The sequence below is a fragment of the Virgibacillus sp. AGTR genome (genome assembly GCF_016919725.2).
GTDB lineage: Bacteria > Bacillota > Bacilli > Bacillales > Amphibacillaceae > Virgibacillus > Virgibacillus salarius.
This window is the reverse complement of the sequence record NZ_JAJERH010000020.1, coordinates 1-57671: the sequence shown is the minus strand read 5'-3', so window position 1 is coordinate 57671 and position 57671 is coordinate 1. Positions and strand designations below refer to the sequence as shown.

General features: G+C 36.3%; 58 protein-coding genes, 1 other RNA gene and 2 other annotated features (1 of these 61 running past the window's edge). Of the genes, 44 read left to right on the top strand and 15 right to left on the bottom strand.

Going from position 1 to position 57671, the window contains the following annotated elements; translation table 11 throughout:
- Positions 1-1446, bottom strand: the 5' portion of a protein-coding gene (gene spoVB, locus JUJ52_RS09865) for a stage V sporulation protein B (RefSeq protein WP_205388656.1). It extends 105 nt beyond the left edge of the window; the window shows 1446 of its 1551 coding nt (coding positions 1-1446); its start codon is at positions 1444-1446; the stop codon falls past the left edge of the window.
- 118 nt (positions 1447-1564) lie between these two features.
- On the opposite strand from spoVB, the gene JUJ52_RS09860 reads away from it, so the two are divergent.
- From JUJ52_RS09860 to dtd, 7 genes are all read left to right on the top strand, one after another.
- The gene (locus JUJ52_RS09860; protein ID WP_034678989.1) at positions 1565-1858 is read left to right on the top strand and encodes a post-transcriptional regulator; all 294 of its coding nucleotides are present in this window, start codon (positions 1565-1567) and stop codon (positions 1856-1858) included.
- Positions 1859-2109: 251 nt separating this feature from the next.
- Complete coding sequence (gene secDF, locus JUJ52_RS09855) at positions 2110-4380, top strand: protein translocase subunit SecDF (protein WP_205388655.1); 2271 nt, start codon at positions 2110-2112, stop codon at positions 4378-4380.
- Positions 4381-4649: 269 nt separating this feature from the next.
- A complete protein-coding gene (locus tag JUJ52_RS09850) occupies positions 4650-4982 on the top strand; it encodes a LapA family protein (protein ID WP_026681256.1) in 333 nt (110 codons plus the stop codon).
- A gap of 70 nt (positions 4983-5052) precedes the next feature.
- A complete protein-coding gene (gene recJ, locus JUJ52_RS09845) occupies positions 5053-7383 on the top strand; it encodes a single-stranded-DNA-specific exonuclease RecJ (protein WP_026681255.1) in 2331 nt (776 codons plus the stop codon).
- The gene (locus tag JUJ52_RS09840; protein WP_026681254.1) at positions 7373-7885 is read left to right on the top strand and encodes an adenine phosphoribosyltransferase; all 513 of its coding nucleotides are present in this window, start codon (positions 7373-7375) and stop codon (positions 7883-7885) included. The genes recJ and JUJ52_RS09840 overlap by 11 nt, the downstream gene beginning before the upstream one ends.
- A 206-nt stretch (positions 7886-8091) precedes the next feature.
- On the top strand, positions 8092-10293 hold the full coding sequence (locus JUJ52_RS09835; RefSeq protein ID WP_205388654.1) for a RelA/SpoT family protein: 2202 nt from the start codon (positions 8092-8094) through the stop codon (positions 10291-10293).
- Between the two features lie 44 nt (positions 10294-10337).
- Complete coding sequence (gene dtd, locus JUJ52_RS09830) at positions 10338-10784, top strand: D-aminoacyl-tRNA deacylase (RefSeq protein ID WP_205388653.1); 447 nt, start codon at positions 10338-10340, stop codon at positions 10782-10784.
- A gap of 547 nt (positions 10785-11331) precedes the next feature.
- Here the strand turns inward: dtd and JUJ52_RS09825 are convergent.
- On the bottom strand, positions 11332-12375 hold the full coding sequence (locus tag JUJ52_RS09825) for an N-acetylmuramoyl-L-alanine amidase family protein (protein WP_205388652.1): 1044 nt from the start codon (positions 12373-12375) through the stop codon (positions 11332-11334).
- 86 nt (positions 12376-12461) lie between these two features.
- Between JUJ52_RS09825 and JUJ52_RS09820 the strand changes: the two genes are divergently transcribed.
- The 4 genes from JUJ52_RS09820 to ssrS all read left to right on the top strand — a co-directional run bounded on the left by JUJ52_RS09820 (position 12462) and on the right by ssrS (position 16345).
- On the top strand, positions 12462-12638 hold the full coding sequence (locus JUJ52_RS09820; RefSeq protein ID WP_162986289.1) for a hypothetical protein: 177 nt from the start codon (positions 12462-12464) through the stop codon (positions 12636-12638).
- Between the two features lie 61 nt (positions 12639-12699).
- Positions 12700-12918 (top strand) — a binding site (T-box leader).
- Between the two features lie 93 nt (positions 12919-13011).
- Complete coding sequence (gene hisS, locus JUJ52_RS09815; RefSeq protein WP_205388651.1) at positions 13012-14280, top strand: histidine--tRNA ligase; 1269 nt, start codon at positions 13012-13014, stop codon at positions 14278-14280.
- A 13-nt stretch (positions 14281-14293) separates the two neighbouring features.
- Positions 14294-16069: an aspartate--tRNA ligase gene (gene aspS, locus JUJ52_RS09810; protein ID WP_205388650.1), complete on the top strand. Its 1776-nt coding sequence runs from the start codon at positions 14294-14296 to the stop codon at positions 16067-16069.
- Between the two features lie 92 nt (positions 16070-16161).
- Positions 16162-16345: non-coding RNA, 6S RNA (ssrS, locus tag JUJ52_RS09805), on the top strand.
- A gap of 80 nt (positions 16346-16425) precedes the next feature.
- On the opposite strand, the gene JUJ52_RS09800 is transcribed toward ssrS, so the two are convergent.
- On the bottom strand, positions 16426-17091 hold the full coding sequence (locus tag JUJ52_RS09800; protein WP_026681248.1) for an RsfA family transcriptional regulator: 666 nt from the start codon (positions 17089-17091) through the stop codon (positions 16426-16428).
- A 93-nt stretch (positions 17092-17184) separates the two neighbouring features.
- Complete coding sequence (locus tag JUJ52_RS09795; RefSeq protein ID WP_205388649.1) at positions 17185-18462, bottom strand: replication-associated recombination protein A; 1278 nt, start codon at positions 18460-18462, stop codon at positions 17185-17187.
- 219 nt (positions 18463-18681) lie between these two features.
- Between JUJ52_RS09795 and cymR the strand changes: the two genes are divergently transcribed.
- The 7 genes from cymR (at position 18682) to JUJ52_RS09760 (ending at position 25793) form a co-directional block, all read left to right on the top strand.
- A complete protein-coding gene (gene cymR, locus JUJ52_RS09790; protein ID WP_026681246.1) occupies positions 18682-19101 on the top strand; it encodes a cysteine metabolism transcriptional regulator CymR in 420 nt (139 codons plus the stop codon).
- Between the two features lie 24 nt (positions 19102-19125).
- A complete protein-coding gene (locus tag JUJ52_RS09785) occupies positions 19126-20268 on the top strand; it encodes a cysteine desulfurase family protein (protein WP_026681245.1) in 1143 nt (380 codons plus the stop codon).
- A gap of 16 nt (positions 20269-20284) precedes the next feature.
- Positions 20285-21397 (top strand): tRNA 2-thiouridine(34) synthase MnmA, encoded by a 1113-nt coding sequence (mnmA, locus tag JUJ52_RS09780; protein ID WP_026681244.1) that lies wholly within the window; start codon positions 20285-20287, stop codon positions 21395-21397.
- Positions 21398-21411: 14 nt separating this feature from the next.
- Positions 21412-22071 (top strand): tetratricopeptide repeat protein, encoded by a 660-nt coding sequence (locus tag JUJ52_RS09775; protein ID WP_205388648.1) that lies wholly within the window; start codon positions 21412-21414, stop codon positions 22069-22071.
- Positions 22072-22092: 21 nt separating this feature from the next.
- Positions 22093-24402 (top strand): SF1B family DNA helicase RecD2, encoded by a 2310-nt coding sequence (gene recD2 / locus JUJ52_RS09770; protein ID WP_026681242.1) that lies wholly within the window; start codon positions 22093-22095, stop codon positions 24400-24402.
- A 72-nt stretch (positions 24403-24474) separates the two neighbouring features.
- Positions 24475-24669: a hypothetical protein gene (locus JUJ52_RS09765; RefSeq protein ID WP_034678985.1), complete on the top strand. Its 195-nt coding sequence runs from the start codon at positions 24475-24477 to the stop codon at positions 24667-24669.
- 38 nt (positions 24670-24707) lie between these two features.
- Complete coding sequence (locus JUJ52_RS09760; protein WP_026681240.1) at positions 24708-25793, top strand: AI-2E family transporter; 1086 nt, start codon at positions 24708-24710, stop codon at positions 25791-25793.
- Positions 25794-26457: 664 nt separating this feature from the next.
- Here JUJ52_RS09760 and JUJ52_RS09755 read toward each other — a convergent pair.
- On the bottom strand, positions 26458-26646 hold the full coding sequence (locus JUJ52_RS09755; RefSeq protein WP_026681239.1) for a hypothetical protein: 189 nt from the start codon (positions 26644-26646) through the stop codon (positions 26458-26460).
- 372 nt (positions 26647-27018) lie between these two features.
- Between JUJ52_RS09755 and JUJ52_RS09750 the strand changes: the two genes are divergently transcribed.
- The 14 genes from JUJ52_RS09750 to JUJ52_RS09685 all read left to right on the top strand — a co-directional run bounded on the left by JUJ52_RS09750 (position 27019) and on the right by JUJ52_RS09685 (position 38489).
- A complete protein-coding gene (locus JUJ52_RS09750) occupies positions 27019-27582 on the top strand; it encodes a Tad domain-containing protein (RefSeq protein ID WP_026681238.1) in 564 nt (187 codons plus the stop codon).
- Positions 27583-27758: 176 nt separating this feature from the next.
- Positions 27759-28124 carry a hypothetical protein gene (locus tag JUJ52_RS09745; protein ID WP_026681237.1) on the top strand — a complete coding sequence of 122 codons (366 nt, stop codon included), beginning with the start codon at positions 27759-27761 and terminating at the stop codon, positions 28122-28124.
- Entirely contained in the window at positions 28091-28552 is a 462-nt protein-coding gene (locus JUJ52_RS09740; protein WP_205388646.1) for a hypothetical protein, read from the top strand. Before JUJ52_RS09745 ends, JUJ52_RS09740 begins: the two co-directional genes overlap by 34 nt.
- 313 nt (positions 28553-28865) lie before the next feature.
- Positions 28866-29068 (top strand) — a binding site (T-box leader).
- Positions 29069-29402: 334 nt separating this feature from the next.
- Positions 29403-32048 carry an alanine--tRNA ligase gene (alaS, locus tag JUJ52_RS09735; RefSeq protein ID WP_205388645.1) on the top strand — a complete coding sequence of 882 codons (2646 nt, stop codon included), beginning with the start codon at positions 29403-29405 and terminating at the stop codon, positions 32046-32048.
- 122 nt (positions 32049-32170) lie between these two features.
- On the top strand, positions 32171-32443 hold the full coding sequence (locus tag JUJ52_RS09730; protein WP_026681233.1) for an IreB family regulatory phosphoprotein: 273 nt from the start codon (positions 32171-32173) through the stop codon (positions 32441-32443).
- Positions 32440-32853 (top strand): Holliday junction resolvase RuvX, encoded by a 414-nt coding sequence (gene ruvX, locus JUJ52_RS09725; RefSeq protein WP_026681232.1) that lies wholly within the window; start codon positions 32440-32442, stop codon positions 32851-32853. Before JUJ52_RS09730 ends, ruvX begins: the two co-directional genes overlap by 4 nt.
- A 12-nt stretch (positions 32854-32865) precedes the next feature.
- Positions 32866-33153, top strand: a complete 288-nt coding sequence (locus JUJ52_RS09720) for a DUF1292 domain-containing protein (protein ID WP_026681231.1) — start codon at positions 32866-32868, stop codon at positions 33151-33153.
- Between the two features lie 123 nt (positions 33154-33276).
- Positions 33277-34395, top strand: a complete 1119-nt coding sequence (gene mltG, locus JUJ52_RS09715; protein WP_026681230.1) for an endolytic transglycosylase MltG — start codon at positions 33277-33279, stop codon at positions 34393-34395.
- Positions 34396-34520: 125 nt separating this feature from the next.
- Complete coding sequence (locus tag JUJ52_RS09710; protein WP_026681229.1) at positions 34521-35159, top strand: O-methyltransferase; 639 nt, start codon at positions 34521-34523, stop codon at positions 35157-35159.
- Positions 35160-35176: 17 nt separating this feature from the next.
- Positions 35177-35818, top strand: a complete 642-nt coding sequence (gene udk, locus JUJ52_RS09705; RefSeq protein ID WP_026681228.1) for a uridine kinase — start codon at positions 35177-35179, stop codon at positions 35816-35818.
- Positions 35819-36011: 193 nt separating this feature from the next.
- Positions 36012-36488, top strand: a complete 477-nt coding sequence (greA, locus tag JUJ52_RS09700; RefSeq protein WP_026681227.1) for a transcription elongation factor GreA — start codon at positions 36012-36014, stop codon at positions 36486-36488.
- Between the two features lie 281 nt (positions 36489-36769).
- Positions 36770-37453, top strand: a complete 684-nt coding sequence (locus JUJ52_RS09695; protein WP_026681226.1) for a YrrS family protein — start codon at positions 36770-36772, stop codon at positions 37451-37453.
- 27 nt (positions 37454-37480) lie between these two features.
- Positions 37481-38170, top strand: a complete 690-nt coding sequence (mtnN, locus tag JUJ52_RS09690; RefSeq protein WP_026681225.1) for a 5'-methylthioadenosine/S-adenosylhomocysteine nucleosidase — start codon at positions 37481-37483, stop codon at positions 38168-38170.
- 82 nt (positions 38171-38252) lie between these two features.
- Positions 38253-38489 (top strand): YrhC family protein, encoded by a 237-nt coding sequence (locus JUJ52_RS09685; protein WP_034678980.1) that lies wholly within the window; start codon positions 38253-38255, stop codon positions 38487-38489.
- 42 nt (positions 38490-38531) lie between these two features.
- Here JUJ52_RS09685 and sigK read toward each other — a convergent pair whose 3' ends face one another.
- The 9 genes from sigK to sda all read right to left on the bottom strand — a co-directional run bounded on the left by sigK (position 38532) and on the right by sda (position 46717).
- The gene (gene sigK, locus JUJ52_RS09680) at positions 38532-39236 is read right to left on the bottom strand and encodes an RNA polymerase sporulation sigma factor SigK (protein ID WP_026681224.1); all 705 of its coding nucleotides are present in this window, start codon (positions 39234-39236) and stop codon (positions 38532-38534) included.
- A gap of 134 nt (positions 39237-39370) precedes the next feature.
- Positions 39371-40846: a UDP-N-acetylmuramoyl-L-alanyl-D-glutamate--2,6-diaminopimelate ligase gene (locus tag JUJ52_RS09675; RefSeq protein WP_121605289.1), complete on the bottom strand. Its 1476-nt coding sequence runs from the start codon at positions 40844-40846 to the stop codon at positions 39371-39373.
- Between the two features lie 104 nt (positions 40847-40950).
- Complete coding sequence (gene mnhG / locus JUJ52_RS09670; RefSeq protein WP_034678979.1) at positions 40951-41331, bottom strand: monovalent cation/H(+) antiporter subunit G; 381 nt, start codon at positions 41329-41331, stop codon at positions 40951-40953.
- Positions 41312-41623 carry a Na(+)/H(+) antiporter subunit F1 gene (locus JUJ52_RS09665; RefSeq protein WP_026681222.1) on the bottom strand — a complete coding sequence of 104 codons (312 nt, stop codon included), beginning with the start codon at positions 41621-41623 and terminating at the stop codon, positions 41312-41314. Before JUJ52_RS09665 ends, mnhG begins: the two co-directional genes overlap by 20 nt.
- Positions 41620-42096 carry a Na+/H+ antiporter subunit E gene (locus JUJ52_RS09660; RefSeq protein ID WP_026681221.1) on the bottom strand — a complete coding sequence of 159 codons (477 nt, stop codon included), beginning with the start codon at positions 42094-42096 and terminating at the stop codon, positions 41620-41622. The genes JUJ52_RS09665 and JUJ52_RS09660 overlap by 4 nt, the downstream gene beginning before the upstream one ends.
- A 6-nt stretch (positions 42097-42102) precedes the next feature.
- Positions 42103-43584, bottom strand: coding sequence for a Na+/H+ antiporter subunit D (locus tag JUJ52_RS09655; protein ID WP_205388633.1), 1482 nt, complete (start codon positions 43582-43584; stop codon positions 42103-42105).
- On the bottom strand, positions 43577-43915 hold the full coding sequence (locus tag JUJ52_RS09650) for a Na(+)/H(+) antiporter subunit C (RefSeq protein ID WP_026681219.1): 339 nt from the start codon (positions 43913-43915) through the stop codon (positions 43577-43579). Before JUJ52_RS09650 ends, JUJ52_RS09655 begins: the two co-directional genes overlap by 8 nt.
- 2 nt (positions 43916-43917) lie before the next feature.
- A complete protein-coding gene (locus JUJ52_RS09645; RefSeq protein ID WP_026681218.1) occupies positions 43918-46239 on the bottom strand; it encodes a Na+/H+ antiporter subunit A in 2322 nt (773 codons plus the stop codon).
- Between the two features lie 331 nt (positions 46240-46570).
- Positions 46571-46717, bottom strand: a complete 147-nt coding sequence (gene sda, locus JUJ52_RS09640; protein WP_026681217.1) for a sporulation histidine kinase inhibitor Sda — start codon at positions 46715-46717, stop codon at positions 46571-46573.
- A 560-nt stretch (positions 46718-47277) separates the two neighbouring features.
- Here sda and JUJ52_RS09635 point away from each other — a divergent pair.
- The 11 genes from JUJ52_RS09635 (at position 47278) to JUJ52_RS09585 (ending at position 55914) form a co-directional block, all read left to right on the top strand.
- Positions 47278-47793, top strand: coding sequence for a YqeG family HAD IIIA-type phosphatase (locus JUJ52_RS09635; RefSeq protein ID WP_026681216.1), 516 nt, complete (start codon positions 47278-47280; stop codon positions 47791-47793).
- Between the two features lie 2 nt (positions 47794-47795).
- The gene (gene yqeH, locus JUJ52_RS09630; protein ID WP_121605287.1) at positions 47796-48896 is read left to right on the top strand and encodes a ribosome biogenesis GTPase YqeH; all 1101 of its coding nucleotides are present in this window, start codon (positions 47796-47798) and stop codon (positions 48894-48896) included.
- A gap of 16 nt (positions 48897-48912) precedes the next feature.
- Entirely contained in the window at positions 48913-49752 is an 840-nt protein-coding gene (gene aroE, locus JUJ52_RS09625) for a shikimate dehydrogenase (RefSeq protein WP_026681214.1), read from the top strand.
- Position 49753: 1 nt separating this feature from the next.
- On the top strand, positions 49754-50044 hold the full coding sequence (gene yhbY, locus JUJ52_RS09620) for a ribosome assembly RNA-binding protein YhbY (protein ID WP_026681213.1): 291 nt from the start codon (positions 49754-49756) through the stop codon (positions 50042-50044).
- A 13-nt stretch (positions 50045-50057) separates the two neighbouring features.
- Positions 50058-50624 carry a nicotinate-nucleotide adenylyltransferase gene (locus JUJ52_RS09615; protein WP_026681212.1) on the top strand — a complete coding sequence of 189 codons (567 nt, stop codon included), beginning with the start codon at positions 50058-50060 and terminating at the stop codon, positions 50622-50624.
- Positions 50614-51189: a bis(5'-nucleosyl)-tetraphosphatase (symmetrical) YqeK gene (gene yqeK, locus JUJ52_RS09610; protein ID WP_121605286.1), complete on the top strand. Its 576-nt coding sequence runs from the start codon at positions 50614-50616 to the stop codon at positions 51187-51189. The genes JUJ52_RS09615 and yqeK overlap by 11 nt, the downstream gene beginning before the upstream one ends.
- Complete coding sequence (rsfS, locus tag JUJ52_RS09605) at positions 51189-51545, top strand: ribosome silencing factor (protein WP_026681210.1); 357 nt, start codon at positions 51189-51191, stop codon at positions 51543-51545. The genes yqeK and rsfS overlap by 1 nt, the downstream gene beginning before the upstream one ends.
- 2 nt (positions 51546-51547) lie before the next feature.
- The gene (locus tag JUJ52_RS09600; protein WP_034678976.1) at positions 51548-52303 is read left to right on the top strand and encodes a class I SAM-dependent DNA methyltransferase; all 756 of its coding nucleotides are present in this window, start codon (positions 51548-51550) and stop codon (positions 52301-52303) included.
- A 110-nt stretch (positions 52304-52413) separates the two neighbouring features.
- Positions 52414-53019 (top strand): helix-hairpin-helix domain-containing protein, encoded by a 606-nt coding sequence (locus JUJ52_RS09595; protein WP_026681208.1) that lies wholly within the window; start codon positions 52414-52416, stop codon positions 53017-53019.
- Between the two features lie 43 nt (positions 53020-53062).
- Positions 53063-53629, top strand: a complete 567-nt coding sequence (locus JUJ52_RS09590; RefSeq protein ID WP_026681207.1) for a ComE operon protein 2 — start codon at positions 53063-53065, stop codon at positions 53627-53629.
- Positions 53630-53640: 11 nt separating this feature from the next.
- Positions 53641-55914 carry a DNA internalization-related competence protein ComEC/Rec2 gene (locus JUJ52_RS09585; protein ID WP_205388632.1) on the top strand — a complete coding sequence of 758 codons (2274 nt, stop codon included), beginning with the start codon at positions 53641-53643 and terminating at the stop codon, positions 55912-55914.
- 93 nt (positions 55915-56007) lie between these two features.
- Here the strand turns inward: JUJ52_RS09585 and JUJ52_RS09580 are convergent, their stop codons facing one another.
- On the bottom strand, positions 56008-56142 hold the full coding sequence (locus tag JUJ52_RS09580; RefSeq protein ID WP_026681205.1) for a YqzM family protein: 135 nt from the start codon (positions 56140-56142) through the stop codon (positions 56008-56010).
- A 313-nt stretch (positions 56143-56455) separates the two neighbouring features.
- Between JUJ52_RS09580 and holA the strand changes: the two genes are divergently transcribed.
- Complete coding sequence (gene holA / locus JUJ52_RS09575; RefSeq protein WP_026681204.1) at positions 56456-57493, top strand: DNA polymerase III subunit delta; 1038 nt, start codon at positions 56456-56458, stop codon at positions 57491-57493.
- The last annotated feature ends 178 nt before the right edge of the window (positions 57494-57671 follow it).

Genomic DNA, 57671 nt, shown 5'->3' with positions numbered 1-57671 from the left:
TGAAATAAATATGATAATGCCTGGATTTATATTTTCATAAATACTTTTTATAATTTGCCCTACTCCCCACGTCATTGCTAAGAGAGCAATCATTTTTACAATATCCTTCCATGGTATGCCAAAACCTATTGCTTTATATAATGAACCGAGATGTAAAAGTGTGATAAGCACGACACTTAGTGCGATTGCAATAGCTACACCCATAATACCGAAGCTGGGATTGGAAGCCAGAAAGAATAAAGCAATGAATTTACAAGCATTTCCGATAAAACTGTTCCACATGGCTGGTCTTGCTAAATCTAAAGCTTGTAGTGCTGCTTGTAAAGGAGCTTGTATATAAAGTAAAATAAAAAATGGCGCCATTAGTAGAACGAATCTGCTTGCATCCCCACTTCCGTACATATATGTTAAAATAGGAACAGAAAAAAGTGATAGTACAATGGTTGCAATTGCGCCTGAAGCAAATGATAAACGGATGGATTGATGGATACGATAATGGATTAGCGTATGATTATTTGTTGCCTCTGCCTCGGAAATCGATGGTACTAACGCAACTGACAGGGAATGCGTTATGAAGGTAGGGAGAAACAATAATGGAAGTACATAACCAGTTAATTCTCCATACTGTCTAGTAGCTAATGTACTTGATATTCCAGCGATCGCTAAGCTTTGCGCTACTAATATTGGTTCAAGAAAATTCGAGAAAGAAGCAATGAGTCGACTACCAGTACTAGGTAGTGCAATAGAAAATAACTCTTTTAATGTATTTTTACTAGAAGTTAAATACGTGAAAAATCGAGTACGGATTTTTATACGCTTTTTTAAATTAAACATTTTGACCATATAAAGCAAGGAAACAGATTCTCCAAGAATGATACTAAACATGGCACCTGCTGCTGCGTATTCTAATCCGTAAGGGAGAAGTAATTTTACAAATAAGGCAACACAAGCAATTCGAACAATTTGTTCAATCACTTGGGCATAGCTTTGTGGCTTCATGTTCTGTTTTCCTTGGAAATATCCTCTGAGAACTGAGGAAATGGCAATGATCGGTATAATAGGACTAATCGCTAATAATGGGTAAAGTGTACGTTCATCTGTTAACAAAGTGGATGCTATAAAAGGTGTTGCTACAATCATTGCCGTGGTAAAAATAATGCTTGAAATCCCTGTTACAACGAGAGATACAATTAGAATTTTTTTAATTTTGGCGTGATCACCACGAGCTTCTGCTTCTGCAATTCTTTTTGATATTGCAACAGGCAATCCAAGCTGTGTAAGTGTAATGACAAGAAAAAAGGTTGGGAGAGCCATCATATAGAGACCAACGCCTTCTTCTCCCATAAGTCGTGCTACAACAATTCGATTAATAAAGCCTAGAAAACGAGTAATCATGCCAGCTAGTATCAAAATGAGCGTACCTTGTAAAAATGTTTGTTTGGTCATTCTGTCGACCTGCCTTCTCAAAAAATAAAATTTCATATACAATGATATATATGCTACTAAATGGGCCAAGCATGACAAGTTGCTCAATTTTTACTACTCCGAATAAGGAGGGATTGTTTTGGAAATTGTACAAACTGTATCAGAATGGAAAGCAATGGTTATACCAGCATTAGAGAGTAAGGCAAAGGAATTTCACTTAATGGGATATGAACGAGCATCGACAGAGGATGTTTGGGCTTGTCTTGTACAAAAAGTATGGAAGGGAGATCCAGAAAAGCGTATATATGAAGTAGTGCAGGATATTTTTCATTTAACAACTGCTACGTATATAAGTTATCTGACAATTTCTGCCTACCAGAGTGACGATTTAATGGCATCGATAGCAGCCGTCACAAATGACCCTAGCGAATAATGAGAAAATACATAAATTGTAACTCAATAAAGAATACACTTTACACGCAGTTTAATGATTCGATATCAGATAAAGGCGGACATTCTATGTTAAGAAGAACGTCTTGGTAACCTGCATGTTGCAGTATAGAAAAACAGACGTAATTTGTTTTCAGCCGATGACTGAAATAAATGATTCCTACCAAGAGGAAAATGAAGTAAGGGAAGCAGTTCTGTTTATAAGATGCGGGATAAAAGGGAGGACAATTATTAATGAAAAGTAGAGGCAGAATTGTTGCCTTTTTTCTAATCGTGCTTGTATTTGCAGGTTTGATTGGATCAACGGTTACAGGAATTACAAAGGATATTAAATTGGGATTAGATTTACAAGGTGGATTTGAGGTTCTATATGAGGTTGAACCGGTAGATAAAGATCAACAGGTTGATAGAAGGTTATTGGAATCGACCGTAGAGATGTTGAACGACCGTGTGAATCGATTAGGTATTAGTGAGGCTAGTATTGATATTGAGGGCGAGGATAGAATACGTGTTCAATTAGCTGGCGTAGAGGACCAGTCAGAAGCACGTGATCTTTTATCAACAACAGCACAATTATCGTTTCGCGATGTAAACGATAAGGAATTATTAGATGGAACAGATGTTAAAGAAGGATCAGCAAAACAGGATTTTGATCCTAATAGTAATCAACCGATTGTTTCATTACAGCTTAAGGATGCGAAAAAATTTGGTGATGTTACAAGTCAAATAAAGGATATGGAAAATCCGGATACGCCATATGATGATAACCTTCTTGTAATTTGGATGGATTATAAGGAAGGCGATTCATATGCAGCAGAGTATTCTAAAGAGGATCCTAAGTTTGTTTCCGCACCACGAGTAAGCAAAATATTAAATACGACCAATGTTATGATAAGTGGTAATTTTACCGTTGAATCTGCTAAACAGCTAGCAGATATTATAAATTCTGGTTCACTACCAGTACATATGTCGGAAATATATTCCACATCAGTCGGTGCGCAGTTTGGTGAACAAGCATTAGATAAAACTGTATTTGCAGGCTTTGTTGGTGTAGGAATAATATTTCTGTTTATGATTGCTGTTTATCGTTTTCCAGGTTTCATTGCAGTAATTAACCTAAGTATTTACATTTATCTAATTTTAGTAGTTTTTGAATTAATGCATGGTGTATTGACCTTACCAGGTATAGCTGCGCTCATACTCGGTGTGGGTATGGCTGTAGATGCCAACGTCATTACTTTCGAGCGGATTAAGGAAGAATTACGTGCTGGTAAGTCCATTATGGCCTCGTTTAAAGCCGGAACAAAGAATTCATTATCGACGATTTTGGATGCCAATATTACGACGTTATTAGCAGCTTCTGTATTATTTATCTTTGGGACAAGCTCTGTAAAAGGGTTTGCTACTATGTTAATTGTTAGCATTCTTGTTAGCTTTCTAACAGCAGTCTTTGGGACACGATTGTTACTTAGTCTTTGGGTAAAAACGAAACTTTTCAAAAATCGCCCAGGTTGGTTTGCGGTTAAAAGAGAAGATATTAAAGATATTGCTGTTAAAAATACAGAAGAACCGAAGATGTTTAACCGTCAAATTAATGTTGTGCAGCATCGTAAGAAATTCTTTATAATATCCATTTTTATGGTGGTTATCGGAATTGCTTCATTGTTCTTATTTAAACTAAATCCAGGAATTGATTTTACAAGTGGATCTAGAATCGAATTATTAGCGGAAGAAACAATTGCTAAAGAAGATGTTCAAACAGGCTTTGAAGCATTAGGAATAGAAGCAAAATCGATCGTATCTTCTGGTGAAAATGGAGAGATAGCAGTAGCGAGATTTGATAAAGTTCTTTCAGAGGATAAAATTGCCGAAATAAAGGATTATTATATCGATCAATATAATATTGAACCAAGTGTAAGTGTAGTATCACCGATTGTAGGTCAGGAGCTAGTCAAAAACGCTGCATATGCAGTAGCGATTGCTTCTGTAATTATGATCATCTATGTCACGATTCGCTTTGAATTCTTTTTTGCTATCACAGCAATCATTGCCTTGCTACACGATGCCTTCTTTACCGTGGCGATTTTTAGTATGACGCAAATAGAATTTGATGTAACCATAGTGGCTGCTATTTTAACAATTGTTGGTTATTCCATTAACGATACGATTGTTACTTTTGATAGAATTAGGGAAAATCTCCGTAAGAAGAAAAAAGTCAAGTCGTTCAAAGAGCTTGCTGTGATTGTGAACAGAAGCTTGGTGCAAACATTTGTCCGAAGTATTAATACTTCTATAACGACATTAATTGCGGTATTAGCATTTTTATTCCTTGGTGCTCAATCCATTGGTGGATTTGCCATTGCGCTTGCAGTAGGGTTAATAGCTGGAACGTATTCTTCACTATTCTTAGCTGCCCAATTATGGTTAGTGTGGCGCGGGAAAATGATTAAGAAAAAGCCTGTAGACTTTACGAAGAAAAAACGTGTTGAAGGACCTCAGGTATAACTATTGATAACCTCTGTTACGAACAGCGTAACAGAGGTTTTTTAAACCACAGGCTCTGCCTGTGTGAGAATTAAACTTGTAGAGTTGTAACAGAAAAATCTCCTTTATGTTTCTAATTGGGAGCTTCTGTTCGTAATATAAACTAGCATAAAGGGTGTTATATAAGGGAAATCTAAACGCATTCCATGTAGATAATCCATCATAGAATTGTTTCATCCTTGAAATAAATGGGAAACGGTTGTATAAAGGGAAATGATAGGAGGGATTAAATGAAGGGTCAAACATATGTGATTTTTGCTATTTTATTTACTATTATTGTTGCGGTTTTTGCAGTCACAAATGTGGAATCTGTTGAAGTTAATTATTTATTTTGGACTGGAGAATCGCCGCTTATTTTAATTATTTTGTTTTCTGTTTTAATGGGAGTTATTATTACAGCAGCTGCTGGTACATTAAAAATTTTTCGGTTGCAACGTGAAATGAAACAAATCAAAGCCAAAAATAAAGAATTAGTAAACAAACTTGAAGACGCTGGTGTCTCTACTAATATTGATTCAAAAGCGATGCAATCAAGCGGTGAGCAAGAAGATAGTAAAGGATAATGAAATATTGTATTTCTAGTTGCTACCCCTGACTTTATTTATGTATAATAGATTAGTCAGGGGTGAAAAAATGTTAAAAAGTAAAGCAAAATGGAATTTTACAAATATAGAGGATGATGCCATACATTGGATGGACAATTTACATCACTTATCCCCTGTTATTCAAGAGCTTTTACTACAAAGAGGAATAACAACCGAAGATGCTGCCTCTAAATTTCTTGCACCTGATTTATCCGATTTACATAATCCAGATGGACTCTTATCTATGGATAAGGCAACACGTCGTGTTCATCAAGCAATTGAACAACAAGATAAGATTCTAGTTTTTGGTGACTATGATGCTGATGGTGTCAGTTCAACGACAGTCCTATTAAAAGCGTTGCAGGAATTAGGAGCTACATGTGACTTTTATATTCCCAATCGTTTCACAGAGGGTTATGGACCGAATGAACAAGCATTTCGTCAGGCTTTTGAAGAAGGCTACCGATTAATTATAACAGTTGATACTGGCATTGCTGCGATTCATGAAGCAAAAATAGCAAAAGAACTTGGCATCGACTTGATCATTACAGACCATCATGAGATTCAAGAAGAACTGCCAGATTGCTATGCGATTATACATCCAAAGTGTTCACCTGATTATAAATTTCAAGAGTTAGCGGGAGTAGGGGTCGCGTTTAAGTTTGCAGAAAGCTTACTAGGCTATTTTCCAAACCATTTATTAGCTTTTGCGGCAATTGGTACCATTGCAGATCTAGTTCCATTGGTGAATGAAAATCGAATTCTTGCTTATTACGGGTTAAAAGCATTAACAGCTACGGATAACTATGGGTTGAAAGCATTAAAGGCTGTATGCAAAATAGAAGGCGAAGTAACTGAGGAAGATGTAGGTTTTTTAATAGGTCCTAGAATTAATGCTGTTGGGCGACTTCAGGACGCGGATATGGCTGTACATTTGCTAATGACAGAAAATAAACAACTAGCACAGGAAATGGCTGAGGAAATAAATGCTATTAACCAAGAAAGACAACAAATTGTCAGTCGTATTGTAAAAGAAGCAGAGCAAATGGTAGATAACACTGATAATCAAGGAGTTATCATTGTTGCTAAAGAAGGCTGGAATGAGGGTGTATTAGGTATTGTTGCATCCAAATTAGTTCGGAAATTTGATAGGCCAGCTATTGTTCTGGCTATAAAACCAGACAGTGGTGTAGCTAAGGGGTCTGCAAGAAGTATACCTGCGTTTGATTTGTTTCAAAATTGTATGACGATAAAGCAGTTGTTTTCCAGTTTTGGTGGTCATTCACAGGCTGCCGGAATGACCATTCAGCTTGACCAGCTTTCTGCAGTACAATCTGCATTAGATGAACTAATACAGAGTAAGTTAACGGAAGAAGATTTTAAGCAAGTCATTCATGTAAGTCAGACCATTACGATTCCAGAAATTTCAGAAGAGCTGATTCATGAAATTAATCAATTAGCTCCTTTTGGTATGGATAATCCAAAACCTGTTTTTCATATTAAAAATCTTCCTACTCAAGCAAGGCAAATTGGTAGTATGAAAAATCATCTAAAGCTACAATTTAAGGAAGAGAATACAGTATTAGACGGTATTGGCTTTGGCATGGGAGAACTTTATGATTATTTAACACCTCATACTGAAATAAATGTAGTAGGAGAGTTAGGTATAAATGAGTGGAATGGAGTTCGTAAACCTCAAATGATGATTCAAGATTTAAGCATAGCGGAATGGCAATTGTTTGATCATCGAGGTAAAAGAAATGTCAATAAGTTAAATTTTATGGAATTTGAAGATGATTTTCTTATCGTACGTAATGGTAATCAGCAATCATTCGATGATGCTATTCCACAAATAACCTATCAATGTAATTTAGAGCAACTGCAAGAAGTAGAGACGTTGTTTATTTATGATTTACCAAATGAACTTACTGCGTTAAAACAGTTAATTCAAATGACAAAGCCTACTAATATTCATGTGTGTTATTATGTGGAGGATAGTACGTATTTGCGAGCATTTCCAACAAGAGAAGAATTTAAATGGCTCTATGCACTTCTCATGAAACAGAGGGAAATCGATTTAAAACAAGCAATTTCAGGTATCATGCAATCTAGAGGTTGGAATAAAGATAAAGTTTTGTTTATGCTAAATGTGTTCCATGAATTGGAATTTGCCTTAATTGATAATGGTATGCTGAGGCTACAAGCAAAGCCATTAAAACAAGACTTACAATCTTCAATGATTTATCAAGATCGATTACAGCAGGCTGAGATTGAGAAGATACTTTATTATTCTAGTTATGAGGAATTGAGAAAGTGGTTTACGGAAGAATGTATGGATTATTTGGGACGTCCCAAGGAGGAACTTAGTTATGGATTATAAAAAGCATGTAAAAATTGTAGAAGATTGGCCAAAGGAAGGAATAAAATTCAAAGATATAACGCCTTTGATGGCAGATGGTGATGCTTTTCGTTCAGCAGTTGATGAGATCGTTGAATATGCAAAAGAAAAAGAAATAGATATAGTAGTTGGTCCAGAAGCAAGAGGATTTATTATTGGCTGCCCTGTTTCTTATGCACTCGGGGTAGGATTTGCACCAGTTAGAAAGGAAGGTAAGCTTCCTCGCGAAGTTGTGAAGGTGAACTACGGTTTAGAATATGGATCTAATATTTTAACCATCCACAAGGATGCTATAAAACCTGGACAGCGTGTGTTGATTACAGATGATTTACTTGCTACAGGTGGCACAATTGAAGCGACAATTAAGCTAGTTGAAGAACTAGGTGGAATTGTAGTAGGTTGTGCTTTCATCATTGAATTAAGCTATTTAGATGGATTAGAGAAATTGCAAGGTTATGACGTCCTGACACTTATGAGTTATTAAGCAGGAGATAGGTCTGACGATGATATAGATCGTTAGGCCTATTTATGTATTAATACATACTTATTTTAGACGGAATTACATATATAAAACTTTACAAATTTTAACGATGGACACATACAAAGGAAAAGCATATAATTGATATATTTAATAATAATATCAATTTAAGGTATAATTTGAACTTGAGACAGCGAATAAAGGTGATTTGAATGGCAAAAAGCGATATTATGACAATTGATGACATTTTGGAAATGGCTGGTCAGTATTTAACATCAGGAGATACTGATTTTATTCGCCGGGCATATGAATTTGCTGAACAGGCGCATGCCGATCAGTTTCGGAAATCTGGTGAGCCTTATATTATCCATCCAGTTCAAGTGGCAGGGATATTAACGGAACTTGAAATGGATCCAGAAACAATTGCCGGAGGCTTTCTTCATGATGTAGTAGAGGATACGGATGTCACTCTTGAAGCAATTGAAGAAGCATTTAATCATGAGGTCGCTATGCTAGTAGACGGGGTAACTAAATTAGGTAAAATTAAATATAAATCAAAGGAAGCTCTACAAGCAGAGAATCATCGAAAAATGTTTGTAGCAATGGCGAAAGATATTCGAGTCATATTAATAAAATTAGCAGATCGATTGCATAATATGCGAACATTAAAGCACTTACCTCCAGAAAAACAACGAAGGATATCCAATGAAACGTTAGAAATCTTTGCACCATTGGCACATCGACTTGGGATTTCAACTATTAAATGGGAGCTTGAGGATACTGCCTTACGTTATCTAAATCCACAGCAATATTATCGAATTGTACAGCTGATGAAGCAAAAAAGGGATCAGCGAGAATCCTATATTGAAGAAGTGATGGATGAAGTTTCCAATCAACTTAAGGATATGAATATTGATGCAGAATTGTCAGGAAGACCAAAGCATCTATATAGTATTTATCGCAAAATGGTAAAGCAGAATAAGCAATTTAATGAAATATATGACCTACTTGCAGTACGTATTCTTGTTAATAGCATTAAAGATTGCTATGCAGTGTTAGGGATTATTCATACATGCTGGAAGCCAATGCCTGGAAGATTTAAGGATTATATCGCAATGCCAAAGCCCAACCTATATCAATCCCTTCATACAACCGTTATTGGTCCGAAAGGCGACCCTCTTGAAGTGCAAATCCGTACGAAAGAAATGCATGAAATTGCTGAATATGGAATAGCTGCACATTGGGCTTATAAGGAAGGAAAACGAGTTAATAACGACAAAAAATCATTTGAAGAGAAGCTAACGTGGTTTAGAGAAATTTTAGATTGGCAAAATGATACACATGATGCAGAAGAATTTATGGAATCTTTGAAGGTTGATTTATTTTCGGATATGGTATATGTCTTTACACCAAAAGGGGATGTCATTGAACTACCGTCAGGATCCATTCCATTAGATTTTGCCTATAAAATTCACACAGAAATAGGTAATAAAACTATTGGTGCAAAAGTAAATGGGAAGATGGAGCCGCTTGATTATAAACTGAAAAACGGTGACATTATTGAAGTGATGACTTCGAAGCATTCTTATGGTCCGTCGCAGGATTGGTTAAAGATCACACAGACATCGCAAGCTAAAAATAAAATAAAGCAGTTCTTCAAAAAGCAACGTAGAGAAGAAAATATTATAAAAGGAAAAGAAGCGGTTGACAAAGAAATCCGTGACCTATCGATCGAGCCAAAGGATGTTTTGACACAGGATAACCTGCAGCGTATTTATGAAAAGTTTAATTTTTCTAATGAAGACGATATGTATGCTGCTGTTGGTTATCAAGGGATAACGGCTGCATTAATTGCTACAAGATTAACCGATAAAATAAGGCAATCCAAAGAAAAAGAGCAAGACCTAGCTCAAACTATTGAAGAAGTAAAATCAGAGGTAAAACAATCTAAAGCGCATAAAAGAGATTCTGGTGTTAAGGTAGAAGGAATAGATAACCTTTTGGTTCGATTATCCAAATGCTGTAATCCTGTACCAGGAGACAATATTATTGGCTATATTACCAAAGGTAGAGGCGTTTCTGTGCATCGCACGGATTGTCCAAATGTGCAAACAGAGGAAGCGAAGCAGCGGTTTCTTCATGTTGAATGGGAAAATGATCGTACAGATCAAAAGCAATACCATGTAGATCTTGAAATCTCTGGCTATGATAGACGTGGACTAGTAAATGAAGTATTACAAGCGGTAAACGAAACAAAAACAAATATAACCTATGTAAACGGTAGATCGGATCGCAATAAAATGGCTGTTGTTCAAATCACAATCCTTATTCATAATACGGGGCATCTCCGAAAAATAGTTGAACGTATAAAGCAAATTACTGATGTTTATACAGTAACACGAACGTTACAGTAGACGCTGAACATTCACGAAATAAAATCGCAAAAGGGGGATCAAAAGTGAAAGCAGTCATCCAACGCGCAAAGCAAGCAAGTGTAGCTGTAAACGATGAAATTATTGGAGAAATAGACTTTGGTTTTGTCGTATTACTAGGTATAACGCATGGAGATACGATAGATGATGCGGCTTACTTAGTAAACAAAATTATAAATTTGCGCATTTTTGAAGATGATCATCAAAAAATGAATGTACCTTTAAAAGATGTCGGTGGAAGTATACTATCGATCTCTCAGTTCACCTTATATGGCGATACTCGAAAGGGTAGACGACCAAATTTTATGAATGCAGCAAAACCGAGTGAGGCATCGAAACTCTACCATCAATTCAATGAATTAATTCAACAAGAAGGTATTCAAGTGGAGACAGGCAAATTCGGAGAAATGATGGATGTGCAATTCACGAATTCTGGACCAGTTACATTAATTATAGACAGTAAAGATAAGTAATCGGAATGGTTGTATTATTTCAGGCTGTCGAGAAACTTTTTCTCGGCAGTTATTTTTATAGTCTAGGACATTAAAAGATTTAGCCCATATGGATAAATACGGGCGTGTTGAGCCACGTCCAGTGTCCAGAAACTAGGCTGCCCTACGATGAATCATTATCGGCTCGCAAGCTCACCTTTATCTCCGTTGACTCGCTTGCGCTTTTGTTCTGTGGGAAATTAGCTTTGTTCAAGCTCAAAGAATGTAAAAGCGTCCTCCTATACCTGCCTGTCTAAGCTATGCGAAAGAGCGTTATGGCATGCTATTGTGTTATCCTTACAAGAGGTTCAGTCAAGGAAAAACTTGTAGTTTTTATCGTGTATATAACTGGCAGTAAGTTCCCCACTTCAAGCAATAAAGTGAAATCAATCTTAGTAAGTAGGAAATCGACTACCAGTCTAGTTGGCTTAAGGGACTCTAGGTCATACCCTTGTGGTACTAACAATCCATGAAGGATAAACAAACTCCCCACGGATTGAAGTTTCACTTTGTTAGCTGATTGCGATAGCTATTTACTTGCAAAATATTTTGCGAGACCATTAACTATTCCTGATACCAACTCTTTTTGATATATAGTTGTTCGGAGTGAGGATTCTTGTTCAGGGTTGGAAATAAACCCAAGCTCTACTAGAACAGATGCTTGTAAATTCTGCCGAAGCACTAAGAAGTCACCATGGGTTGTTCCTCGGTCTTTCGAGTCTGTAGCTTTTATCAACTCTGATTGGATAGAAGCTGCTAATTGATTATTTGCTTCCTGGTAGTAATATGACTCAATTCCGGTGACCTCGGGCAATTCAGGCACACTATTATAGTGAATGCTTATAAATACATCTGTTTTCACCATATTGCTAAAGCTGACCCTACTACCTAATGATACGAACATATCACGTGGTCTTGTTATTCTTACATCAGAACCAAGCATGGTTAGCTCTTGTGCTAATTCTTGTGCTGTTAAAAAAGCAATATCTTTCTCAAAGATATTTGATGAACCAATAGCCCCAACATCTCTACCTCCGTGTCCAGCATCAATCACAATCGTTTTATTCTTGAACGTACTTGAAGAGGGTACTTCTACTTTGTCAATAAGTGGTTTATATACATATCCATGAATGTTCTTGTTCTGTATTTCATACCATTGTCCTTCTACAGAAATAACTTGAAAGGAGCTACCTTTTTCAGCAAAATATGCAATCTTATACTCTGTTGAAGGTCCGTTACGAATTTGTGTATGGTCATTGGGGATCGTTATGGATTCTGGGGGTGTATCAACTGTAGACTGCTCATTATCCTCTATAATGCTTAAATATGTCTCGATAATCCAGCCTGTGTCATTCTCTAATTGAACGTGAATCCATTCTCCTTGTCGCTGTATAATGGAAAAAGTATCATTGGTTCCGGCTTGTCCAATCGTTTGATAATTGGTTCCCGGACCATTTCGAATGTTAACATTATCGCCTTTGATGATAGCTGTGTCAGCATAGCTAACCATTGGAGTTAGAAATAACCAAATCATGATGGAACAAACCGTTATACGAAGTTTACGTAAATACATAACAACCTCCTTGTTATGTTTTACTTTAGTATAATAAAAACACTCTTTCTAGGCAAAGCTAATGGTAATGGATAGGAGGAGTGTAGATGATGCGATCGGCAGATAAACAATGGCATTCACATCACCAAAATGAAGTGTTCGGTGTAAATCTCCATAAGTTTATGGAGATGGAAGGGCATGCGAATCACATGGAAATTGCTCAGGAATTAGGCATTTCTTTAGGAGAAGTAAAAATGTTAAAGAAAAAAATAACTCGTGCTTGACAGAAGTGGTTGGAAAGATTAATATAATATACATTCATGATTACGAATTCGATCGTTAAAAAATATGCCGATGAGGGAAAAAGTAATTGAAACCCAATTGGATAGAGAGAAAATGCCTTAGGCTGAAAGCATTTTTACAGTTGGTCCAATGAAAGACATTCCTGAGGTTTTATATCGAAATAATAGTAGATATAAACGTTTTGCAGGCGTTAACTGTGTAAAGCGGATGTATGTAATACATCAACTAGGGTGGCAACGCGGGTAAACTCTCGTCCCTTATTTTATTATAAGGGTCGGGAGTTTTTATATTTTAAAGAGGACTTGTATATACATAGTCATCGCAAAGCAAAAATTAAAAGCAGGGGGTTTTGGTATGAGTTATAAAGCACCTAGGGGAACAGTTGATGTTCTACCACAGGATGCAAGTAAATGGCAGTTTATCGAACGAAAAATAAAAGAGGTATGTAATAGATACCACTTTCATGAAATACGGACACCCTTGTTTGAACATACAGAAGTATTTCAACGTGGTGTTGGTGATTCAACAGATATTGTGCAAAAAGAAATGTATACATTCGAAGACCGTGGTGGTAGAAGCATAACACTTCGCCCTGAAGGAACTGCTCCAGTTGTTCGTTCATTTGTTGAACATAAGCTGTTTGGTTCAGCTAACCAACCAGTAAAATTGTATTATTTTGCGCAAATGTTTCGTTATGAACGACCACAAAAAGGCCGCATGCGTCAATTACATCAATTCGGAGTGGAAGTACTTGGAAGTGCTGATCCTGCAATTGATGCTGAAGTTATCGATTTGGCTATGAACTGTTATAGAGAAATGGGATTGAAATCATTAAAGTTAGTAATCAACTCTTTAGGTGATAAAGAAAGTCGAACTGCTCACCGTCAAGCATTAATTAATCATTTTGCTCCACATAAAGAGCAGCTATGTGGTGATTGCCAATCACGATTAGAAAAGAATCCATTACGTGTATTGGATTGTAAGAAAGATCGCGAGCACCCATCTATGAAAACAGCTCCATCGATCTTAGAATATTTGAATAATGAATCAACAGATTATTTTAATCGTGTGAAAGATTATTTAACGCTAATGGGTATTGAATTTGAAGTGGATAAAAATATGGTCCGTGGTCTTGATTATTATAATCACACGACATTTGAAATTATGAGTGAAGCGGAGGGATTTGGCGCTATTACTACGTTGGCTGGTGGCGGCAGATATAATGGTCTGGTTGAAGAACTAGGTGGACCTGCGACACCTGGTATTGGTTTTGCAATGGGACTTGAGCGCCTATTAATGGCTCTTGAGGTAGAAGAAAAAGAAATACCTGTAGATGATACATTGGATTGCTATCTAGTTGCAGTTGGAGAAAGACCTGAAAAAGAAGCTGTACGTATTATGCACAATCTTCGTAAGCAAGGTATTCAAGTAGATAAGGATTATCAAGGGAAGAAAATGAAAGGGCAATTTAAAGCTGCAGATCGTTATCAAGCAAAGTACGTATTAATTTTGGGAGAGGATGAGCTGCAACAACAGCATATCGCTGTTCGCGAAATGCGTACAGGTAATCAAGAGAATGTTCCACTGGCAGAGTTGGAAGAAGTTATAAAGGAAAAGCTTTGAGGAGGAAATAGTAATGAGTGAACATCAACGTATAATGGCAGGAACGCTTGGAGAAGCAAATGTCGGTGAAACGGTATTATTAAAGGGATGGGTGCAAAAGCGTCGTGACTTAGGCGGTTTAATCTTTGTTGATCTTCGTGATAAATCAGGTATTGTACAAATTGTATTTAACCCTGATCATTCGGCGACAGCTATGGAAATTGCCGAAACAATTCGAAGTGAATATGTGGTAGAGGTAAAAGGGAAAGTAGTAAAACGGGACGTTTCAACGATTAATCCATTAATGACTACTGGTACCATTGAAATAATTGTTGCAGAAATTGCCATTTTAAATAAGGCAAAAACACCGCCTTTTACGATCCAGGATGAGACTGATGTTGCAGAGGATCTGCGCTTAAAATACCGTTATATTGATTTAAGACGCAAACCTCTGCAGGAAACATTTAAACTTCGTCATCAAACAACACAAGCGGTACGTAACTTCCTTAACCAACGTGATTTTTTGGAAATGGAAACACCTATTCTGACAAAAAGCACACCAGAAGGTGCTAGGGATTATTTAGTACCAAGTCGTGTTCATGATGGGGAATTTTATGCATTACCTCAATCACCTCAGTTATTTAAACAGCTCATTATGATGGGCGGATTTGAGAGGTATTACCAAATTGCTCGTTGCTTCCGAGATGAGGATTTACGAGCTGATCGACAGCCTGAATTTACTCAGATTGATATTGAAACATCGTTTCTATCAAGCGATGAAATTATGCAGATGACTGAGGAAATGATGAAATATGTGATGAAGGAAGTAAAAGGTATAGATATCTCCTTACCGCTACCAAGAATGGCGTATGATGAAGCAATGTCTCGATATGGTTCAGATAAGCCTGACACAAGATTTGGTATGGAATTAATTCATGTATCAGAGGTGCTTAAAGATTCAACCTTTAAGGTTTTCCAAAGTGCCATTGAATCTGGAGGTAGCGTTGCTTTATTAAATGTAAAAGAGCAGGCCGCAAATTATTCAAGAAAAGATATTGATAAACTAACAGATTTTGTTAAGGTGTATGGAGCTAAAGGACTTGCATGGTTAAAAGTGGAAGGTGCGGATGTCAAAGGTCCGATTGCTAAATTTATTTCGGAAGATGAAAAAGCGGGGTTATTAGCAAATGCAAGTGCAGAAGACGGCGATTTACTGTTGTTTGTAGCTGATAAAAGCAATGTAGTTCATGACAGCTTAGGTGCACTTCGATTGAAGTTAGGGAAGGAACTAAAATTAATCGATGAATCAGCATTTCATTTTCTTTGGGTAACAGATTGGCCGCTATTAGAATATGATGAGGAGTTAAAAAGATATTTTGCAGCACATCATCCGTTTACTTCTCCAGCAGAGGCTGATATAGATAAATTAAAATCTGACCCAGCTAGTGTTCGAGCAAATGCATATGATCTTGTTCTCAACGGCTTTGAATTAGGTGGAGGTTCGATTAGGATTCATAAAACAGACCTACAGAAGGAAATGTTTGATGTCTTAGGTTTTTCTGAAGAAGAAGCAAAAGAACAATTTGGATTTTTATTTGAAGCACTTGATTATGGAACTCCTCCCCATGGCGGTGTTGCATTAGGACTAGACCGAATTGTTATGCTATTAGCAGGAAGAACGAATCTTAGAGATACGATTTTGTTTCCAAAGACTGCATCTGCTTCCGATTTGTTAACAAATGCACCAAGTGAAGTAGAAAAGGCACAGTTAGATGAATTATCCATCCAGTTAAACCGTAAAGATAAGTAATTGAAAGTTATCTCATTATTGCTTTTTGAAGAATACACGTGTTAAAATAACATCAAAGCTTATGCAAGGTTTGATGAATAATAGTATTTAACGCAATCCTGATGTGTGCGTCCATGAAAAGTGTTTTGACCGAACAACTGTATACTTGGGAGCTCGAAGTAGTTCCTATGTTGCGTACGTGCCTTGAATTAGGAAGTACAATAAATATAGGACAGAGCGCCCACCTGCCGTGAGCGGGATCAAAGCTTCATACTGGACGGCACGATCGGGATTGTGTAAAAAAAACCCTAAATTGCAAAAAGGATTACCTCCTTTGGCAATTTAGGGTTTTTTGCTAGCAAGATAGCCAGAATCTGTTAATTTGACCCTTGTGCTAATTGCTGCAAGTTTCCATTTTTATCCATGCGAAATGCCGGTGCAGGCATGGAACCTTGATCATCCAAAACGGTCATTTTACGTGCTCTTTCCATAATTTGAATAAATGCTTGATAGTCCTCTTGAATAGTAGACAACTGTGTTTTAGTTTGTTCTAATTCTTTATTCAATGTATCTACTTGTTCTCTTAATTTTTTATTCTCGTTTTCCACTTGCTCCAGATTTGCTTTTGATTGGTTGGAAGAAATTGTTTGTTTTTTAACGTCCTTTAAATAGCGTATTACCATATCCATTGTCATCGATGAATCAGCTTGTACAGCTGGGACGTCGTTTTGCTGTGTATCTTCCTCTTGTACGTGATTCTGAGGTAAAGAAACTACAGGCTTTCTGATTGTTTGGCCGCTTTTAGCCATGGCACGTTTCTTCTCTTTACGTTGACGCTTTGCCAGATCAATAGCATTCACATATTTCATCCGAATCTCAGCATTCCAGCGAAAGCCGCATGCTGCTGATGTACGGTTCAATTTATCACCGACTTCTTCAAAAGCATTTAATTGGGTGCTCCCCTCTCTGATATGGCGCAATACGGTTTCAGCCAATAATAAATCATCTTCATGTGACCATGCGTCTTGTCTTACCTTTACCATTATGTTCAACTCCTTTAGTAATAACAGCTTCAATAAATAATAGATTTAGCTATTTTTACATTTATTGTTGCCGCAGGAGGTTTATCTTATACGTCAAATCTTTTTATCTTGTTGTATTTTTTCATAAACTTGTTTCATAGCCTGCTCAAATTTACCTGTCGCTCTTGGATGATAATACTGTTTGTTTTTTATAGAATCAGGTAAGTACTGCTGATCAATCCACCCATTATCATAATTATGGGGGTATTTGTATTCATTGCCCCTGCCTAATGAATTCGCACCTTGATAATGTGAATCTTTTAGATGTAACGGTATATCACCGCTCTTACCTTGGCGAATATCTGCCAAAGCTGCATCAAGTGCTTTATATGCAGTATTGGATTTAGGGGACAAACACAATTCTACAATAGCTACTGCAAGTGGTATTCTTGCCTCAGGAAAGCCTAATCGCTCTGCGGCCTGTACGGCATAAATTGCTCGAGGACCAGCTTGTGGGTTTGCAAGCCCAATATCTTCATACGCTGTTACGATCATTCGTCGAGCAATACTATCTAGATCACCAGCCTCAATTAATCTACCTAAATAGTGAAGGGCAGCATCAACGTCGCTACCACGAATTGACTTTTGAAAAGCAGAAAGTACATCGTAATGAGCGTCTCCATCCTTATCATGGGAAAAGCTCTTTTTTTGCATACACTCTTCAGCGGTATCTAAAGCAATAGCAATCTCATGCTGTTCGTTTTCAGGGGTTGATGAAACTGCTAGTTCCAGTCCATTCAGTGCAGCGCGCATATCACCGTTTGCACTTCTAGCGAAATGCTCGAGTGCATCATCAGAAAGCTTTACTTGCTGCTTACCCAGCCCGTTTTCTTGATCTGCTATTGCTCGATTGATCGCTTGTTTCACATGCTCTGTTGTTAAGGGCTGCAATTCGAATAAATGACACCGGCTACGAATAGCGGGATTAATGGAATGATAAGGATTACTAGTGGTACAACCAATCAGAATGATAAGATTGCTCTCTAAATGAGGCAGCAGAAAATCTTGTTTTCCTTTATCTAAACGATGAACTTCATCGAGTATGAGCACAACCTGACCTAACATTTTAGCTTCTTCGACAACGATCTCCATATCTTTCTTTTTATCTGTCACTGCATTCAGTGATTTAACCGTCTTTCCTAAACTTTTTGCTAGAGCAAATGCCATGGACGTCTTACCAGTTCCCGGTGGCCCGAATAAAATCATCGATGCTAATCGCTCAGCAGTTACCATACGTCGAATGATTTTACCTTCCCCAACTAAGTGCTCTTGTCCAATAATCTCGTCAATATGTCCGGGTCTCATACGAAATGCAAGTGGTTTTAATTTCATTTATACCTTCCTTTATAATATAATAAAACATTGTTTCAAGAAGATTGTTCATAAAGAGATATGCGAGGTAGCATGATTAAAATAGAAGTAATGCTACGATATAATGATTACATACACTACCATACAATTCAATTCGATAACATGCATGAAGAATGCGTTCCATGCTATAATATCATGTATTAGTATTAATGGAACGTAATTTAAATTGAGGTGTAATAAATGAAGATTTCTACAAAGGGAAGATATGGATTAACAATTATGATTCATTTAGCTAAGCAGCATGGAAAAGGACCGACTTCTTTAAAACAAATAGCTAAAGAGAATAACTTATCGGAACATTATTTAGAGCAGCTTGCTAGCCCACTACGTAATGCAGGGTTAATAAAAAGTATTCGTGGTGCTTATGGTGGTTATATATTAGCGAAAGAACCAATTGATATAAAAGCTGGTGACATTATTCGGGTATTAGAAGGCCCTATTACACCTGTAGAGGGAATAGAGGATGAAGAACCTGCCAAGCAGGCGCTTTGGCTACGAATTCGTGATGCTGTTAAGGATGTCTTAGATACCACGACTTTAAAGGATTTATCCGAACATAATAATGAACAGCCGCAAGAAGCATATATGTTCTATATTTAATGCAAGCAGGAAGGAAAGATAAACATGGAACAAATTTATTTAGATCATGCAGCAACAACGCCGATTCATCAAGATGTCTTGGATACCATGTATAACGTAGAAAAAGAAGTGTTTGGTAATCCATCAAGTGTTCATTCATTTGGTAGGAAAGCAAGGCACCTGCTTGATGAAGCAAGACTCGTAATGGCTAGAAGTATACAAGCTAAGGAAAGAGAAATTGTTTTTACAAGTGGGGGAACGGAAGCTGATAATCTTGCATTAATAGGTGCTGCTTTAGGTAATCGAGATAAAGGTAACCATATTATTACGACAGTACAAGAGCATCATGCTGTCCTGCATACCATTGAGAAATTAGAAGCAGAGGGTTTTAGCGTGACCTATTTACCTGTTGATCAAGATGGTTTGGTTTCTACAGAAGATGTACGACGTGCACTAACGGATGAAACTATTTTAGTTTCGATAATGTTTGTAAATAATGAAACTGGGGTTATTCAGCCGATCCAAGAGATTGGACAATTGCTACACGAACACCAGGCTTATTTTCATACGGATGCTGTCCAGGCTTATGGACTAATCGATATTGACGTAAATTTGCTAGGCATTGATCTGCTGACAGTATCTTCACATAAAATAAATGGACCTAAAGGGATAGGTTTTTTATATGTTCAAGAGAATGTACAGCTTCAGTCTTTACAATTTGGCGGTGAGCAAGAAAGAAAACGTCGGGCTGGGACAGAAAATATTGCTGGCATAGTTGGATTTCAAAAAGCCGTTGAGCTTGCTATGGAAAATAAAGTTGAACGTAATGAATTGTATAGCTCCTATAAAAATCTGTTTCTTCGCCTGTTAGAAGAAAATGGTGTTGAGTTTCAAGTAAATGGGGATGTTAAGTCCACGATTGCATCGATTGTTAATATTAGCTTTCCAGGTACAAAAGTAGAAGCGCTTTTGACGAATTTTGATTTAGAAGGCATAGCTGCTTCAAGTGGTAGTGCTTGTACAGCGGGATCTGTAGAGCCTTCTCATGTATTAACAGCGATGTTTGGTAAAGAACATGAATGTACAACAAACTCAATTCGGTTTAGCTTTGGAATTTTCAATACAGAGGAAAATGTAGAGCAAGCTGCATTACGTGTTGCAAAAATTGTGAAGCGATTAGCTCGTTAAAAAGGATGGATAAATCATGAAAAGTAATAAGGACACAAGAGTTGTAGTTGGAATGAGTGGAGGCGTTGATTCTTCCGTTGCTGCTCTATTATTAAAACAACAAGGATATGATGTAGTCGGAATCTTTATGAAAAACTGGGATGATACAGATGAATTTGGTGTTTGTACGGCGACAGAAGATTTTGATGATGTTGTACGTGTCTGTAATCAATTGGAAATTCCTTATTATGCGGTTAATTTCGAAAAGCAATATTGGGATAAGGTATTTACGTATTTTCTAGATGAATATAAAGCAGGAAGAACACCAAATCCAGACGTAATGTGTAATAAAGAGATTAAATTTAAAGCATTCTTAGAGCATGCCATGTCTCTAGGTGCAGATTATTTAGCAACAGGGCATTATGCACAAGTCCGATCTCAAAATGATAGATACGAAATGCTTCGTGGAGTGGATGACAATAAGGATCAAACCTATTTTTTAAATCAATTAACCGAAGATATTTTGGGGAAAGTGATGTTTCCACTTGGGCATCTACCAAAATCAGAAGTTAGAAAAATAGCTAAAGAGCATGGATTAGCAACTGCTGAAAAGAAAGATAGCACAGGAATTTGCTTTATTGGAGAACGAAACTTCAAAACGTTTCTAAGTGAATATTTACCTGCACAGCCAGGACAAATGCAAACGTTAGAAGGGGAAGTGAAAGGAAAACATGATGGTCTTATGTATTACACAATCGGTCAACGGCAAGGACTGGGAATCGGTGGAGCTGGAGACCCGTGGTTTGTCGTAGGTAAAAATCTAGAAGATAACGTCCTTTATGTGGAGCAAGGCTATGCAAATGACAAGCTATATTCAGATGCTCTTATTGCATCAGATGTGAATTGGATTCATGCGGATAAAGTGGAGGAGAGTTTTACTTGTACAGCTAAATTCCGCTACCGTCAACAAGATAGTGAAGTAAAGGTAACCATTTTGGATGATGACCATGTCAGGGTTGACTTTATGGAAAGCCAACGGGCTATTACCCCAGGTCAAGCTGTCGTATTTTACAATGGAGATGTTTGCCTTGGTGGAGGAACAATTGATGAGATTAGAAAAGCGGACCATAGATTAGATTATGTTGGTTAATAAGGAGTTTTACTATGGATAAGAACAAACAAGCAATAGCGCACATGCAGGAGAATAAATTCGAAGAGGCTGCTGCATTGTTTACAGAAGTAATCGAAGAAAATCCAAACGACCCAGTTGGTTACATCAACTTTGGGAACTTGCTATTTCATGTCAATGATCTTCCTAGAGCACAGCGCTTTTTTGAGAAAGCGATCGAGTTGGATGAGCACGCAGCAACAGCTTACTATGGATTAGGTAATCTATTTTATGAGCAAGCACTCTACCCTAAAGCACAAGAAAACTTTCAGAAAGCTGTAGAGCTGGGCTTAGAGGAAGCAGACGTTTATTTTTTACTAGGAATGACTTTTCAACACCAGGAGCATTATAAATTAGCTCTTCCGTATTTATTACGAGCTACAGAGCTAGACCCAGAAGATGCTGATAGCTTGTTTCAATATGGATTAACGTTGGCACAGAGCGATCATTTAAAAGATGCAGAAGAAATCTTTCGAAAAGTATTAACAATAGAGACTAATCACAGTGATGCTAATTACAACCTAGGTGTTATTGCCCTATTTGAAGATCGGTTAGAGCAGGCATTAGCGTTCTTTGAAGAAGCGTTACGCATTCAACCTGAGCATATCTTAGCTGCAAATGGCAAGGAAAAAACAGAGGGATTGTTGAAGAAGTAAGAAAATAGTGGAGTGTTTGAGATGGAACGAGACAAATATGCAGTGGAGGATCAAGGGTATATCAAAGGGGAACTTGTTTATACTATTTTTCACAATCAAGCTGAGCAGTTTTCGATTGCAAAAATTAAAGTACTGGAAACGAATGAAGCATTTAAAGAGAAAGATATTGTCATAAAAGGATATTTTTCAAATCTGCAAGAGGAAACTAGCTACTATTTTTATGGAACGTTTGAAAAGCATCCTCGTTTCGGCACTCAATATAACGTAACTTCTTATCAGACGTTTATTCCTAATTCGAAGGATGGGCTTGTTGCTTATCTTTCGAGTGATCTCTTTTACGGTGTAGGCAAGAAAACGGCGGAGAAGATCGTTGATCAACTTGGTGAAAACGCAATTACAAAGATTATAAACGATCCTAAGGCTCTAGCTAATGTAGCAGGATTAAAGCAAGCAACAGCAGAATCTTTGCGGACTGCACTTCAAGAGAATCAAGGATTTGAACATGTTGCTGTCTATTTAGCTAATTATCATATTGGTCTGAAAATGGCACAAAAAATATATCAGAATTATAAGGATGAAGCTATCCATTTGATTGAGGAGGATCCTTATCAGTTTGTATTTGATATTGAGGGATTTGGGTTTCGGACAGCGGATGAAATAGCAAACCAAATGGGACTTTCTACGTCGCATCCGAATCGAATTGGAGCAGGGTGTATTTATGTGTTACAACGATCTGTTCAAGATGGCCATGTGTTTTTGCCTATGGATAAGTGTATAAATTTGGTAATGGAGCTGCTAGCAACAATAGACCTTTCTGAAGTTATTATTACAGAACGCTTAACAGAATTGAATCGTGATAAAACGATTATTATTCAGGATGGTCATGTCTATCTACCTTCTTTGTATTATGCAGAAGATGGATTTAGTACACATATTAAAAGAATTCTAACAAAGCCAATTGAACATCAAACCCCGATGGCTGAATTAATGAAGATAATCGGTGACATCGAGGAGTCCGAAGTTCTATCGTACGGAAAAGAGCAATTCACTGCGATTAATCAGTCGATTCATTCAAAACTCATGATCTTAACAGGTGGTCCTGGTACGGGAAAGACTACTGTAGTGAAAGGAATATTAAATGCGTACGCTACGATTCATCAATTATCCCTAAACCCGAAAGATTATGATAATGAGCATGAATTCCCGTTTATTTTAACTGCTCCTACTGGAAGAGCAGCGAAACGATTAACAGAATCTGCCGGCCTTCCTGCACAAACCATTCATCGATTACTAGGTTGGGATGGTAATAGTGGTTTTGATAAAAATGAACATGAACCATTAGCTGGTAGATTTTTAATTATTGATGAATTTTCAATGGTCGATAGTTGGTTAGCTAATCATCTATTTAAGGCTATTCCTGATGATATGCAAGTATTAATTGTTGGAGATGAGGATCAGTTACCATCTGTAGGACCTGGTCAGGTGTTATCAGATTTACTTGGAAGTGATTGCATACCGTTTGTACGTCTTACAGAAGTTTATCGTCAAAAAGAAGGTTCGAGAATTATTCAAATTGCTCATGAGATTAAAAATGACGCTCCAGTTCAATTACAAAATGATCAAGACTTTAGCTTTATTCCTTGTAATGAGCTGCAAATGGTGGATGTGATTACGAAAATATTTACAAAAGCTATGGATAAGGGGTTTGATGTTCGAGATGTACAAGTGTTAGCTCCTATGTATCGATCGGAAGCTGGTATCACGAAAATAAATCAAGCTTTACAGCAAATCATCAATCCGAAGACAGAGCAAAAAAGAGAAGTGAAAACACAGGATGCTGTGTATCGTAAGGGTGATAAGGTTATTCAGCTGGTAAATCAACCTGAAGACGGTGTTTATAATGGAGATATAGGTGAAGTAGTTGCGATTTTTCGAGAAGAAGAAAATACTGAAAATGTGGAGCAGCTTGTTATTGCTTATGATGATAAAGAAGTCGTCTATGAGCCGAAGGATTACCGAAATATCATGCATGCTTACTGTATTTCTATACATAAATCACAAGGTAGTGAATTTCCAATTGTCATATTACCTGTAGTCAGAACCTATCATCGGATGCTAAAAAAGAACCTTCTTTATACTGCAATTACGAGAAGCAAACAATCATTAATTATTTGTGGAGAACAGCAGGCGTTTGTAAAAGGAGTAACAACAGTTGATACAAATCAGCGCTATACCAGCCTAAAGGAGAGTCTTATCGCTAAATTAGACAGCAAAGTGATTGAACCTGAAGTGGAGGATGAGGACCAGCTTTCACCATACGATTTCATGTGACAAAACGTATATTTTTGGTTAATTTGGGTTAGCATGAGAGTAAGATTTGAGACAGAAGGAGCTCTATAGATAATGCGATGCCCAAATTGCCGTGGTAAGGATATTGGAAAGATAGGCACACAACAGTTTTATTGCTGGAATTGCTTTATTGAAATGTCAGTAATCAATGATAAATTAACTGTCCATCAGGTTGAGGCAGATGGATCGTTAAGTTCACTTAACGATCTATTCAGTGAAGACGAAAGAACGATCTATGAAAATCCTTAACTATGCTGATAATTACTTCAGTAGGATGAAGTGTCATCATGTTTAAAAACAATAAGCGTTTGAACTTCCTTTACTGGTTATTGATTGGCATTTTTCTATTCCTTTTCATTTTCTTACTGATAAAACTGTTTCCATTTTACAAAACAGTTTTTTTATTTCTATGGCATCTCTTAGCTCCATTTCTTATTTCCTGTCTTATAGCGTATTTATTATATCCAGTGGTAAATAAACTCCATAGCTATAATATTCCAAGGGGAATAGCTGTTTTACTCATCTATTTGTTATTTTTTGGAGGTACCGCATATTTAATCTATCGTGTCTACCCGATGATCGTCACGCAAGTTAGAGAGCTTAATGAACAACTGCCTCAATTCATTAATATGTATGAAAAACTGATATACCAAATGTACGAATATACATCATTTTTACCAGAAACCGTTCATGATAAATTTGATCACTTAATCGCGAGGGTAGAAAATGGCTTGGATCGATTACTCGCAAGACTTGTAAACGGATTTACAAAAGTATTCGATTTTATTATTTTTATTACGGTTATTCCTGTATTAGTGTTTTACTTTTTAAAGGATTATGACAAAATTAAGGCTTATTTTAAGCGGTTTATACCAAAGAAATATCGTAGTCAATCAAGTAAAATGGTCCATGCTATTGATGAAACGTTAGGTGATTACATTCGTGGTCAATTACTCGTCTGCCTATTTGTAAGCCTAACCTCACTTATTATTTTTAAGCTACTTGGAATGGATTTTGCTTTGCTACTTGCTATTCTTATGGGGATTACAAATCTAATCCCATATTTTGGCCCAATTATTGGAGCAGCACCTGCTGTAGCGATTGCCCTTACAGTCTCAGGGAAATTAGTTATATTTGTAATAGTAGCTGTATTTATTATTCAATTAATTGAGAGTAACCTATTGTCCCCATACATTGTTGGAAAAAGTATTAATATACACCCAATAGCAATCATCTTTGCTTTATTACTGGGTGGACAGCTTTTTGGAATTGTTGGCATGATTATAGCTGTACCAACGATGACGATTGCCAAAGTAATTATTAAGCATGTCATTCACTGGAGACAATTTCGTAGCAAGGAGCAAGAGGGGTAATTTGGAGTAGTATTTTAACCTGCATATAACTGAAGTCCCCCACTTCAAGAAACAAAGTGAAACCAATATGGGTAAGTGGGGATCGACTGCCAGTAAATGTCCGATTGGTTTGACTAACAATCAGTGGGAGAAAAACCAAATCCCTACTTATTGAATTTTCACTTTATAAGCAGGGATTCCTAAAAAACGTATCATTTTTAGTTTAGCAAGCTAGAAATGGTACGTTTTGTTGTGGGTAAAAAAGAGAAATTATATCGAAAACATTATCGAAATGCAACTCGTACTGCTAAATGGAAAAAACGATTATAAATACCTAGTATAAAAATGAGATAACTTATTTGCTTCATTTAATAGGTTAAAAGTACGAGAAAAATATTTAGAATTCAAGATGTTTAATGATTTCATGAAATAAGTAACAAAAATGCTAACTTTAGAACCGTTTTGTATATAGACACAAAATTGACATGATCAAACAAAGTATGAAAAGATGGAATAAAGTCCCAGATAAAGAATAGGTCTAAGAATGCTGGAGTCAAAGCGTAAAGCAATTATTTTATTTCTTATCGCACTAGTATTAGCAGTAGTATCTGGTCTTTAAAATGAAATTTCGAATCTGGCAAGTCTGGGTTATCAAAAGTTAATACAAATAACAACTTTATCTCAGTTAATCCTGCGTTTGTTTATTGTATTTTTCGTTAATAGATTTTTTCAATTCTTCAACTTGTTTTACACTAATATTCTTTAACTCTTCATCTATTTCATTTCGTTTCTTGTTAAATGAGTCTAATTGATTACTATTTATGATTTCTTCATTTTTTAAATCAATAGCGACTTTGGATAAGTTGTTAAACAATCGAGTGATTTTTCTATCCCTTTCATTTGTAACTTTGTGGATATCGAAGCTATTTGTAACTTCTTTTTAATTAGCATCACTTAAAGCTTTCAACCGAATTAATGGGGTTCTTATTACACAATCGGCTGCAAACGAATATGTAAAAGTATATTCTATTACCAAAAACGCTGGGAGTGCCAGAGATGCCGCGAATGATATATTAGCTACGACAGGGAGTTACTTACAAAAAAATTCGATAAGTAGTTCTGGAAATAAAGAATTTACTGCAAAGGTTAAAGTCAATATCCGGATGGTATTTTTACCTAAGGAAATATTCGGATATCATGTACCTTCCATTCCATATACAGCAAGTGCACATGGTAGGGTAATAGAATGAAGCAGTTTATCCAACAAGAAGAAGGGAACATAGCTTTATTCGTTTTAGGTATGTTAAGTATTATTATGATCCTGTTTTTGCTAGTAGTAAATATGGGAGGCGTTTTAGCCACGAAAGAAAAATCTAGTACGACGGTTCAACAAGCAAGCATGGCAGGATCTAGTATAATCTATGAGGAAGTACAGAAAATCATTGAAACGTATGAGTATGAGACGTTAGAAGGAGAGCTGCTTAGCTTCTTTGAAGATTTTGATGAAAATCTTCAAGAACGAACTGAGCAATTAGCAAGTAGAAATTATTATCGTGATTGGTCAGCAAATGAAATACATCTAGAAGCGTTGGACCAAGTAGTGAATGAAGCTTTACAACATGAAATGATAAGACCAAAACTGATAGAGTTACTCCAAGATGTAGATATTGAAAGTCAAGTGGTTGCAAAGGTTAAAGAGATTATTATTGATAACGGTGGCGTATTAGAAAATGCGAAATTAAAGATCAGTGAAGACCGTCTATTTGTAAGGGCAGCAAATGAAATAGAGGCAGTGTCCTATGATGGATAATTTAAAAGAGAATGTGTACCAAGAATCAGCTGGTCCAAAAATTGATTTTATTAACGTTGTGTGGGATTGGAGCACGGAGGTATCATTAGACCAACCATTCTAAATGGTATAGTTACGTATTATAACGAAATATTATCCAGTAGGGATCTGTTTTAATGAAGTAAAGAGGTGACAAATTGATTTTTATATTGTTAGTTATAATTTTATATAGTGTCCCGTTTATTTGGGTGCTTTGGTCATTTATAAACGTAAAAAATAATAAAAGGGAAAAGGTGAAATGGAAGTATCCTATCCTCCTTTTTCTGTTATTAATCTTGTTATCGATAATTGGAAATGTCTATCTATCTTCCACTTATACGATTCCTTTCTTGCAAACCTCGATGGAAAGTATGATCTGGCTAATCGTAGCAGCTGTGTTTTTAGGAATCATTGCCCTTATTAATGTATTTGTAACATTATCATTACGGAATAAAAATGTTTCTAAGCAATTTCATAATCCGAGAGTGATATGGAAATTAATTGGTGGGATGGCACTGTTTTAGGATTCCTGTTTATTTGGTTTATGCCCTTTGGACAAAAGCTATCATATGTGATGGCTTTAGAGCAAGCAATGAATGCAACAGAAAATGCTAATGGTTCAGAAGAAATTACACTTTCACTAGTTAAATCAGAAAGTAATTGTCTTACAAAAAGAAATTGTTCGAATGAACAGTTTCACAATGTGATTTATGTGAAGAACAATATGGATGAGCCAAAAGAAATACAAATCAAGATACGCGCACTAGACAAGGATCAACAAGAATTAAAAGTTATTGACTCGAAGATCATGGAGGTCGGTGCGAATGAGTTACAAATGGTAAAAACGGAGGAAACCAATCAACAATCAAGTATATGGAATCAATATTCTTTTCAAACTGATGATAGGATGTATTATTTTCAACATCAATTTCGCTATAGGGAAATAGAATAAGCAATATATCTGTGTATTACATCAAGAGAAGGTGTAAGAAGTTTTTATGTCAGAAAAAAGCTGGAGAAGGTTCTATCTGTATTTAATGTTATTTATCTATATCATTTATGCACCTATATCAATTATTGAATGGCTCTCAGAATCAGGAGGTTTTCCTTTTACTGCAATTATAGTAGGTATAGCGCTGCCTTTATCCGAAAAATCACCTAGAGGGATTAAAGGAAATTTCAAAGAAAGATTCTGTCTCATAGGTATGCATCGGCGTTGACATTCCGCTCGATGTTTTTTATAATTACGCTAACAACTATACATGTAGAATACGTTGAAAGTTTTGAGTACATGACAATCGCTTTTAAGAGAAGGATTTCCGTTGGCTGAAAGAAATCCTAAGGTAGAATCATGGAAAGCTAAGCTGGAGTACGGTTAATTCCCGTCGGTGTCATACCGTTATAATGATAAAGTGATGAACAATAGTTCATAATTAGGGTGGTACCGCGATCAAATCTCGTCCCTGCAAATGCAGAGAAGGGATTTTTTTATTGTCTAGGTAATTGTAAAATTTGAACCTGTGGATAAAAATGGGCGTGTTGAGCTGTTCCAGCGGAGGCGACTTCACGAATTGCCCTAATCTAAGTTATCATCGGCTTGCATGTACACCGTGATTCCTTTATCTCCGTTGACTCGCTTCAGTTCGCTACGTTTCTAATCGGGCGCTTGCGCTTTTATTCTTTTCAGGAAATAAATAATCCATTTACTGCGCTCAGTTAGTCTTTCCTGACGAAAAAGTGATGTCAATGATTAATGACTTGATGTTCTATTCAACTATTTTTAGATTGGGAGGAAGTTTAAGATGAAACAATTATCATCAGCAGAAGTTAGGCAAATGTTTTTAGATTTCTTTAAAGAAAAAGGCCATCGTGTTGAGCCAAGTGCTTCTCTAGTTCCGAAGGATGATCCGACGCTACTATGGATCAACAGTGGTGTTGCAACATTAAAAAAATATTTTGATGGTCGGGTAATCCCTGATAATCCTCGAATCGTAAATGCCCAAAAATCAATTCGTACGAATGATATAGAAAATGTCGGTTTTACCGCAAGACATCATACGTTCTTTGAAATGCTCGGTAACTTTTCAATAGGTGACTACTTTAAAAAAGAAGCTATCGATTGGGCTTGGGAATTTCTAACGAGTGATCATTGGATTGGGTTTGATCAAGAACGTTTATCCGTTACAGTGCATCCAGAGGATGATGAGGCCTATGATATATGGTTAAAGAATATAGGTATTCCAAAGGAAAGAATTATTCGTTTAGAAGAGAATTTTTGGGATATTGGTGAAGGCCCAAGTGGACCGAATACAGAAATCTTTTATGATCGTGGCGAACACTATGGAAACGATCCAAGTGATCCTGAACTTTATCCTGGGGGAGAAAACGAAAGATACTTGGAAATATGGAACCTTGTCTTCTCCCAGTTTAATCATAATCCAGATGACACGTACACGCCTTTACCTAAAAAGAATATAGATACTGGTATGGGCTTAGAACGGATGGTATGTGTCATTCAAGACGCACCAACAAACTTTGAAACAGACCTATTTATGCCAATTATTAAAAAGACAGAAGAGTTAGCCTCTACAAAGTATGGAGCTAGTCAAGAAGGAGATACAGCTTTTAAAGTGATTGCTGATCATATTCGTACGGTTAGCTTTGCGGTAGGAGATGGTGCTGTTCCTTCGAATGAAGGAAGAGGTTATGTATTAAGAAGATTAATTAGAAGAGCTGTTCGATTTGCCAAAGAAATTGGTATTGAAAAGCCGTTCATGTATGAATTAGTAGATACGGTAGCAGACATTATGAAGGATTTCTACCATGAAGTAGTGAAGAAAAAAGAATTTATTAAAAATATGGTGAAAGTGGAAGAAGAGCGGTTTCATGAGACACTGCACGATGGCTTAGAAATATTAACAGCAATCTTGAACAGCGAAAAGGAGAAAGGAAGCACCTTATTCCCAGGAGTGGAAGTATTTCGCTTATATGATACCTATGGGTTCCCTAAAGAATTAACAGAGGAATATGTGGAAGCACAAGGTTTTACGATTGATGAAGAAGGTTTCCAACGAGAAATGGAAAAACAACGTGAGCGTGCACGTAACGCTCGACAAAAAGTTGATTCTATGCAAGTACAAGATGCTGTTTTCAGTGAGATTAATATCGATAGTGCGTTTGTAGGGTATACCCAAATGGAAGTAGATACTTCCATTGTGGCAATGATTGCTGGTAATGAACAGGTGGAAGTAGCAGAAGCAGGTGACGACATATATGTATTCCTAGAGCAAACACCATTCTATGCCGAAAGTGGCGGGCAAATTGCTGACAAAGGTTTCATTTCTACCGAGCAAGCTACTGCATATGTAAAAGACGTACAAAAATCGCCAATTGGGCAGCATATTCATCGTGTAAGCATTCAACAAGGTTCTTTACGTATAGGAGAAGCGGTTCATGCCATAGTTGAAAAGTCGGCTCGCTCTTTTATTGTCAAAAACCATACAGCAACTCATTTATTACATCAGGCATTAAAGGATGTGCTTGGTAGTCATGTTAATCAAGCTGGATCACTTGTTACGCATGAACGCCTCCGATTTGATTTCTCTCATTTTAATGCTGTAACCAAAGCTGAGCTACAACAAATTGAAGAAATTGTTAATACAAAGATATGGGAGGCAATGTCCCTAGTCATTACCAATGAAAATATTGAGGATGCTAAAAAAATGGGAGCAATGGCCTTATTCGGCGAGAAGTATGGCGATGTAGTTCGAGTAGTTAGAATTGGTGATTATAGTTTAGAGCTTTGTGGTGGCTGTCACGTTGTGAATACATCTGAAATTGGTCTATTCAAGATCGTTTCGGAAAGTGGAATCGGAGCTGGAACAAGAAGAATTGAGGCTGTTACTAGTAAAGAAGCCTATCAATATTTAGCAAATAAGGTAGGTCTATTACAGCAATCTGCTCAATTAGTTAAATCGAAAGAGGAAGCACTTCCAGAAAGAATAGAGGGCTTATTTCAGGATATTAAAGAGTTGCAGAAGGAAAAAGAATCACTTCGTGCAAAACTTGCAAATGTAGAAGCTTCTTCAATTTTAGATAATGTACAAAACATTGAAGGTATCTCTTTATTAAGTGAAAAAGTCGATGTAAATGATATGAATCAGTTGCGAAATATGCTGGATGACTTAAAACAAAAACTAGAATCTGGAATTATTCTATTAGCAATAGAGAATAACGGAAAGGTTCAATTAGCAGCAGGAGTTTCAAAAGACTTAATGGAACAAGGATTCCATGCAGGGAAATTAATTAAACAGGCTGCGCATGCTTGTGGCGGTGGCGGAGGAGGTCGTCCAGACATGGCCCAAGCAGGAGGTAAGGATCCATCCAAAATTGATCAAGCCTTAAATGCAGCTAAAGAATATATTTTAGAGCATATGAATAGCAACTAATTTGAATATCATCTAGTGAAAAAGATATAATTAATTCTATAATCATGTTAAGATAATAGAAGAAGCTTACATTCGGTTTAGCAGATGGCTTTACCAAATGATTCTAAGATCGAGGTGTCACGATGAGTTCAATTGATAAAACGATGAAATTTAATTTTTCGGAAGAGCCTTTTGACCAGGATATTAAGGAAATACTTTTCACAGTGCATGCAGCTTTAAAGGAAAAAGGGTATAATCCGATAAATCAGATTGTAGGTTACTTGCTTTCTGGTGATCCTGCTTATATTCCAAGGTACAATGACGCACGTAACTTAATTCGTAAAATCGAACGTGACGAAGTAATTGAAGAGCTTGTCAAGTTCTATTTAGAACAACAGCAAAAGGAAAATAAATGAAAGTAATGGGATTAGATGTAGGATCCAAAACAATAGGTGTTGCTGTTAGTGATGCCTTTGGTTGGACTGCACAAGGAATAAAAACAATCAAATGGAACGAAGAAGAGATTACCTCTGCCGATGAAGCATTAAAATCCATTATAGTAGAACATCAAGTTGGGAAAGCTATTGTTGGACTTCCGAAGAATATGAATGGTACGATCGGAGAGCGTGGAGAAGCATCTAAGCTCTACGCAGAGCATCTAGAAAAAGTCCACGGAATTGAAACAGTGCTATGGGATGAGCGTTTAACTACGATGGCTGCTGAAAGAGTTCTACTAGAAGCGGATATGAGTAGAAAGAAACGTAAGAAAGTCATTGATAAGATGGCAGCTGTAATGATTCTACAAAATTATTTAGACCAGAAATAAAGGAGTGAAAGAATGGCACTTGAGGAAAAGGAACGAATTATAATACCTGATGAAAATGGAGAAGAACATTTATTTGAAGTTCTGTTTACCTTTGATGTGGATGAGACAAGTCAATCCTATATCGCAGTTATTCCTGTAGAGCAATCAGAGGATGAGGAAGTCGAAGTTTATGCATTCCGTTACGAAGAAAAGGAAAAAGATGATGACGATTTATCGCTGTTTCCAATTGAATCTGATAAAGAATGGGAAATGGTTGAAGAAATGCTTCATACACTAGCAGATCAAGAAAATGAGGCATAGGGTTATCTCAAAAAATGAAAAGCTGATGTCGAAATACGGCATCAGCTTTTTGTTTTTTGCATAAAATTAATGGAATATAACATCGAATTTTAGTATAATATACCGGATGAGAGGGGGATAACTATGTCCAAAGAGAAAAAGAATGGTAATTTTAGGGACAACCTCATTGCTCGAAGCGAAGAAGCCAAGACAGTGCGTAAGATTGTGTCAATTATTATTATCGCATTACTTTTAATTTTGATTATTGGTGGCTTATCTGGTTTTTTGTACGTCAAGTCAGCCCTAAAACCAGTTGATCCAGATAGCAAGGAAGAGATAAAAGTAACAATTCCAATTGGTTCATCATCTTCAGAGATTGCTTCTTTATTAGAAGAAAAGGGGGTTATTAAAAATGCCCTTATATTTCGTTTTTACATAAAATTTAATAATGAATCAGATTTTCAAGCTGGAAAATACACATTCACGCCAGATATGGAATTAGATGAAATAATTGAATCACTGAAAAATGGAAAGATTATGGCTGAAGCAGTTCATACAATTACCATTCCAGAAGGAAAAACCATTGAGCAAATGGCAGGAATCTTTGCAAAGAAAATGAGTTTTTCGAAAGAAGATTTTTTGAAGAAAGTAGACGACAAAGATTATATTAGTCAGTTAATCAAAAGATATCCATCTATATTGTCAGAGGAAATTCTAAATACTGAGATTCGTCATCCATTAGAAGGGTATTTATTTGCATCAACATATGATTTCTATGAAGAGAAGCCAAGCGTAGAAGCAGTTATCAATGAAATGTTGAAGAAAACAGATGCTGTGTTATCCGATTATTTAAACGAAATTAGTGAAACTGATTATTCGGTTCATGAAGCTGTTACCTTTGCCTCGGTTGTTGAAAAAGAAGCGAGCACTGCAAAACAGCGGAAAAAAATTGCCGGTGTGTTTTATAATCGTATAGAGGAAGGAATGAAGCTACAAACAGATCCAACCGTATTGTACGCTTTAGGAAAACATAAGGATCGTGTATTATATGAGGATTTAGAAGTAGAGTCTCCTTATAACACTTACTATGCGGAGGGCTTACCGATTGGGCCAATTGGAAGCTATGCCGAAAGCTCCTTAAAGGCAGTGCTTAATCCAGAGCAATCAGATTTCTTATATTTCCTCCATGATGGAGAAGGAAATATTTATTATGCAAAAACATTAGATGAACATAATGAAAATAAACAGAAGTATATCGATTAAAGTCTCATCCCCCTATCTCATAAGCTGAGAAGGGGGATGCTTCCGATATATTTACCCTTCATTTAATTTATGATAAAATATGTAATCTTGGTATCGAGATTTCATTCTGAAAAAGAGGTCATTTTATGAACGAACAAGTAATACACTACTTATTGAACATTTTACCTGCTACAACTTCATTTGTTCAGCAATTAGAAAAGGAAGCAAAGCAAAATCATGTACCTATTATGGAGCCTCTAAGTATGGATTTTATGCTGCACATACTTCAATTAAAGAAACCGAAGAGAATATTGGAGATTGGAGCAGCAATTGGATATTCTGCTTTAAGAATGGCAGAAGTAGCACCAGATTGTGAAATAATAACAATTGAAAAAAATGAACAGCGTTACCAGGAAGCTGTTATGAACATAGAAAAGCAAGGGAAGTCTAGTACAATAGATGTTATCCTAGGAGATGCCATCGATAAACTAAATGAGTTGCAAAATGATTCATTTTTTGATGTAATATTTATCGATGCAGCTAAAGGGCAGTATCAAAAGTTTTTTGAGCAATCGGTTCCTTTACTTGCAAGGGATGGACTAATTATTACGGATAATGTCTTGTTTAGAGGGTATGTTGCACAACCAGAATTAGCTCCAGCAAGATTTAAAAATATGGTCAAAAAAATTCATCATTACAACGAATGGCTTATGCATCATCCTGATTTTACAACCACTATTGTACCTATCGGAGACGGTGTTGCTATTAGTTTAAAGAAACACTAGAAGGGGGTACCGTATCTATGCAAGATAAACCAGTGGTTATTGGCGTTGCTGGGGGGAGTGGTAGTGGTAAAACTTCTGTTACTCGTTCCATATGTCAACGTTTTTCAGATCAAACCATTCTTGTTATTGAACAGGATTATTATTATAAAGATCAAAGTCATTTGCCATTTGAGGAGCGATTAAATACGAACTACGATCATCCTTTAGCATTTGATAATGATTTATTAATTAGTCATATATACGATCTATTAAATGGAAAAGAAATCGAAAAGCCAGTGTACGATTACAAGGTTCATACACGATCGAAAGAAGTAATAAAGGTAAAGCCGAAAGATGTTATTATTTTAGAAGGCATCCTGATATTAGAGGATCCTCGTCTTGTTGACTTAATGGATATAAAAGTATATGTTGATACAGATGCAGATTTACGTATTATTCGCAGATTGATGCGGGATATAAATGAACGCGGAAGATCTCTAGACTCTGTCATCGATCAATATATTAACAATGTAAGGCCATCGCACTTACAATTTATTGAACCAACCAAGCGATATGCCGATATTATTATCCCAGAAGGCGGACAAAATCACGTAGCAATCGACATTATGGCTACGAAAATAGAAACGATACTTTATAAAAATCAACATAAACAAATTTAGGAAAAGTATTGAAAATTTGTACAAAGTCTGCCATAGTAATGATTAGTACAATTTTGGTATAATGGAGCGTTTACATTGGCTCCGTTATTGATATAAGCTCAGCTCAATGTTTTTTATTAACTGGGGGTTATTATGAGACTCCAAAAGTGAAAATTCTCTTTAGATGCTGAAGGAATAAAAAGGAGTGTTTAGAATGGCTACAGAGAAAAGTTACTATATGACACAAGAGGGGAAAGAAAAGTTAGAAGAAGAACTACATTATTTAAAAACGGATAGACGACAAGAAGTTGTTGAACGTATAAAAGTTGCTCGTGATTTTGGAGATCTTTCCGAGAATTCGGAGTATGATGCTGCGAAGGATGATCAGGCATTTGTCGAATCACGTATTGCACAAGTGGAAAAAATGATTCGTAATGCAGTAATCATTGAAAACGATAATGATAATCCGAATATTGTATCACTAGGGAAATCGGTAACGTTTCAAGAGCTTCCAGATGGTGAAGAAGAAACATACACGATAGTAGGGAGCGCTGAAGCTGATCCGTTTGAAGGGAAAATTTCAAATGATTCCCCAATGGCTCAAAGTTTACTTGGACAAGAAATTGGTTCTGAAGTAACTGTAGCTACACCTGGTGGAGAGATTCAAGTTAAAATTGTAAATGTAGATTAATTTTTATATCTATATGGTTGTTGTATAAAAAGATCATGGTGTAATATTCCCCCCTTATGTAGTAGTGTAAAATAGTTGGTGTTACACTTACTGGAAAAGGGGGGGTTTTTTCATTTTAAATTCCTTCAATAAGAGGTTAATGGATGATCGACTGGGGATCAGTAATCGGTCGTTCTGTTGGTAGGAAATTATGACTACTAATATTTTGTAATGTCTCTATCATATAATTCTATAACATAAATATGATATCATAGTAGAGTAAATATGGGAGGGCTGAAAACATGAGTGAATTTGATAGAGTATCAAGAGTAGATAAATTTGAAAAGCGCAGAAAAAATACAAAGTCTATCTCACTTTTGCTTGTGCTTGGTGCAGTTTTACTTATTGTATTAATTGGTTTTTGGATGTTCGGTGGTGACGATGAGGCTGCTAAAGAAGAAGAGAGTAAGTCTGGTAACGAGACAGAGCAAAATGACACTGAAAAAGATGGCAATGATGAGAGTGGCGATCACTTCACTAAAGTTGAAGAAGAAGACTCCACAAATGATACGGATCAAAACAATGCTTCTGAAAATGATGAGAATGAAGCATCAAACGAGGAAGACTCGGAAAATGCAAATGAAGATGTACAAATAGAGCAGCTAGAGCCTTCTGGTGACAATGTTGTAGAGGCTTATACAGCCAATTGGGAGCCAATTGGAACAGAGCAACAAGGTCCACATACAACAAATTATGATGATGGCTCACAAGATAGAATTGAAATTAGTAGAGCAGTAGCAATGGCTACGGGATTAGCTGAGAATAATATGACGACACATTGGGTTGGTAATGGAGGAGATCAAAAGGTAGAGGCAACTGTATCAAACCCTGACAATACAGAGATTTACCGTGTATATTTATCTTGGGTTGATAATAAAGGTTGGCAGCCGACAAAGGTTGAAGTGTTGCAAGAGGTCGATATTTAATATAATCAAGATGATGGAGGAAAAGGTATGACAATTGGAATTATTGGAGCAATGGATGAAGAAGTTGCTCTATTACAGTCTAAGATGACTGACAAAGAACAATTGAAAGTTGCGAATTGTATATTTACCCGTGGTAAATTATTTGATAGAGAAGTTGTTCTATTAAAATCTGGTATAGGTAAAGTTAATGCTGCAATGGCTACGACTATTATGCACGAACGATTTACACCAAAGTTCGTAATAAATACTGGTTCTGCTGGTGGGTTTTCCAAGAATCTAGAAGTGGGCGATGTTATCATCTCCACACAGGTTGTTCATCACGATGTAGATGCAACTGCGTTTGACTACACATATGGACAGGTTCCAGGAATGCCGGCGATGTATGATGCTGACACTAACTTAGTGGCAAAGGCATCAAAAGTAATGCATACAATGGATATAGGTTATGAGGAAGGAATAATTGCTACAGGTGATTCCTTCATGTCTGATCCAGACCGAGTTGCCTTTGTACGTCATAAATTCCCAACTATGATTGCTGCCGAGATGGAAGCAGCTGCAGTTGCGCAGGTTTGTTATCAGTATAATATCCCGTTTGTCATAATTCGTGCGTTATCGGATATTGCTGGAAAGGAATCTTCCATATCCTTTGATAAATTCTTAGAAAAAGCTGCAACCAATGCGGCTGAAATGGTTATGAGCTTAGTTAAAGAACTGTAAAGAATCTATGAAACAACCAATATTTACCTTTCTAACGTGCATCTATTCTATGTTATTATATGTACTAAATGGGGGGATATAGGTGGTAAATGAAAAGGTAAAGGAATTGGAATCTAAATTAAAAGACTTTCAGCGCTTTATAGGGACTTTGCTTATACTAAGTAGCTATTTATATCTTGGTGCCATTATTAATACGTTCATGAGACCATCTACTGATGGGAAGATATTAATGCTGCTTGCTTTTGTAACTGTGTTATCTGGAATTTTGCTAGCAACTAAACAACGAAAAATTAAAATAGAACTAGAAAAGGAGCGCTAAACCCTGCTATGGGTTCGCTCCTTTTTGAATGATGGTGTCAAACTACCTTCTTCTTTCTTTTCGATAATATTCATGAAATACCTTCATTAGTGCACGCTTTTCAATTCGAGAAACATAACTTCTTGATATATTTAGTTTTTTAGCAATCTCACGCTGTGTCATTTCTTTTTGATCATTTAACCCATAACGGTAAACAATTACCTCTCGCTCACGATTATCAAGTATTGAAAAATAATCTTCCATTTTCTCGATTTCCATATTTAACTGGATAAATTCAATAATGTTTTGATTTTCAGCTTCTAAAATATCGATTAAGCTGATTTCATTACCTTCTTTATCTTGCCCGATCGGATCATGCAGGGAGACGTCCTTTTTCACTTTTTTCAAGGCACGTAAATGCATAAGTATTTCATTTTCTATACAACGGGCGGCATACGTTGCAAGCTTTGTTCCTTTGTCAGTGGAGTAGCTTTCAACTCCTTTAATAAGACCAATTGTCCCAATGGAAATTAGATCCTCTGCATCTTCACCTGTATTCTCGAATTTCTTAACAATATGTGCCACCAATCGAAGGTTATGTTCAATTAGTTTGTTCCTTGAAGTTTCATCCCCCTCCTGCATCTGCTTAATATATTTCATTTCTTCTTCTGGTGGTAAAGGCTGAGGAAAAGCATGATTTTTAACGTAGGACACAAAAAACATAGCTTCTTTAATAAGAAGCGCAAGGGCACTTAATATCCCGGACAACTATATCAACCTCCTCCATACAAGGCTGGGCTAATGCCTATACCTTATTTTTATGAATCATGGAGAAGGAAAGTGTCTGTCCGCATTAATTTCTTTATTCTAATTAAATATAGTACTTTTATCCTGCTCGATGTTTAATCAGGATATGTTATTTTAACTTGTTCTATAGCTAATGAAGCATCACTGTGTGGATATTTCTTATCTCCAATAATTTGATAGTTTTCTCGACCTTTTCCAGCGATGACGATGATATCTCCAGGTTTACTAAGTTGAATCGCTTGCTTTATAGCCTGTTTGCGATCAGGAATTAACGAATAATTGTTGTGTAACATCCCTTTTTCCATATCTGTAAGTATCTTATTGCTATCCTCATTACGTGGATCGTTAATGGTTAGAATTACGGTGTCAGCTTGGGAGGCTTTTTCGCCCATAAGTGGTCGTTTTTCCTTATCACGTTCTCCTCCTGTACCAACCACCATAATTAATTGTTGTTCACTATTCTTTGAAGACCTGACGGCATGAACGCATTTTTCAATTGCATCAGGCGTATGAGCATAATCAATGTAGATGGTTACAGGGGCTTCCACATTTATCCTTTCCATCCTACCTTTTATGGTGGACATACCACGCAATAGAGGAACTAATGTTGTTATCGAATAACCCTTTACATAAAGGGATGCCAAGGCTGCCAATGTATTATAAACATTAAACTCTCCTAACAGATTGCTCTGAATCAAATGCTTTCCTTCTGGTGATTGCAGGGTAAATTCGGTAGTATCTGTATGATAATTTATATTCGTTGCTCTGAAAATAGCATCGGTATATATGCTGTAAGTAATGACTTCTGCAGATGTGAAATAATTGTATGTCTTCCACCAAGGATCATCACAATTTAGTACAGCATATTTTGGTGAAGTCATATCGTTACCTAACTGTGCAAACAATATTCCCTTAGCATAACCATAGTTTTCCATGGTGTGGTGATAATCAAGATGGTCCTGAGAAAGGTTTGTGAAGACAGCCACATCAAAATTAATTCCTGATAATCTCCCTTGGGATAGGCCTTGGGATGATACCTCCATAATAACATGATCTACACCTTCCTGATATGCACGATGAAGTAATTGTTGGTTGGTTAAAACATCACAAGTCGTATTTGCTGTCTGAAAATAGTGCTTATTAATAAGCATACCATTTGTACCAGCCACAGCAGTTTTTTGATTTAATTTACGGAGCATATCATGTATTAAACTAGTTACCGTTGTTTTGCCATTTGTGCCAGTAACTCCAAATATATTTAACTTATTGGAGGGAAAGTGATAAAACGTATTAGCTAATTTAGCCAAGGCTTTAATTGTATCAGGAACAATGATAAGCGCGTTTTTTTCTAGGTCAATTGTAAGGCTACGGTTAGCGACAATAACCCGAGCTCCTTTTTTTAATGCATCACGATAATAATCATGCCCATCAACAGTAAATCCAGAAATACAAACAAATAGTGATTTGTTTTGTACGTTTCGGGAATCATGGTGTATACTCTTAATTTGGTTTGGAAGGTGTCCAATTACCTGTTTGATTTTAAGGCACTCAAGTAACTCAGTTGTTTTCAACATGATGCCTCCCTCATTTGCTAATGCTTTTATATTGCCCAACGAAAAACTAATTTATTAAACAAAAAGAAGTGACTGCCTTTGCAAGGACGTCACTTCTTATTTTAATTATTTTGTTGTTTAGAGTAACTATCAATAGCATCTTGATAAGCATCTCTTCGGTTTTTAAGATGCGGCTTCACTCCATATGAGTGTGCTGCTCTGCCAATCATATGTGCAGATACTGGCGCTGTTAAAAGAATGAATACGATAGCTAGAAGTAATTTACCACTTACAATTGAATGCTCTAGGTATAGATAAAGAAAAGCACCAATAAGTATACAAGCAATTCCTAATGTGGAAGCTTTTGTAGCTGCATGAAGTCTTGTGTAGACATCGGGAAATCGTACAATTCCAATCGAAGCAGATAAGATAAAGAACGTACCAACTAAAACAAATAAGATAACAAGTATATTCAAGATAATGCTAATCCAAGTCTCTATCAATAATAACACCCTTTTCTAGATATTTTGCGATGGCAAGTGTCCCCAGAAATGCTAAGATCCCGATTAGCAAGATAACATCGTTTAATTTTGTTGTGACAATAAATATAGCCATTAATCCTGCAAGGCCCATCAGATTTATTCCAATTGTGTCTAGTGCAACAGCGCGATCTGGTTGTGTGGGACCTGCAATCACACGATATAATAAAAGGGCCAATGAAATTGCAATTCCGATAAAGCATATAATGACAACAACATGAAGTATCTGCTCTGTCGTAGTTAAAAGATCTGTCATCTTGTCACCTCCATAATTGCTTTTTCAAAGGTATTCTTAATGGACTGAATGGATTCATCACTATCATCAATATCCATTGCATGAATAAATAGCTTTGTATTATCTCGTGAAACTGCAACGGAAAGTGTGCCAGGTGTAAGCGAGATTAAATTTGCAAGTAAGGTAATCTCCCAATTGCTTTTAAGCTCGGTCGGTAGCTCAAAGATTCCTGGCTCTATATCTGGTTTAGGTGTATACACTAATTTTACGATATCCATATTGGATGAAAAAAGCTCTTTTATAAACAGCATAATCAATCGTAGGATTTTCATAACGCGTCGTAAATAGAATGTATCCGGTACGAAACGTCTTAGAAGCAGTAGGAGAAGTATACCTAATATATAACCAGCTATAAAACTAGGAACAGAATAAGATTCACTTAAGAACATCCACATGCATGCAATAATTAAGTTAATTACAATCTGAAAGGCCATAATGAATTACTCCTTTAATACAGAATCAATGTAGATTTCCGGATCAAGTAAATAAGTGGCAATTGACTCGATATGCGGATAGAAAAATTCTGCTCCAACACCTAATATCACAGAAAGAGCTAGCAGGCCAACAACTGGTGCGAGAAGCCCTTTGGTAGATTTTTTAGGTAGTTCCGCCATCGTTTCTTTATCTCCCCAAAACCCGTTAATAAATATTTTAACAACAGAGTAGAGGATCAACAGGCTAGTAATTAGACCGATAATAACAATGGCGATTTCTCCTTGCTCGAATGCGCCTTTTAGTAATAGTAGCTTACCAATAAAACCACTGAACGGAGGTAAACCTGCTAATACTAACGCCGAAACGAACAAGAGCCATCCTAAGAATGGATAATAGTGAATGAGTCCACCCATTTTTCGCAAGTCAGAAGTCCCTGCAACATATGCAATTACTCCGACAAGTAAAAATAAGACGGATTTAATGATCATATCGTTAATCAGGTAGTAGATAGAACCACTAATTCCATCCTGATTTAATAATCCAATCCCTAAGATAATAAAACCTATAGCAGGAATGATGTTATAAGCAATAATTAATTTAATATTAGAAGTTGAAAGTGCGCCAATTACACCAAAAATCATAGATAGACCAGCGATCCAAATAAACATCTCATGTGTCATATCCGTTTTATGAACAAAGATCAAAGTAAATACACGTAAAATAGAATATATTCCTACCTTCGTCAATAATGCTCCAAATAGAGCTGAAATGACAGGATTTGGTACGATGTAGGATTTAGGAAGCCAGTAATAGAGTGGGAATAATGCCGCTTTCGTAGCAAATACAAAGAACAGCAATATTCCAATCGTAGTTAAGATCCCTTGTTGTTCAACCTCTTGAACTCTTTGAGCAATCTGAGCCATATTTACAGTACCTACAACAGCATAAAGAAACGCTACTGCAGTAACGAAAAGCATGGAGGAAAACAAGTTAATCAATAAATATTTAAGTGATTCTCTTAGCTGTACTTTTCCACCACCAAGAACGATCAGGCCGTAGGAAGCCATAAGTAAAACCTCGAAAAATACAAAGAGGTTAAATAGGTCGCCGGTAATAAACGCTCCAGATACTCCAGTTATAAGGAAGAAGAAAAAGGGATAGAAATAAAACGTTTCCCTTTTTTCTAATCCAGCGTTAGGTGCATAGAATGCACATGCAACAGCAATAATGTTAGTTGTTAACACTAATATAGCTGCTAATCCGTCCATAACAAGGATAATACCATATGGAGCTAGCCAATCCCCTGTTTCCAAGATAATCGTACCATTAGTGAATACATACCAAGTGATATAACTAGAAGTTCCTAGACTTATTAAAGAAAACAGTTTTGAAAGTGCTCTTGATACCTTTACTTTTTGATTAAAGAATATTAGAATCACTGCTGATATCAATGGAATGATGATTGGTAATACTGCTAAATTACTCATTTTCGTTACCCCTTAATTGTTCCATATTGTCTGTATTATTTTCTTTCGTCGTACGATAGGCCAATACTAATAGCAGACTTGTGACACCAAAGCTAATAACGATAGACGTTAGGATTAATGCCTGTGGCAATGGATCTGTATAGTCGGAAATTCCTTCAGTAAGAATAGGAGGCTGCCCTGTTTTTAATCTACCCATAGTAAGTATGAGTATATGTGCTCCGTGAGACAGCAAAGCCGTACCAATTACTATCCGAAGTAATTGCTTCTGTAAAATATTATAGATAGCCGTTGCAAATAACACTCCCGCTAAAATAGAAGTGATAATTTCCATATTTATTCTGCCTCCTTATTCTTTTTATTTTTAATGAGGCCAAATATCGCAAGTGCTGCAATTCCAAGCACAGCGATCTCAAATAATGTATCCAACCCACGCATGTCTACAAGAATTACATTAACAATATTATCTCCACCACCAAGTTTATAGGAATTCTCCACAAAATAATCAGATATAGATTCAAACCACCTGCTGCTATGAGCAGAAATAGCTACCATCGTAATCAACGCACCAAACCCAATGGAAATAATCGCATTCATTGTCTTTGTTTTAGCTGAATCCGTTGATTTCCTTAGTTTTGGAAGGTGGTAGAAGCATAATAAGAACAATGCTACAGACACTGTTTCAATGACTAATTGTGTTAAAGCGATGTCTGGGGCTCGATAAATGACAAATAAAATCGCCACTCCAAAGCCAACAACACCTAGCACAAGTACCGCCGCTACATTATGATTCATATATATTGTTCCAATAGCAGCAATAATCATAATAAGAACAACTGCAATTTCAATAAATGATATATCAGCTAATTGATCTGTACTAACAGTAAAGCCGTTACTTACGAACATAACGAAGAAGGAGACAACGAGTGTTGTTCCAAGAATTAGAGACATATATGTTTTTAATGAGCCTGTCATGTAGAAATTAGTTACAGATCGAGATACGCTATCCATGTTGGCTACAATTGCATCGTACACCTTATTAAAGCTTGCTTTTCCAGGTAATACTTGATAAACAGCTTGCCATCTTTTTCGTGTTACAAACAGAATAATACCTAATGTAACAACAACGAGTGACATTCTAAACGCAGGAGAATCCCAACCATGCCAAAACTTAACTTTATAAAACTCTGTGTCGCCATTAATAGCTTCTGCAGCGTGCTGCAAGAATGGAGCGTTTGCCATATTAGGCAATAGTCCAATCAGAATAACGCCAAGCACTAAGATGATAGGTGAAACAAGCATACCAAAAGGCGCTTCATGTGGTTTTTTAGGCAGTTGTTCAAGATGCTTTTTCCCCGTAAAGGTTCCAAAAAATAAGTACATCGAATATACAAATGTAAAAATACTACCAAGAACTGCTAAATAGGGAATGGCTTGTGACCAGAATCCTGAATTATCTAACTGAATACCAGCATCAAAGAAGAGTTCTTTACTGTAGAAACCATTAAGAAAAGGTAAAGGAACTCCAGCCATTGAAAATGTTGCAAATATAGCTAGTGTTGCTGTAATTGGCATAAATGTAGCTAAACCACCGAGCTTGCGGATATCCCTTGTACCTGTCTCGTGATCCACAATTCCAGCAATCATAAATAGACTGCCTTTAAATGTAGCATGATTTAAAATATGGAACACAGCTGCGAAAACGGCAATTGTTGTACCAAATCCAAGCATTGCCATAATCATTCCGAGCTGACTAATTGTTGAAAAAGCAAGAATAGCTTTTAAATCCGTTTGTCTGACAGACATATACGATCCCCAACAAAGAGTGATAATCCCGACTATACTTACAATCAAAAAGAACCATTCATAGCTAGAGAATATGGGAGAAAATCTGGCTATTAAAAATATCCCAGCCTTTACCATCGTCGCCGAGTGGAGATAGGCACTTACTGGTGTAGGTGCTTCCATTGCATCTGGTAGCCAAATATGGAATGGAAATTGAGCCGATTTTGTAAATGCTCCTAATAAAATAAATCCTAAAATCAATGGTAAGTAATTGCTATCTAAAATGACATCAACCTGGCTGATCATTTCTTGGATGCTGGTTGTACCAGTTACTACATATAATAAAATGAAACCGCCCAACATACTTAATCCACCAAATACAGTGATAAGCATGGATTTTAATGCTCCATACCGTGACCGCTCCTTGAAATGCCAATAACCAATCAACAAGAAGGAAGATATAGATGTTAGCTCCCAAAATGTATAAAGCACAAAGATATTATCAGATAAAACGACACCAAGCATTGCACTCATGAACATAAGAAGGTAAACATAAAAATGTCCTAATCGCTCCGACTTATGTAAATAATAGATGGAATAGAGTACGACCAATGAACCAATACCACTAATTAATAGTACGAACAATAAACTTAGGCCATCTAAGTAAAAATCTAAATTTATACCTAAGGATGGTATCCAACTATACTGCTCTATTTGTGGTGAGAAATCATTTCCTACAAATTGAACAAAATAAAGAAAAATAATGAACGGAACAAAGAATACAAAAATTCCTGTATGTATTTTTGCTTTTAATTTACTTAATGCAGGAATAAAGCATGCAATAAGAAGCGGAACTAGTACTGCTAAGATCATCGAACGGGATTCCTCCTTCAAAAATATCAATGCTGTTGTTATTAATTTGTACGTTATTGCTTATTCCATTACAGAAATTAGAGAATGACTGAAAGTGGTACATATCCATCGGGGAAATGACATCTTGCTAGGGTCTAGTTTTTCTAAATCTACTTTTTAAAAAAAGTAGGTAAATTGGTTGATAAGTATGGCTTTGATACTACCATATGTAATCATTTATCCAAGAAATAGTTTAACACATTAAATTATCAATAAAAATAAAAAACCCTTAGGATTCGCAAATTCTTCAAGGGTTTTCGTGTTTCTTCATATTTATAATACATTATTTTTTTTAACCTGATTTTATATTTTTTATTTTATGTGATAATCGTCTTCTATGAATCTCTTCTTCAATCAGGGAGAGGAAATCGGGGCTTAAATTTAATTCATTTGCTGTAAAGTATGATTCAAGTAATAATTCGTCTGACAAATGTTCCATAAATACAGCCCTCCTAAGAGTGGGAATCTTCTGGATTTAAGTTAATATAAATTTACCATGTTCTAACAAGCAGGACAAGGCAGAAGTTATCTACATTTGACTGTAGATAACCTGTGTACAAACTCAAAAAAATCCTTACAAACATTATTACATCAACTCGAAAATTGTTAATAAAGTTATCCACAATGCAAAAAATGAAGGTATTTGTCGAACGATTTATTCATATTTTCGGGTGAACATACATACTTCTTGATGAAATGACATAGATCAAGGATTTCTAGTTGTACTTGTCTACATGATAAGGGTTTATCATCGACAAAGTTTCGTCTTGATAATAAATCACACATGGTATGGAGATAACTGCTAGTGAATGTCCGATAAGCTCGGCTCTATAGGATGTGGGTCACAAAGGCGTTGTCACAGGAGGTGACGTTTTTGCCTTTGTTCTTAACATTAGAATGAAGTTTCGCTTTATTATTGTAGAAAGTTGTTATAGGATAAGGTTATAATGGAGATTCGTATGAATACTGCTAGTAGATAGACTATAAAGAGGTGTAAGTGTGTTAAGAAAATTTCTGCCTAATGAACATGTAAAAAGTATTTTTGATATCCATCCCGACGTATTAAAAGAAAAAGGGATTAAGGGGATCATCACGGATTTAGATAATACCCTGGTAGCTTGGGATGTTAAAGAAGCAACATCTGAAGTAGTTCAGTGGTTTAAACTAATGAAAGAGCATGGGATTAAAGTAACAATTATATCGAACAATAATCAAGAACGAGTAAAGGTGTTTTCAGAGCCATTAGATACACCATTTGTATTTAGTGCAAGAAAACCGTTGAGTAAAGCATTTAGAACCACTGCTAAAAAGATGGGTTTAAAGAAAGAAGAGATTGTAGTGGTAGGAGACCAAATATTGACTGATGTACTTGGAGGGAATTTTGCTGGGTTTTACACAATTCTTGTTGTCCCTATTGTGCAAACAGACGGTAAGATAACAAGATTTAATCGTAGAATTGAACGACGGATTCTTTCATATATGCGTAAAAAGGGAAAAATTAGCTGGGAGGAATAAGATTGGAAACACTATACTGTCAGGGCTGTGGTGCAGAGATACAGACAACAGATAAGAATCAACCTGGATATACACCACAATCCTCTTTGGAAAAGGAAGATATTTTATGTCAACGATGCTTCCGTTTAAAGCACTATAATGAAATACAGGATGTCGCGATGACAGATAATGATTTCCTATCAATGGTTAGTACTATAAGAGAAACAGATGGGCTGATCGTACATGTTATTGATATATTTGATGTGGATGGCAGCTTGATTAATAGCCTGCCTCGTATTGTTGGCGATAACCCTATAATTTTAGTTGGAAATAAAATGGACCTACTTCCAAAATCGGTAAATAAGCGAAAATTAATGCAGTGGTTACGTTCACAAGCAAAAGAGAATGGGATTCGCATAAAAGATGTATTCTTGATTTCTTCTACAAAAGGCCATGGTATGGAAGAGCTGACAAATCAAATAGAAGCCTATCGACAAAATAAGAATGTGTATATTGTTGGAACAACAAATGTTGGAAAATCAACATTTATTAATCGCTTAATAAAGCAATCTACTGGCTACAGTGAGGTTATTACTACCTCTTATTTTCCAGGTACAACGTTAGGATTCATTAAGATACCATTAGATGATCATTCTACATTAATAGATACTCCGGGAATTGTTAATAAACAACAGATGGCGCACTATATATCTCCGCCTGATTTAAAAGCAATTTCTCCTAATAAAGAAATCAAACCAAGGGTTTATCAATTAAATGCCGGTCAAACATTGTTTTTTGGTGGACTCGCTAGATTGGACTTTATCAAAGGAGCGCGGCAGTCATTCGTTTGCTACTTTTCCAATCAATTGCCCATTCATCGTACAAAGCTTGAAAATGCCGAGCATTTATATGAAAATCATTTAGGCGAGCTGTTATCGCCACCAAATGAAAAAACATTAGAAAAACTTCCTAATTTAACACCAAGCGATTTTCGGATTTCAGCAGATAAGAAGGATATTGTGTTTCCGGGGCTTGGGTGGGTGTCTATTCAAGGAAATGGTGCCTCTGTAACAGCCCATAGTCCGAAGGGTGTATCTGTATCAATTAGAAATTCGTTTAACTAGGAAGGGGAGAAATAATGTGTATCGGTTTGGATTGATTGGTTATCCAATTGCCCATTCATTATCACCGTGGATTCATAAAGAATTTATGAAACGAACCCATATAGATGGAGAATATGAGATTTACGAAATTAATCCTGAAGGGTCATTTAGCGAAAAAATAAATGCGTTTAGACAAAAAGAACTACATGGATTTAACATTACTGTTCCTTACAAACAAAAAATCATCCCATTTCTTGACGAAGTGGATCATACGGCAAAGGCAATTGGTGCTGTAAATACGGTACGTAATAAGAATGGGAAATGGATTGGATATAATACGGATGGTATTGGATATGTACGATCTCTTAAAAGTAAATATCCACGCCTTTTTTCTAAAGCAGATAGACGTGCGCTTATTTTAGGGGCAGGTGGTGCTGCAAGAGGAATTTATGCTGCATTGCAGGATGCTGGCTTTACAACGATAGACATAGCAAACCGTACAAAGGAAAAAGCGCTTGATATAATAAGATTATATCAGGTGCAGTCACAGGTAATGCCATTGGAAAGCGTTGAAAAACAAATTGATCAATATGATGTAGTTATTCAAACCACCTCTGTAGGCATGAAACCGTATGCTGATAAATCAATCATTGAAATTAAAAACACAAAGCCAAACGACACGATTGTTAGTGATATTATCTATCAACCGATCGAAACAAATTTGCTGACACAGGCAAAGTGTTATGGTTTTTCTCTGCATTTTGGACATACGATGTTGCTATATCAGGCACAATATGCTTATGAAATATGGACAGGCATAAAGCCACCAATGGAACGCATGGATCAAGAATTACAACTTATACTGGAAGGAAGATAATATGTTAACAGGTAAGCAAAAACGTTTTTTACGAGCACAAGCAAATCAACTGAAGCCTATTTTCCAAGTTGGTAAAATAGGTGTGAATCAAAATATGATTGATCAAATTGAGGATGCACTAGAAAAAAGAGAACTGTTAAAAGTGAGTATCTTACAAAATTGTATGGATGATAAAGACACCGTTGCTGAGCAATTAGCAACTGGAACGGACGCAGAGATCGTGCAAATAATTGGGAATAATATCGTATTGTATAAAGAATCTACAGAAAACAAACAGATTCGTCTTCCGTAAAAGGTGTTTATTGATGAAGCGTATTGGTATCTTAGGAGGAACGTTTGACCCACCGCATATTGGTCATTTGATCATTGCTGAAGAGGTTCGGATTTCGCTTGAATTGGATGAGGTGTGGTTTATCCCATCTTATACACCTCCGCACAAAGAAGATGTTAAAACAAGCCCGAACAATCGACTGGAAATGGTACATTTAGCTATAGAGAATAATAGGTATTTTAAGGTGAATCCAGTCGAAATCAACCGTGTTGGAAAGTCTTATACAATTGATACGATAAAGGAATTAAAGAAAAATCATCCTCATAAAACATTTTATTTCATTATTGGCGCGGATATGGTTGAATATTTACCAAAATGGGAACGAATTGATGAGTTAATGCAACTAATCCAATTTGTTGGTGTTAAACGGTCTACTCATTCTTTACAAACACATTATCCAATAGTGGAAGTAGACATCCCATTAATAGAGATTTCCTCTACGTTATTAAGGGAACGGTTAGAACGTAGTGAAACCATTCACTATTTACTACCTGACTCCGTTTATAACTATATTAAGGAGAATCACTTATATGAAAATTGAGATAGCAAAGGACATCGTGAAGCAACACTTAACAACAGCTCGCTATGAGCATTCGTTACGCGTGGCGGAAACAGCAAAAGAGCTTGCTTTGTTATATGGTGAAAAAGTTGAAAAAGCAGAACTTGCAGCCGTCTTCCATGATTACGCGAAATATCGATCGAGGGATGAGCTTGCGCGATGGATAGTAACGTCCTATTTACCTAAAGACTTATTAGATTATCATCATGAATTATGGCATGGTCCAGTAGCAGCATTGCTTATTGAGAAAGAATTCGGTGTAAAGGATATAGATATCCAAAATGCTATTCATTACCATACAACAGGAAGAGCTCATATGAGTAACCTAGAAATGATAATATTTTTAGCTGATTATATAGAACCCGGTAGAAAATTTCCAGGTATAGATAAGGTGCGGGAGATGGCAAAGGTCGACTTGGTACATGCGTGCTTAATGGCATCAGCAAATACGATTCGATTCTTAATGAACAAGAATACTGCCATTTATCCTGACACCTTTCATACGTACAATGATTTAATAAGAAGAGTTAACGGAGGTAACCATTAATGGAAAATAAGACAATTATACAACTTGCAGCCGAAGCGTGTGATGATAAACGTGCTGAGGACATTATTGCACTTGATATGAACGAAGTATCATTAGTGGCGGACTATTTTTTAATATGCCATGGAAGTAATGAACGACAAGTGCAAGCAATAGCAAGGGGGATTAAGGATAAGATGGAAGAGAACGATATTTCCTTGAAACGTTTAGAGGGATTTGAACAGGCTAGATGGATTTTAGTGGATATAGGTGATGTCGTTTGTCATATATTTCATAAGGATGAAAGAAGCTACTATAATTTAGAGCGTCTTTGGGGAGATGCAGCTCCAGTCTCATTGCAATTGGAGGACAACAAATAGTAATGGCTTACGAAAAAATGGCGAATGTTTATGACCTGTTAATGGAAGATGCCCCTTATGATCAATGGGTAGCATTTACGGAAGCTCAGTTTAAATCAAGACAACGAGAAGTTGGGACGATCGCTGATTTAGGATGTGGTACGGGAGAAATAGCAATCCGATTGGCAAAAAAGGGATATCAGGTCACAGGAGTAGATTATGCGGCAGATATGTTAACATATGCAGCACATAAGTCTGCTACAGAAAATATGTCCATCCAGTGGATTTGTCAAGATTTGCGAAGTCTTGTAGGCCTTCAGGGGCTTGATGCTATAGTCAGTTACTGTGATGTCATTAATTATATTACGTCAGAAGCTTCCTTAAGAGATACATTTATAAATATAAACGAAGCACTCGATCCAGGTGGGCTATTTTTATTTGATGTTCACGCGCTTAGCTATATTACTGATAATTATTTTGGGGAAACATTCGCTGATGTTACGGAAGATGCTTCTTATATTTGGTTTTGTGCAGAAGGAACACAGCCTGGTGAAATGTTCCATCAGTTAACTTTTTTTGTAAGGGATAAGGACAATTTATACCATCGATTTGAAGAGGAACATCATCAACGAACATTTCCTGTAGAAATTTATAAAAAAATATTGAATGAGTCAGGTTTTGAAAATATTAAAGTATATGGTGATTTTTCATTAAAAGCAGATAGTTTAAATAATAATACAGCAAGAATTTTCTTTTCAGCTGAGAAGAAACCGGAATAATCTGTATTTCCGGTTTTTTTTCTTAAAAAGGAAAACAAGTTAAGCATGTCGAATTTTAAGTAGGAGAAATGAAATAAATTCCTTCTATTCCTCAAAAAGGAGGTGAACATTTGTACTCTAATATATTAAAAAAAGTACTTTTCTTTATTGGTATTCCAGTCGTCATAATCATTTTACTTCTTATGATCGGAGATAAAGATACAGGTGATGAAGATGCAAAAATCATTGATACTAGCGAGCCGATTGATCCGACAGATACGGTGAACAGTAATCGTACGAATCAGGTAGAGGACACAAGTACTGTCGTTGTGGATGTAAAAGGTGAAGTAAATAAACCAGGTGTCTATGAGTTGGAAGTGGAAGATCGTGTGATCGATGCAATAGAAGTAGCTGGAGGGTTTACTAAAAATGCAGATGAGTCCCAAGTAAACCTTGCGCAAAAAGTACAGGACGAAATGGTTATTTCAGTTGCAGATAGTGAAAGTGATTATTCATCGTCATTGTCAGGTACGGAGACGAACGAGAAATTGCGTATAAACCAAGCCTCGGTAGAAGAAATTGAGAGTTTGAGTGGGATTGGACCAGCAAAGGCAGAGGCAATTGTAAGATACAGAGAAGAAAACGGGCCATTTACCACAATAGACGATCTACTAAACGTTTCTGGAATTGGCGAGAAAACAATTGAAGTATTTCAGGAAGAGATTCAAATTCCATAACTGAAAATGAATGATTTCAAAAAATACATAAAGGGGAATAATGATGGAACGAATTTCATGGAATCAATATTTTATGGCGCAAAGTCATTTACTCTCATTACGCAGTACATGTACTAGACTAATGGTAGGGGCAACAATTGTAAGAGATAAACGAATTATTGCTGGAGGCTATAACGGAAGTGTCTCGGGAAGTGTTCATTGTATTGATGAAGGTTGTTATGTTGTCGACGGGCATTGTGTACGTACGATTCATGCTGAGGCAAATGCATTATTGCAATGCGCTAAATTTGGTGTTCCTACCGAGAATGCAGATATCTATGTAACACACTTCCCATGCCTGCAATGCTGTAAGCAATTAATTCAAGCAGGAATCAATACTGTTTATTATGCAGAGGATTATCATAATAATGATTATGCTATCGAGTTGTTTGCTGAGGCTGGAGTTATTACCAAGAAGGTAGAGCTTGATTATTTGACAGTTGATACAAATTATCTGGAAAAACAGCATTACATTCAAAATTTAATACAGAAGCTAGAAAATGAAGAAATTGATCGTAATGAATTGCAGAAATGGAAAAATAAAGCATTTGATTTATTTAATTTACGATAAAGGAGAATCATGTGAAAGGATTCTGGCATTTTCCTGCATTGGCTGTCGTTGTAAGTAGCTTGATGAAATGGATGAATCACCCTATTATTGCTGCAGTATTTCTTGTTTGGTTATTTTATTTATTTTATAGGAGAAGGATATGTGCAATGCCGTTTGTACTATCCCTCATCTCCCTTATATTCTTTTCCTTTTTTATCCCTCGAATAGAAACCACTGAAATTAACCATAAACAGCCTCCTCAAGATAAAGAATTAACAGGTACAATCATTACTCCTATTCAAGTAGAACCCGAAAAAATATCATTTATCTTTCAAATTGCAAATACAGATAGCAAAGTTTCTATGTTGTATTTCCCAGACAATCCAGTGCATGTGGCCAGCGACTATCCGCACATAGCATATGGATCCACCTGTCGGATTTCTACGTTACTGGATATCCCTAAGCCAGCGACGAATCCCGGTCAATTTGATTATCAAGGATATGCGAATAAGCAAGGGATTTCTTATCAATCCATTATCACAAGTTTAGACGAGTTAGATTGTCTAGAAGGTACGGGATTTTTACATCATATATATCAAATAAGAGCATCCATGCTTGATTACGTTAACGGAAATATAAGTGATGGAACTGCTGCCTGGATACTTGCATTATTATTTGGAGATAAATCTTTTTTAGCTAAAGATACGATTGAATTGTTTCGACAATGGGGATTAAGTCATCTATTGGCAATCTCAGGCCTGCATGTTGGATTAATGATAACCATTACTTATTTTCTTTTAGTTAGGACAAACCTTTTCACAAAAGAGTACGCGCAATGGGGAATGCTGCTATTTCTGCCTGTCTATGCGCTGATGGCTGGAGGGGAACCCTCTGTATGGCGAGCCAGTATCATGGCTATATTTTTTATCATCCTCCATAAAACCAAATGGAAAATCAGTGTTACAGATGTACTTAGTATTACATTTATTGTGCTAATTCTATTTGATAAGCTGATTATATATCATGTGGGATTTCAGCTCTCATTTATGGTAACCTTTGGATTATTGCTTTCGAGGAAATGCTTATCCCGAACAAACTCTTCAATCAAACAGATGCTACTTATTAGTTTCATTGCGCAAATGATGATAATTCCGCTACTATTTCATTACTTCCACATACTCCAACCATTATCCATTTTACTCAACCTTTTCATTGTTCCATACTTTACATTCTTTGTTATTCCCACTTTATTAATGCTTTTATTTACGTCTCCTATATCCACCATATCCTCAATTATCGATCAGTTGTTTATTGTCGTTCATGAACAGGTGTTGCTTGGTATTGGAAAAATAGATAACTATCTACATTATCCTTTGGTTGCAGGCTCTATGTCATTTGTTGCTGTTATATTATATTACCTCTTTCTCTTCTTCTTTATGGGTTACTTGGAGAGGGGAAAGCAAGTAAAGTCATTTTATTGCGGAGTTATCATCGTAATGATAATTTTAGTCGATATAAGCCGACCATTTTTTTCTCCCATAGGGACAGTAACAATGCTCGATATCGGACAAGGTGATGCTTTTATTATTGAATTACCTTATCGTAAAGGTGTGATACTTATAGATGCTGGTTCAAAGGTTACAAACACAAACCAGCAGCCATCGGCGAGTGTATATAATCAGGTTATTCAGCCGTATTTATTTGCAAAAGGTATTCACAAAATAGATGCTATCTTTTTGTCGCATGAGGATTTGGATCATATTGGAAGTGTGGATTATATACTGGAGGATATAGAAGTAAATAATATATTTATAAGTGATTTTTTTGACAGCAAGGAGATTGTATGGAACTATTCTGAGGTAGTTACTGTAAAAAGAAATGATACAATTGTAGTAGGAAATACACTTTTTAAAGTGTTGGCACCATTTGAAGATAGAAAATCAGCAAATGACAATTCACTTGTTCTATTTACTAATATTGGGGGAATGAATTGGCTTTTTACAGGCGATATAAGTAAAAAAGAGGAAAAAGAAATAGTGAAATCATACCCAAATATAAACGTTGATGTCCTTAAAGTAGCACATCATGGCAGTAAAACATCTACAGATAAAGAGGTTTTAACACAATTAGCACCTCATTACGCATTAATTTCTGTTGGTGAGGACAATTCATATGGTCATCCGTCAGATGAAGTTATCCGTAATTTACGAGAAAGTGGTGCAATTGTTTTGCGTACAGATAGAGATGGTGCGATACAGTTTAAATTTATAAAAGACCGGGGAACGTTTTATCGTTTTTTACCATAGTAATATATCATGATTCATCCAAACAAAAAAGAGACTGTGACACAGTCTCTTTACTTACGTTCACATGTCTAACCTATGTAAACGAATGAGGATTTAGGCTCCTGCTACACTAATTATAACTCCGATTGCAAATAGCACAAGAAAGAAAATAAAAGAAAATGCAAAACCTTTGATGGAGTCAACAACGTCATTATTTTTAGATTGAATATCTTTTTCAAATTCGTTCACAATTACCCCTCCTATATCACCATTAGTATAAATTATATTTTTTAAAAAATCCACTTTTGCAATAAATTTATATCGAATTGAATGGATCCCAAATTTAGAAAGACTTAACATCTATACTTTTACTTAGACGGGAAAATCTATAGATAAGATCAAATATCGTTTGACATGACTGTTTCTAGAGCAGTTATGCAAGCGTTAATATAGATTGGAGAGGGAAGAAGATGCCAGTCTTTTCCCTCTCATTATTCCTTGCCATTCTTCTATTAACGTTTTACCATATAAAGGTACAGCAAAAAAGGTTGGAGTGAATTGCATGTCCTATTTGGAAGCGGTAAAACAAATAAAAAAAAATCAAATATCCTCAGTATTTTTACTATATGGAAACGAGCCCTATTTTATACAATCACTTAAAACACGTTTAATGGAAGCCATTCTTGATGATGATAAAGATAATTTATCGAGCTATGATTTAGAAGAAACATCTATACAAGATGTTATTGCAGATACGGAAACATTCCCTTTATTTGGTGAGCGTAAATTGATCATAGCTACTAACGCTGTTTTCTTAAAAGCAAAACCGGATAAACTTTCGTTTGAGCATGATCTTGAGTCGCTACAACGTTATCTGTCTGCACCAGTTGATTTTTCCGTACTTGTTTTGATTGCGCCATATGAAAAAATTGACGAACGGAAAAAAGTAACGAAACAATTAAAAAAGCAAGCATCTGTAGTGGCATGTAACGCTATAAAGGAATATGAGCTAAAGAAGTGGATTTCGCAATTGGCTGATCAGCTTCATGTTACAATTGGTGATGATGTTTATGATTTATTAGAATCGGAATTATCCACGAATTTGCACTTATTGGAAAGCGAATTGAAAAAATTAGCAATGTATGTTGGGGAGAATGGTGAAATTACAAGGGAAATTGCTGAAGCGCTCTTATCGCATACTACTACAAATTCTTCATTGAAATTAGTGGATGCTGTCATGAATCGTGATTTACATAAGGCAATTGCTATATATAAGGATTTAGAAAAAATGAAGGAAGAACCCATTGCATTGATTGGTTTACTTGCCTTCCAATTTCGTACGATTTTTCGAGTGAAGTTATTAAAGCAAAAAGGCTACAGTCAATCTCATATGCAAAAACAACTTGGGGTGCATCCCTATGTCATTAAAATAGCTATGCAACGAGAAAAGCAATTTTCTATAGATACTTTAGAATATATTATGGATCAACTAGCAGATGCTGATGCAGCAATGAAACAAGGATCTATGGAGAAAGAATTAGCATTTGAAATACTTCTATATCATTTAACGAAAGGAAAAATTGCTAGAACAAAAGCGTAAGCGTCTGATTAAAACGTAGCGACTGGAGCGAGTCAACGGAAATAAAGGAAGCACGGTGAGCTTGCGAGCCGATAATGACTTAGATTAGGGGTGATTCGTAAAGTTGCCTCGTTTCTGGGAACTGGAGTTGGACGTAGCTCAACACGCCCATATTTATCCACTTGAGCTAACAAACAAA

Excerpts from the sequence above, each read along its gene's own strand:
- holA (WP_026681204.1), top strand. The coding sequence starts at position 56,456 with ATGTCCTATTTGGAAGCGGTAAAACAAATAAAAAAAAATCAAATATCC.
- JUJ52_RS09835 (WP_205388654.1), top strand. The coding sequence starts at position 8,092 with ATGGCAAAAAGCGATATTATGACAATTGATGACATTTTGGAAATGGCT.
- JUJ52_RS09695 (WP_026681226.1), top strand. The coding sequence starts at position 36,770 with ATGAGTGAATTTGATAGAGTATCAAGAGTAGATAAATTTGAAAAGCGC.
- JUJ52_RS09645 (WP_026681218.1), bottom strand. The coding sequence starts at position 46,239 with ATGATCTTAGCAGTACTAGTTCCGCTTCTTATTGCATGCTTTATTCCT.
- JUJ52_RS09650 (WP_026681219.1), bottom strand. The coding sequence starts at position 43,915 with ATGGAAATTATCACTTCTATTTTAGCGGGAGTGTTATTTGCAACGGCT.
- udk (WP_026681228.1), top strand. The coding sequence starts at position 35,177 with ATGCAAGATAAACCAGTGGTTATTGGCGTTGCTGGGGGGAGTGGTAGT.
- recD2 (WP_026681242.1), top strand. The coding sequence starts at position 22,093 with ATGGAACGAGACAAATATGCAGTGGAGGATCAAGGGTATATCAAAGGG.
- JUJ52_RS09800 (WP_026681248.1), bottom strand. The coding sequence starts at position 17,091 with ATGGTAAAGGTAAGACAAGACGCATGGTCACATGAAGATGATTTATTA.
- hisS (WP_205388651.1), top strand. The coding sequence starts at position 13,012 with ATGAGTTATAAAGCACCTAGGGGAACAGTTGATGTTCTACCACAGGAT.
- JUJ52_RS09665 (WP_026681222.1), bottom strand. The coding sequence starts at position 41,623 with ATGACAGATCTTTTAACTACGACAGAGCAGATACTTCATGTTGTTGTC.
- JUJ52_RS09840 (WP_026681254.1), top strand. The coding sequence starts at position 7,373 with ATGGATTATAAAAAGCATGTAAAAATTGTAGAAGATTGGCCAAAGGAA.
- aspS (WP_205388650.1), top strand. The coding sequence starts at position 14,294 with ATGAGTGAACATCAACGTATAATGGCAGGAACGCTTGGAGAAGCAAAT.
- ruvX (WP_026681232.1), top strand. The coding sequence starts at position 32,440 with ATGAAAGTAATGGGATTAGATGTAGGATCCAAAACAATAGGTGTTGCT.
- JUJ52_RS09750 (WP_026681238.1), top strand. The coding sequence starts at position 27,019 with ATGAAGCAGTTTATCCAACAAGAAGAAGGGAACATAGCTTTATTCGTT.
- alaS (WP_205388645.1), top strand. The coding sequence starts at position 29,403 with ATGAAACAATTATCATCAGCAGAAGTTAGGCAAATGTTTTTAGATTTC.
- JUJ52_RS09740 (WP_205388646.1), top strand. The coding sequence starts at position 28,091 with ATGGAAATTAATTGGTGGGATGGCACTGTTTTAGGATTCCTGTTTATT.
- JUJ52_RS09615 (WP_026681212.1), top strand. The coding sequence starts at position 50,058 with ATGAAGCGTATTGGTATCTTAGGAGGAACGTTTGACCCACCGCATATT.
- JUJ52_RS09730 (WP_026681233.1), top strand. The coding sequence starts at position 32,171 with ATGAGTTCAATTGATAAAACGATGAAATTTAATTTTTCGGAAGAGCCT.
- JUJ52_RS09785 (WP_026681245.1), top strand. The coding sequence starts at position 19,126 with ATGGAACAAATTTATTTAGATCATGCAGCAACAACGCCGATTCATCAA.
- sda (WP_026681217.1), bottom strand. The coding sequence starts at position 46,717 with ATGGAACATTTGTCAGACGAATTATTACTTGAATCATACTTTACAGCA.
- cymR (WP_026681246.1), top strand. The coding sequence starts at position 18,682 with ATGAAGATTTCTACAAAGGGAAGATATGGATTAACAATTATGATTCAT.
- mnmA (WP_026681244.1), top strand. The coding sequence starts at position 20,285 with ATGAAAAGTAATAAGGACACAAGAGTTGTAGTTGGAATGAGTGGAGGC.
- yhbY (WP_026681213.1), top strand. The coding sequence starts at position 49,754 with ATGTTAACAGGTAAGCAAAAACGTTTTTTACGAGCACAAGCAAATCAA.
- JUJ52_RS09710 (WP_026681229.1), top strand. The coding sequence starts at position 34,521 with ATGAACGAACAAGTAATACACTACTTATTGAACATTTTACCTGCTACA.
- JUJ52_RS09795 (WP_205388649.1), bottom strand. The coding sequence starts at position 18,462 with ATGAAATTAAAACCACTTGCATTTCGTATGAGACCCGGACATATTGAC.
- JUJ52_RS09655 (WP_205388633.1), bottom strand. The coding sequence starts at position 43,584 with ATGAGTAATTTAGCAGTATTACCAATCATCATTCCATTGATATCAGCA.
- secDF (WP_205388655.1), top strand. The coding sequence starts at position 2,110 with ATGAAAAGTAGAGGCAGAATTGTTGCCTTTTTTCTAATCGTGCTTGTA.
- JUJ52_RS09765 (WP_034678985.1), top strand. The coding sequence starts at position 24,475 with ATGCGATGCCCAAATTGCCGTGGTAAGGATATTGGAAAGATAGGCACA.
- JUJ52_RS09660 (WP_026681221.1), bottom strand. The coding sequence starts at position 42,096 with ATGGCCTTTCAGATTGTAATTAACTTAATTATTGCATGCATGTGGATG.
- recJ (WP_026681255.1), top strand. The coding sequence starts at position 5,053 with ATGTTAAAAAGTAAAGCAAAATGGAATTTTACAAATATAGAGGATGAT.
- yqeK (WP_121605286.1), top strand. The coding sequence starts at position 50,614 with ATGAAAATTGAGATAGCAAAGGACATCGTGAAGCAACACTTAACAACA.
- rsfS (WP_026681210.1), top strand. The coding sequence starts at position 51,189 with ATGGAAAATAAGACAATTATACAACTTGCAGCCGAAGCGTGTGATGAT.
- JUJ52_RS09820 (WP_162986289.1), top strand. The coding sequence starts at position 12,462 with ATGATGCGATCGGCAGATAAACAATGGCATTCACATCACCAAAATGAA.
- mltG (WP_026681230.1), top strand. The coding sequence starts at position 33,277 with ATGTCCAAAGAGAAAAAGAATGGTAATTTTAGGGACAACCTCATTGCT.
- JUJ52_RS09600 (WP_034678976.1), top strand. The coding sequence starts at position 51,548 with ATGGCTTACGAAAAAATGGCGAATGTTTATGACCTGTTAATGGAAGAT.
- JUJ52_RS09850 (WP_026681256.1), top strand. The coding sequence starts at position 4,650 with ATGAAGGGTCAAACATATGTGATTTTTGCTATTTTATTTACTATTATT.
- JUJ52_RS09760 (WP_026681240.1), top strand. The coding sequence starts at position 24,708 with ATGTTTAAAAACAATAAGCGTTTGAACTTCCTTTACTGGTTATTGATT.
- greA (WP_026681227.1), top strand. The coding sequence starts at position 36,012 with ATGGCTACAGAGAAAAGTTACTATATGACACAAGAGGGGAAAGAAAAG.
- JUJ52_RS09825 (WP_205388652.1), bottom strand. The coding sequence starts at position 12,375 with ATGTATTTACGTAAACTTCGTATAACGGTTTGTTCCATCATGATTTGG.
- JUJ52_RS09720 (WP_026681231.1), top strand. The coding sequence starts at position 32,866 with ATGGCACTTGAGGAAAAGGAACGAATTATAATACCTGATGAAAATGGA.
- mtnN (WP_026681225.1), top strand. The coding sequence starts at position 37,481 with ATGACAATTGGAATTATTGGAGCAATGGATGAAGAAGTTGCTCTATTA.
- JUJ52_RS09775 (WP_205388648.1), top strand. The coding sequence starts at position 21,412 with ATGGATAAGAACAAACAAGCAATAGCGCACATGCAGGAGAATAAATTC.
- JUJ52_RS09590 (WP_026681207.1), top strand. The coding sequence starts at position 53,063 with ATGGAACGAATTTCATGGAATCAATATTTTATGGCGCAAAGTCATTTA.